General features: G+C 30.0%; 69 protein-coding genes and 1 tRNA gene (2 of these 70 running past the window's edge). 52 read left to right on the top strand and 18 right to left on the bottom strand.

The genetic code is table 11. The features are described from left to right. From rpoC to AC5SL0_RS03485, 31 genes are all read left to right on the top strand, one after another. On the top strand, positions 1-4115 hold the 3' portion of the coding sequence (gene rpoC, locus AC5SL0_RS03635) for a DNA-directed RNA polymerase subunit beta' (protein WP_006996806.1). It extends 55 nt beyond the left edge of the window; only the last 4115 of its 4170 coding nucleotides appear in the window; its start codon lies off the left edge, out of view; its stop codon occupies positions 4113-4115. 171 nt (positions 4116-4286) lie between these two features. Further along, entirely contained in the window at positions 4287-4658 is a 372-nt protein-coding gene (rpsL, locus tag AC5SL0_RS03630; RefSeq protein ID WP_006996807.1) for a 30S ribosomal protein S12, read from the top strand. 2 nt (positions 4659-4660) lie between these two features. Further along, entirely contained in the window at positions 4661-5131 is a 471-nt protein-coding gene (gene rpsG, locus AC5SL0_RS03625) for a 30S ribosomal protein S7 (protein ID WP_006996808.1), read from the top strand. 6 nt (positions 5132-5137) lie between these two features. Next, positions 5138-7216: an elongation factor G gene (gene fusA / locus AC5SL0_RS03620; RefSeq protein WP_006996809.1), complete on the top strand. Its 2079-nt coding sequence runs from the start codon at positions 5138-5140 to the stop codon at positions 7214-7216. 5 nt (positions 7217-7221) lie between these two features. Then, entirely contained in the window at positions 7222-7530 is a 309-nt protein-coding gene (gene rpsJ, locus AC5SL0_RS03615) for a 30S ribosomal protein S10 (protein WP_006996810.1), read from the top strand. 2 nt (positions 7531-7532) lie between these two features. Further along, the gene (gene rplC / locus AC5SL0_RS03610) at positions 7533-8243 is read left to right on the top strand and encodes a 50S ribosomal protein L3 (RefSeq protein ID WP_494587086.1); all 711 of its coding nucleotides are present in this window, start codon (positions 7533-7535) and stop codon (positions 8241-8243) included. Further along, entirely contained in the window at positions 8243-8866 is a 624-nt protein-coding gene (gene rplD / locus AC5SL0_RS03605; protein ID WP_011282156.1) for a 50S ribosomal protein L4, read from the top strand. The genes rplC and rplD overlap by 1 nt, the downstream gene beginning before the upstream one ends. Before the next feature lies 1 nt (position 8867). Next, positions 8868-9161: a 50S ribosomal protein L23 gene (gene rplW / locus AC5SL0_RS03600; protein WP_020169482.1), complete on the top strand. Its 294-nt coding sequence runs from the start codon at positions 8868-8870 to the stop codon at positions 9159-9161. A 2-nt stretch (positions 9162-9163) separates the two neighbouring features. Continuing rightward, positions 9164-10009, top strand: coding sequence for a 50S ribosomal protein L2 (rplB, locus tag AC5SL0_RS03595; RefSeq protein ID WP_006996814.1), 846 nt, complete (start codon positions 9164-9166; stop codon positions 10007-10009). Next, the gene (rpsS, locus tag AC5SL0_RS03590; RefSeq protein ID WP_006996815.1) at positions 10009-10302 is read left to right on the top strand and encodes a 30S ribosomal protein S19; all 294 of its coding nucleotides are present in this window, start codon (positions 10009-10011) and stop codon (positions 10300-10302) included. The genes rplB and rpsS overlap by 1 nt, the downstream gene beginning before the upstream one ends. 2 nt (positions 10303-10304) lie before the next feature. Further along, on the top strand, positions 10305-10703 hold the full coding sequence (gene rplV / locus AC5SL0_RS03585) for a 50S ribosomal protein L22 (protein ID WP_006996816.1): 399 nt from the start codon (positions 10305-10307) through the stop codon (positions 10701-10703). After that, positions 10687-11367 (top strand): 30S ribosomal protein S3, encoded by a 681-nt coding sequence (gene rpsC / locus AC5SL0_RS03580; protein WP_011282155.1) that lies wholly within the window; start codon positions 10687-10689, stop codon positions 11365-11367. The genes rplV and rpsC overlap by 17 nt, the downstream gene beginning before the upstream one ends. A gap of 2 nt (positions 11368-11369) precedes the next feature. Further along, positions 11370-11780, top strand: a complete 411-nt coding sequence (rplP, locus tag AC5SL0_RS03575; protein ID WP_006996818.1) for a 50S ribosomal protein L16 — start codon at positions 11370-11372, stop codon at positions 11778-11780. A 1-nt stretch (position 11781) separates the two neighbouring features. Continuing rightward, on the top strand, positions 11782-11973 hold the full coding sequence (rpmC, locus tag AC5SL0_RS03570) for a 50S ribosomal protein L29 (protein ID WP_006996819.1): 192 nt from the start codon (positions 11782-11784) through the stop codon (positions 11971-11973). Beyond that, a complete protein-coding gene (gene rpsQ / locus AC5SL0_RS03565; RefSeq protein ID WP_006996820.1) occupies positions 11966-12202 on the top strand; it encodes a 30S ribosomal protein S17 in 237 nt (78 codons plus the stop codon). Before rpmC ends, rpsQ begins: the two co-directional genes overlap by 8 nt. Next, positions 12199-12567, top strand: a complete 369-nt coding sequence (gene rplN / locus AC5SL0_RS03560) for a 50S ribosomal protein L14 (RefSeq protein WP_006996821.1) — start codon at positions 12199-12201, stop codon at positions 12565-12567. The genes rpsQ and rplN overlap by 4 nt, the downstream gene beginning before the upstream one ends. Continuing rightward, a complete protein-coding gene (rplX, locus tag AC5SL0_RS03555; RefSeq protein WP_006996822.1) occupies positions 12568-12816 on the top strand; it encodes a 50S ribosomal protein L24 in 249 nt (82 codons plus the stop codon). Further along, a complete protein-coding gene (gene rplE, locus AC5SL0_RS03550; protein WP_011282153.1) occupies positions 12816-13370 on the top strand; it encodes a 50S ribosomal protein L5 in 555 nt (184 codons plus the stop codon). Before rplX ends, rplE begins: the two co-directional genes overlap by 1 nt. A gap of 2 nt (positions 13371-13372) precedes the next feature. Then, positions 13373-13678 (top strand): 30S ribosomal protein S14, encoded by a 306-nt coding sequence (gene rpsN / locus AC5SL0_RS03545; RefSeq protein WP_006996824.1) that lies wholly within the window; start codon positions 13373-13375, stop codon positions 13676-13678. 10 nt (positions 13679-13688) lie between these two features. Continuing rightward, positions 13689-14084, top strand: coding sequence for a 30S ribosomal protein S8 (gene rpsH, locus AC5SL0_RS03540; RefSeq protein ID WP_006996825.1), 396 nt, complete (start codon positions 13689-13691; stop codon positions 14082-14084). Next, on the top strand, positions 14084-14623 hold the full coding sequence (gene rplF / locus AC5SL0_RS03535; protein WP_006996826.1) for a 50S ribosomal protein L6: 540 nt from the start codon (positions 14084-14086) through the stop codon (positions 14621-14623). The genes rpsH and rplF overlap by 1 nt, the downstream gene beginning before the upstream one ends. Continuing rightward, positions 14623-14979 (top strand): 50S ribosomal protein L18, encoded by a 357-nt coding sequence (rplR, locus tag AC5SL0_RS03530; protein WP_006996827.1) that lies wholly within the window; start codon positions 14623-14625, stop codon positions 14977-14979. The genes rplF and rplR overlap by 1 nt, the downstream gene beginning before the upstream one ends. 2 nt (positions 14980-14981) lie before the next feature. Next, complete coding sequence (gene rpsE / locus AC5SL0_RS03525; protein WP_006996828.1) at positions 14982-15494, top strand: 30S ribosomal protein S5; 513 nt, start codon at positions 14982-14984, stop codon at positions 15492-15494. Further along, complete coding sequence (gene rplO / locus AC5SL0_RS03520; protein ID WP_006996829.1) at positions 15494-15955, top strand: 50S ribosomal protein L15; 462 nt, start codon at positions 15494-15496, stop codon at positions 15953-15955. The genes rpsE and rplO overlap by 1 nt, the downstream gene beginning before the upstream one ends. Positions 15956-15965: 10 nt before the next feature. Further along, complete coding sequence (secY, locus tag AC5SL0_RS03515) at positions 15966-17246, top strand: preprotein translocase subunit SecY (protein WP_006996830.1); 1281 nt, start codon at positions 15966-15968, stop codon at positions 17244-17246. 4 nt (positions 17247-17250) lie between these two features. Beyond that, positions 17251-17892: an adenylate kinase gene (locus tag AC5SL0_RS03510; RefSeq protein ID WP_494617838.1), complete on the top strand. Its 642-nt coding sequence runs from the start codon at positions 17251-17253 to the stop codon at positions 17890-17892. A 55-nt stretch (positions 17893-17947) separates the two neighbouring features. Further along, positions 17948-18331 carry a 30S ribosomal protein S13 gene (gene rpsM, locus AC5SL0_RS03505; protein ID WP_006996832.1) on the top strand — a complete coding sequence of 128 codons (384 nt, stop codon included), beginning with the start codon at positions 17948-17950 and terminating at the stop codon, positions 18329-18331. Positions 18332-18338: 7 nt separating this feature from the next. Then, on the top strand, positions 18339-18791 hold the full coding sequence (gene rpsK, locus AC5SL0_RS03500; protein WP_006996833.1) for a 30S ribosomal protein S11: 453 nt from the start codon (positions 18339-18341) through the stop codon (positions 18789-18791). Between the two features lie 3 nt (positions 18792-18794). Then, positions 18795-19823: a DNA-directed RNA polymerase subunit alpha gene (locus AC5SL0_RS03495; RefSeq protein WP_494617836.1), complete on the top strand. Its 1029-nt coding sequence runs from the start codon at positions 18795-18797 to the stop codon at positions 19821-19823. Beyond that, complete coding sequence (rplQ, locus tag AC5SL0_RS03490; RefSeq protein ID WP_006996835.1) at positions 19823-20260, top strand: 50S ribosomal protein L17; 438 nt, start codon at positions 19823-19825, stop codon at positions 20258-20260. Before AC5SL0_RS03495 ends, rplQ begins: the two co-directional genes overlap by 1 nt. 24 nt (positions 20261-20284) lie before the next feature. After that, on the top strand, positions 20285-21199 hold the full coding sequence (locus tag AC5SL0_RS03485; protein WP_006996836.1) for an RluA family pseudouridine synthase: 915 nt from the start codon (positions 20285-20287) through the stop codon (positions 21197-21199). Here AC5SL0_RS03485 and lipB read toward each other — a convergent pair. Further along, positions 21180-21800, bottom strand: a complete 621-nt coding sequence (gene lipB / locus AC5SL0_RS03480; RefSeq protein WP_006996837.1) for a lipoyl(octanoyl) transferase LipB — start codon at positions 21798-21800, stop codon at positions 21180-21182. The two genes, AC5SL0_RS03485 and lipB, sit on opposite strands and share 20 nt — an antisense overlap. A 61-nt stretch (positions 21801-21861) precedes the next feature. Between lipB and mgtE the strand changes: the two genes are divergently transcribed. Further along, on the top strand, positions 21862-23235 hold the full coding sequence (mgtE, locus tag AC5SL0_RS03475) for a magnesium transporter (RefSeq protein ID WP_494575810.1): 1374 nt from the start codon (positions 21862-21864) through the stop codon (positions 23233-23235). Here the strand turns inward: mgtE and panC are convergent. Continuing rightward, the gene (gene panC, locus AC5SL0_RS03470) at positions 23232-24074 is read right to left on the bottom strand and encodes a pantoate--beta-alanine ligase (RefSeq protein WP_494617834.1); all 843 of its coding nucleotides are present in this window, start codon (positions 24072-24074) and stop codon (positions 23232-23234) included. The two genes, mgtE and panC, sit on opposite strands and share 4 nt — an antisense overlap. A 4-nt stretch (positions 24075-24078) precedes the next feature. On the opposite strand from panC, the gene AC5SL0_RS03465 reads away from it, so the two are divergent. After that, a complete protein-coding gene (locus AC5SL0_RS03465) occupies positions 24079-24894 on the top strand; it encodes a sugar phosphate nucleotidyltransferase (RefSeq protein ID WP_494618750.1) in 816 nt (271 codons plus the stop codon). Beyond that, positions 24891-26189: a UDP-glucose dehydrogenase family protein gene (locus AC5SL0_RS03460; protein WP_494618749.1), complete on the top strand. Its 1299-nt coding sequence runs from the start codon at positions 24891-24893 to the stop codon at positions 26187-26189. Before AC5SL0_RS03465 ends, AC5SL0_RS03460 begins: the two co-directional genes overlap by 4 nt. Here the strand turns inward: AC5SL0_RS03460 and AC5SL0_RS03455 are convergent. The 7 genes from AC5SL0_RS03455 to ruvX are packed head-to-tail and all read right to left on the bottom strand — an operon-like array spanning position 26186 to position 32882. Beyond that, entirely contained in the window at positions 26186-26647 is a 462-nt protein-coding gene (locus AC5SL0_RS03455; RefSeq protein ID WP_006996842.1) for a RidA family protein, read from the bottom strand. The genes AC5SL0_RS03460 and AC5SL0_RS03455 overlap by 4 nt on opposite strands. Before the next feature lie 2 nt (positions 26648-26649). Next, positions 26650-26952: a hypothetical protein gene (locus AC5SL0_RS03450; RefSeq protein ID WP_494618747.1), complete on the bottom strand. Its 303-nt coding sequence runs from the start codon at positions 26950-26952 to the stop codon at positions 26650-26652. Continuing rightward, a complete protein-coding gene (topA, locus tag AC5SL0_RS03445) occupies positions 26949-29540 on the bottom strand; it encodes a type I DNA topoisomerase (RefSeq protein WP_494618745.1) in 2592 nt (863 codons plus the stop codon). The genes AC5SL0_RS03450 and topA overlap by 4 nt, the downstream gene beginning before the upstream one ends. A gap of 37 nt (positions 29541-29577) precedes the next feature. After that, positions 29578-30153: a glycerol-3-phosphate 1-O-acyltransferase PlsY gene (plsY, locus tag AC5SL0_RS03440; RefSeq protein WP_494618743.1), complete on the bottom strand. Its 576-nt coding sequence runs from the start codon at positions 30151-30153 to the stop codon at positions 29578-29580. 2 nt (positions 30154-30155) lie between these two features. Continuing rightward, positions 30156-31442, bottom strand: a complete 1287-nt coding sequence (gene pyrC / locus AC5SL0_RS03435) for a dihydroorotase (protein ID WP_494575796.1) — start codon at positions 31440-31442, stop codon at positions 30156-30158. Next, positions 31443-32384: an aspartate carbamoyltransferase catalytic subunit gene (locus tag AC5SL0_RS03430; RefSeq protein WP_271480960.1), complete on the bottom strand. Its 942-nt coding sequence runs from the start codon at positions 32382-32384 to the stop codon at positions 31443-31445. It lies immediately after the preceding gene. 42 nt (positions 32385-32426) lie between these two features. Continuing rightward, positions 32427-32882: a Holliday junction resolvase RuvX gene (gene ruvX / locus AC5SL0_RS03425; RefSeq protein WP_006996848.1), complete on the bottom strand. Its 456-nt coding sequence runs from the start codon at positions 32880-32882 to the stop codon at positions 32427-32429. A 51-nt stretch (positions 32883-32933) separates the two neighbouring features. Between ruvX and gatC the strand changes: the two genes are divergently transcribed. From gatC to AC5SL0_RS03390, 7 genes are read left to right on the top strand one after another with little or no spacing between them, the layout of a single operon-like run. Beyond that, positions 32934-33221, top strand: coding sequence for an Asp-tRNA(Asn)/Glu-tRNA(Gln) amidotransferase subunit GatC (gatC, locus tag AC5SL0_RS03420; protein WP_006996849.1), 288 nt, complete (start codon positions 32934-32936; stop codon positions 33219-33221). Further along, positions 33221-34678: an Asp-tRNA(Asn)/Glu-tRNA(Gln) amidotransferase subunit GatA gene (gene gatA / locus AC5SL0_RS03415; protein WP_494618741.1), complete on the top strand. Its 1458-nt coding sequence runs from the start codon at positions 33221-33223 to the stop codon at positions 34676-34678. Before gatC ends, gatA begins: the two co-directional genes overlap by 1 nt. Continuing rightward, positions 34679-36157 (top strand): Asp-tRNA(Asn)/Glu-tRNA(Gln) amidotransferase subunit GatB, encoded by a 1479-nt coding sequence (gene gatB, locus AC5SL0_RS03410; RefSeq protein WP_011282144.1) that lies wholly within the window; start codon positions 34679-34681, stop codon positions 36155-36157. A 36-nt stretch (positions 36158-36193) separates the two neighbouring features. After that, positions 36194-36844, top strand: a complete 651-nt coding sequence (locus AC5SL0_RS03405) for an O-methyltransferase (protein WP_006996852.1) — start codon at positions 36194-36196, stop codon at positions 36842-36844. Next, positions 36844-37749: an oxygen-dependent tRNA uridine(34) hydroxylase TrhO gene (gene trhO, locus AC5SL0_RS03400; protein ID WP_006996853.1), complete on the top strand. Its 906-nt coding sequence runs from the start codon at positions 36844-36846 to the stop codon at positions 37747-37749. The genes AC5SL0_RS03405 and trhO overlap by 1 nt, the downstream gene beginning before the upstream one ends. Positions 37750-37758: 9 nt before the next feature. Then, positions 37759-39129: an MATE family efflux transporter gene (locus tag AC5SL0_RS03395; RefSeq protein WP_006996854.1), complete on the top strand. Its 1371-nt coding sequence runs from the start codon at positions 37759-37761 to the stop codon at positions 39127-39129. Beyond that, positions 39092-39577: a thermonuclease family protein gene (locus AC5SL0_RS03390; RefSeq protein WP_320410650.1), complete on the top strand. Its 486-nt coding sequence runs from the start codon at positions 39092-39094 to the stop codon at positions 39575-39577. The genes AC5SL0_RS03395 and AC5SL0_RS03390 overlap by 38 nt, the downstream gene beginning before the upstream one ends. Before the next feature lie 39 nt (positions 39578-39616). Here the strand turns inward: AC5SL0_RS03390 and AC5SL0_RS03385 are convergent, their stop codons facing one another. From AC5SL0_RS03385 to AC5SL0_RS03355, 7 genes are read right to left on the bottom strand one after another with little or no spacing between them, the layout of a single operon-like run. Then, positions 39617-39880 (bottom strand): GNAT family N-acetyltransferase, encoded by a 264-nt coding sequence (locus AC5SL0_RS03385; protein WP_006996856.1) that lies wholly within the window; start codon positions 39878-39880, stop codon positions 39617-39619. Beyond that, entirely contained in the window at positions 39880-40620 is a 741-nt protein-coding gene (locus AC5SL0_RS03380; RefSeq protein ID WP_006996857.1) for an amino acid ABC transporter permease, read from the bottom strand. Before AC5SL0_RS03380 ends, AC5SL0_RS03385 begins: the two co-directional genes overlap by 1 nt. Positions 40621-40660: 40 nt before the next feature. Next, positions 40661-41428, bottom strand: coding sequence for a transporter substrate-binding domain-containing protein (locus tag AC5SL0_RS03375; RefSeq protein ID WP_018414158.1), 768 nt, complete (start codon positions 41426-41428; stop codon positions 40661-40663). A 36-nt stretch (positions 41429-41464) separates the two neighbouring features. Beyond that, the gene (locus tag AC5SL0_RS03370) at positions 41465-42028 is read right to left on the bottom strand and encodes a sarcosine oxidase subunit gamma (RefSeq protein WP_006996859.1); all 564 of its coding nucleotides are present in this window, start codon (positions 42026-42028) and stop codon (positions 41465-41467) included. Beyond that, positions 42021-45029, bottom strand: a complete 3009-nt coding sequence (locus tag AC5SL0_RS03365; protein ID WP_494618738.1) for a sarcosine oxidase subunit alpha family protein — start codon at positions 45027-45029, stop codon at positions 42021-42023. Before AC5SL0_RS03365 ends, AC5SL0_RS03370 begins: the two co-directional genes overlap by 8 nt. A 4-nt stretch (positions 45030-45033) precedes the next feature. Then, positions 45034-45309, bottom strand: a complete 276-nt coding sequence (locus AC5SL0_RS03360; protein ID WP_006996861.1) for a sarcosine oxidase subunit delta — start codon at positions 45307-45309, stop codon at positions 45034-45036. Then, positions 45309-46562 (bottom strand): sarcosine oxidase subunit beta family protein, encoded by a 1254-nt coding sequence (locus AC5SL0_RS03355; RefSeq protein WP_006996862.1) that lies wholly within the window; start codon positions 46560-46562, stop codon positions 45309-45311. Before AC5SL0_RS03355 ends, AC5SL0_RS03360 begins: the two co-directional genes overlap by 1 nt. 68 nt (positions 46563-46630) lie before the next feature. Here AC5SL0_RS03355 and AC5SL0_RS03350 point away from each other — a divergent pair. Next, positions 46631-46722 (top strand) — tRNA-Ser (locus AC5SL0_RS03350). Here the strand turns inward: AC5SL0_RS03350 and AC5SL0_RS03345 are convergent. Further along, positions 46723-48936 carry a lytic transglycosylase domain-containing protein gene (locus tag AC5SL0_RS03345; RefSeq protein ID WP_494618737.1) on the bottom strand — a complete coding sequence of 738 codons (2214 nt, stop codon included), beginning with the start codon at positions 48934-48936 and terminating at the stop codon, positions 46723-46725. It lies immediately after the preceding tRNA gene. Positions 48937-48977: 41 nt separating this feature from the next. Here AC5SL0_RS03345 and dapA point away from each other — a divergent pair, with 41 nt between their 5' ends. From dapA to recO, 10 genes are read left to right on the top strand one after another with little or no spacing between them, the layout of a single operon-like run. Next, entirely contained in the window at positions 48978-49859 is an 882-nt protein-coding gene (dapA, locus tag AC5SL0_RS03340) for a 4-hydroxy-tetrahydrodipicolinate synthase (RefSeq protein WP_494618735.1), read from the top strand. Continuing rightward, positions 49859-50329, top strand: coding sequence for an SsrA-binding protein SmpB (smpB, locus tag AC5SL0_RS03335; RefSeq protein ID WP_006996865.1), 471 nt, complete (start codon positions 49859-49861; stop codon positions 50327-50329). Before dapA ends, smpB begins: the two co-directional genes overlap by 1 nt. Beyond that, positions 50295-50816 carry a 2-amino-4-hydroxy-6-hydroxymethyldihydropteridine diphosphokinase gene (gene folK / locus AC5SL0_RS03330; protein WP_494618733.1) on the top strand — a complete coding sequence of 174 codons (522 nt, stop codon included), beginning with the start codon at positions 50295-50297 and terminating at the stop codon, positions 50814-50816. Before smpB ends, folK begins: the two co-directional genes overlap by 35 nt. A gap of 19 nt (positions 50817-50835) precedes the next feature. Continuing rightward, positions 50836-52581, top strand: coding sequence for a bifunctional (p)ppGpp synthetase/guanosine-3',5'-bis(diphosphate) 3'-pyrophosphohydrolase (locus AC5SL0_RS03325; protein WP_494618732.1), 1746 nt, complete (start codon positions 50836-50838; stop codon positions 52579-52581). Beyond that, entirely contained in the window at positions 52538-53125 is a 588-nt protein-coding gene (gene pyrE, locus AC5SL0_RS03320; RefSeq protein ID WP_494618731.1) for an orotate phosphoribosyltransferase, read from the top strand. Before AC5SL0_RS03325 ends, pyrE begins: the two co-directional genes overlap by 44 nt. Further along, positions 53122-53841 carry a pyridoxine 5'-phosphate synthase gene (locus AC5SL0_RS03315; protein ID WP_494618729.1) on the top strand — a complete coding sequence of 240 codons (720 nt, stop codon included), beginning with the start codon at positions 53122-53124 and terminating at the stop codon, positions 53839-53841. Before pyrE ends, AC5SL0_RS03315 begins: the two co-directional genes overlap by 4 nt. 2 nt (positions 53842-53843) lie before the next feature. Beyond that, on the top strand, positions 53844-54230 hold the full coding sequence (gene acpS, locus AC5SL0_RS03310; protein ID WP_494618728.1) for a holo-ACP synthase: 387 nt from the start codon (positions 53844-53846) through the stop codon (positions 54228-54230). Continuing rightward, positions 54227-54961: a signal peptidase I gene (gene lepB / locus AC5SL0_RS03305; protein WP_494618727.1), complete on the top strand. Its 735-nt coding sequence runs from the start codon at positions 54227-54229 to the stop codon at positions 54959-54961. The genes acpS and lepB overlap by 4 nt, the downstream gene beginning before the upstream one ends. Then, on the top strand, positions 54961-55629 hold the full coding sequence (gene rnc, locus AC5SL0_RS03300; RefSeq protein ID WP_494618725.1) for a ribonuclease III: 669 nt from the start codon (positions 54961-54963) through the stop codon (positions 55627-55629). The genes lepB and rnc overlap by 1 nt, the downstream gene beginning before the upstream one ends. Beyond that, positions 55626-56306, top strand: a complete 681-nt coding sequence (gene recO / locus AC5SL0_RS03295) for a DNA repair protein RecO (protein WP_020169454.1) — start codon at positions 55626-55628, stop codon at positions 56304-56306. Before rnc ends, recO begins: the two co-directional genes overlap by 4 nt. On the opposite strand, the gene hemB is transcribed toward recO, so the two are convergent. After that, positions 56307-56330, bottom strand: partial view of a porphobilinogen synthase gene (gene hemB, locus AC5SL0_RS03290; protein WP_020169453.1) — the final stretch only. It continues 966 nt past the right edge of the window; the window shows 24 of its 990 coding nt (coding positions 967-990); the start codon falls outside the window, past its right edge; it ends in the stop codon at positions 56307-56309.

Genomic DNA, 56330 nt, shown 5'->3' with positions numbered 1-56330 from the left:
ATTTTAATAGTATTAAAATAACTTTAGCTAGCCCTGAAAAAATTAAATCTTGGACATATGGTGAAATTAAAAAACCTGAAACTATTAACTATAGAACTTTCAGACCAGAAAAAGATGGTTTGTTTTGTGCTCGAATTTTTGGTCCTATAAAAGATTACGAATGTTTGTGCGGTAAGTACAAGCGTATGAAGTTTAGAGGAATTATTTGTGAGAAATGTGGAGTTGAAGTTACAAAATCCAATGTAAGAAGAGAGAGAATGGGTCACATAAACCTTGCTACTCCCGTTGCACACATTTGGTTTTTAAAATCTTTACCTAGTAGAATTTCATTAGCCGTTGATATGAAGTTAAAAGAAGTTGAAAGAGTTCTCTATTTCGAAAACTTCATAGTTATTGAGCCTGGTTTAACTGGTCTTCAAAAAAATCAATTACTTAACGAAGAAGAATTAGCAAAATACCAAGACGAGTTTGGTGAAGAATCATTTGAAGCTGGTATTGGAGCTGAAGCAATTTTATCTATTCTTAAATCAATGGATCTTGAGCTTGAAAGAAAGCTTTTAATTAATACAATTAAAGAAACAAAATCAAAAGTTAATGAAGAAAGATCAATTAAAAGACTTAAATTGATTGAGTCATTTATTGAAACTGGTCAAAAGCCAGAATGGATGATTTTAACTGTAATACCAGTTATACCACCTGAATTAAGACCTTTAGTTCCATTAGATGGTGGAAGATTTGCTACATCAGATCTTAATGATCTTTATAGAAGAGTTATAAACAGAAATAATCGTCTTAAGAGATTAATGGATTTAAAAGCTCCAGATATCATTGTTAGAAATGAGAAAAGAATGCTTCAAGAATCTGTTGATGCATTATTTGATAATGGTCGTAGAGGAAGAGTAATTACCGGAACTGGTAAACGTCCACTTAAATCTTTAGCGGAGATGCTTAAAGGTAAACAGGGTAGATTTAGACAAAACTTACTAGGAAAAAGAGTAGATTATTCAGGAAGATCTGTAATCGTTGTAGGGCCAGACCTTAAATTACATGAATGTGGTTTACCTAAGAAGATGGCTTTAGAATTATTCAAACCATTCTTGTATGCTAGATTAAATAAACTAGGATTAGCTTCTACAATCAAACAAGCAAAAAAATTGGTAGAAAAAGAAACTAATGCTGTTTGGGATGCATTAGAACTTATTGTAAGAGAACACCCAGTTTTATTAAACCGTGCACCAACACTTCACAGACTTGGAGTTCAAGCTTTTGAACCTAAGTTAATTGAAGGAGATGCAATTGAACTTCATCCTTTATGTTGTGCGGCCTTTAATGCTGACTTTGATGGTGACCAAATGGCAGTTCACGTACCTCTAAGTTTAGAAGCTCAACTAGAAGCAAGAATTTTAATGCTATCAACAAATAACATTTTAAGTCCATCAAACGGTAAACCTATAATAGTACCGAGTCAGGATATGATCTTAGGTCTTTACTATTTATCTCAAGCGCCTTTTCAAACTGAAAAACCAGATGGTTACTTCATAAATAATGATGAAATTGAACATGCACTATCTACAGGTCAAATAAAAGTTCACTCTACTATTGTTTCTAGATTTGAAACATTAGATGAGAAGGGCAACAAAAGAGTTGAAAAACACACTACGACTGCTGGAAGATTCTTATTAGCTAATTTACTTCCAAAACATAAAGATATTACTTTTTCAATGATTGATAGATTGCTTCCTAAAAAAACTGTTTCAGAGATTATTGATAGTGTTTTTAGATTTTGTGGTCAGAAAACTACAGTTATATTTTGTGATCATTTAAAAGATTTAGGTTTCAAACACGCATTTAAAGCTGGTATTTCTTTTGGTAAAGATGATTTGGTTATTCCTGTAAATAAAGGACAACTAATTGAAGATACTAAAAAATTAATTGCAGATTATGAAAATCAATATTCAGAAGGTTTAATTACTAGAGGTGAAAAATATAACAAAGTTGTTGATGCTTGGTCAAAATGTACAGATAAAGTTGCTGGTGAAATGATGAGAGGTATTTCAGCCACTGAAAGTACTCCTGATGGCATGAAAATTAACTCAGTATTTATGATGGCAGATAGTGGAGCCAGAGGTTCAGCTGCACAAATGAAACAGTTGGCTGGTATGAGAGGTCTTATTGCAAAACCATCTGGAGAAATTATCGAAACACCAATTATTTCTAATTTCAAAGAAGGTTTAACAGCCCTAGAATATTTTAACTCAACACACGGAGCCAGAAAAGGTTTAGCTGATACAGCCCTTAAAACTGCAAGCTCGGGTTATTTAACAAGAAGACTTTGTGACGTAGCTCAAGATCTTACTATATCTAAAATTAAGTGTGATAATCCAGGGTTTATTGAATTAGCAGAAATTTTGGAAGGTGGAAATGTTGTTGTTAGTTTATCAGAAAGAGCGCTTGGAAGAGTTACAGCTTTCGATGTAAAAAATCCAATTACTGGTGAAGTAGTTATTAAAAAAGAAACAATGATTGATGAAGCTGGTTGCGATAAAATTGATGCAGCTGGTGTTAAATTTATCAAAGCTTATTCAGTTATGACTTGTAGCTCTAAACTTGGTGTTTGTGCTACTTGTTATGGAAGAGATTTATCTAGAGGAAAAATGGTTCATGTAGGTGAAGCTATAGGTATGATTTCAGCACAATCAATTGGTGAACCAGGTACGCAATTAACAATGAGAACCTTCCACGTTGGTGGTACTGCTTCTGTTAAACAAGAGTCTCAGATCGTAACAAAAACAGCTGGAACTTTAAAAATTATAAATTCTAACTTATTAGAAGATTCTAAGAAAAATTTAATTGTAATGGGAAGAAACACTCAATTATCAATTGAAGATAATAATGGAGTTCAAGTTGCTGTTTATAAGGTTGCTTACGGCTCAAAATTATTTTTCCAGAATGGTGATAAAGTTAAAGCAAATGAAAAAATTTGTGAATGGGATCCTTATACAACTCCAGTTATCGCAGAGAAAAGTGGTATAGCTGGTTATGTAGATTTAATTGATGGTGTTTCAATTCAAGAAACAACCGATGATGCAACAGGAATTTCATCTAAATCTGTTATTGATTGGAGAGCTCAATCTAAAAATACTGATTTAAAACCAAGAATTACTTTAAGAGATGATAAAGGTAATGTTATTAAAAAAGCTGATGATAATGAAGCCAGATATTATTTAGTTCCAGACTCAATTCTTTCAGTGAAAGATGGTCAAAAAATATTTGCTGGTGACATAATAGCTAGACTTCCGAAGGAAACTACTAAAACAAAAGATATTACTGGAGGATTGCCTCGTGTTGCAGAATTATTTGAAGCTAGAAAAGCAAAAGATAGCGCAATAATTGCAGAAAATGATGGCCAAGTTTTATTTGGTAAAGAAGTTAGAGGAAAACAAAGAATTTCCATACAACCAGATAATGGTGAACCTTCAAATTATCTAATTCCAAAAGGTAAACATATTAATTTTAACCAAGGTGAAAAAATAAAAAAAGGTGAGTATCTTTTAGATGGACAACCGTTGCCACATGATATTTTAAGAATACTTGGTATAAAAGATTTAACAGAATACTTTGTTAACCAAGTACAAGAAGTTTATAGGTTACAAGGTGTAATTATTAACGACAAACATATCGAAACGATATTAAGACAAATGCTTAAAAAAGTTGAAATCAAAGAGTCTGGCGACTCGTCTTACTTACCAGGTGAAATGATAGACAGAATTAAGTTTGATAATACAAATGAAAAACTAGTTGCTGAAGGAAAGAATCCAGCATCTGGTGAAAGAGTTTTAATGGGCATTACTAAAGCTTCACTTCAAACTGAGTCATTTATTTCTGCTGCTTCATTCCAAGAAACTACTAGAGTTTTAACTGATGCTGCGATTAAAGGTAAAGTCGATCCATTAAATGGCTTAAAAGAGAACGTTATTGTAGGTAGATTAGTTCCAGCTGGAACAGGTCACATTAAGAACAAATGGAATAAGAATGCCATTGATGCCGATAATAAATTCTTAGCTGAGCAAGAGAAAATTGAGCCTTTAGAGACTACAGAAACTCCAGCAAATTAATAAAAAAAACACGTTTAACTTGTAGTTTTAGTTTGACAATCAGAGATTTAATAGTATTTTGACGCTGTTTTTGGTTGGAATGTAGTACCTACTTTACGGAACTAAACGCTGCCACAAAATAACCTGTCAGTTATTTTCACTCAAAAATATATTAATTAATTTAAAAAATTTATGCCAACTATTAACCAGTTGTTAAGAAAAAAAAGAATTAAACCTGTTGCTAGGAATAAAGTTCCTGCACTTCAGAAACAACCTTTGAAGAGAGGTGTTTGTGTAAAAGTTTATACAACAACTCCTAAAAAACCCAACTCAGCATTAAGAAAAGTTGCTAGAGTTAGACTATCTAATGGTTTTGAAGTTACAGCTTATATTGGTGGTGAAGGTCACAATTTACAAGAACACTCAGTCGTTTTAATTAGGGGCGGTCGTGTAAAAGATTTACCTGGTGTTCGTTATCATATCCTTAGAGGAAACCTAGACACACAAGGTGTTGCAAATAGAAAGAAACGTAGATCTTTGTATGGAACTAAAAAAGGTAAATAATTATGTCTAGAAAAAAAACACAACCCAAAAAAGTTGTTACTCCAGACCCAATATTTAATTCTACAATAATCCCTAAATTAATTAACTCAATAATGTACGACGGCAAAAAAGTAGTTGCTGAAAAAATTGTCTATGAAGCTATAGAAAAAATAAAATCAAAAACAAAAGAAGAGCCCATTAATGTTTTTAATGAAGCAATAAATAACATCAAACCTACTGTAGAAGTTAGATCACGTAGAGTAGGTGGCGCAACTTATCAAGTTCCTGTTGAAGTTAAAACTAAACGAGCACAAGCACTAGCAATTAGATGGTTAGTTGATGCTTCTAGAAAAAGAAAAGACAAACATATGTCAGATAAAATTTTTAACGAACTGTATGATGCTTATGAAAAAAAAGGTTCTGCTGTTAAAAAAAGAGAAGATGTACATAAAATGGCAGAATCAAATAAAGCTTTTGCACATTTTAGGTGGTAATAAATTATGGCTAGAACACATACATTAAATAAATATAGAAATATTGGTATCATGGCTCATATTGATGCTGGTAAAACTACTACCACCGAAAGAATTTTATATTACACAGGAAAAAGTCATAAAATTGGTGAAGTACATGATGGTGCTGCAACAATGGATTGGATGGAACAAGAACAAGAACGAGGTATTACGATTACATCAGCAGCAACAACTTGCTTCTGGAATGATCATAGAATTAATATCATCGACACGCCTGGACACGTTGACTTTACGATTGAAGTAGAAAGATCATTAAAAGTTTTAGATGGTGCTGTTTGTGTTTTTGATGGTGTTGCCGGTGTAGAACCTCAATCTGAAACAGTATGGAGACAGGCTGATAAATATAAAGTTCCAAGAATTTGTTTTGTAAACAAGTTAGATAGAACGGGTGCTGATTTTTATAGATGTGTTGAAATGATTAAGGATAGATTAGGCTGTAAACCTCTACCAATTCAAATCCCTATTGGTATTGAAGCAGATTTATCTGGCGTTGTTGACTTAGTTAAAATGAAAGCTCAAGTTTGGAAAAATGAAGCTTTAGGAGCTGAATGGGAATACAAAGAAATTCCTGATGATTTAAAAGAAATTTCACAAAAATACAGAACTGAATTAGTTGAAATGGCTGTAGAGCAAGATGAAAAACTAATGGAAGCTTACCTAAATGGGGAAGAAATCAAAGAAGAAGATTTGGTAAAATGCATAAGAAAAGGAACATTAAATTTTAGTTTTGTTCCAATAACTACAGGTTCAGCTTTTAAAAACAAAGGTGTTCAACCTTTACTTGACGCTGTAATTAACTACTTACCAAGCCCGATCGATATTGGGTCTATTAATGGAACTAAACCTGGTAGTGAAGATGTTGTTGAAATGAAATTTGATGATGGCACAGGGTTTTCTGCATTAGCATTTAAAGTTGCTAATGACCCATTTGTTGGTTCATTAACTTTTATTAGAATTTACTCGGGAACGATTAGAACTGGAACTGCTGTTTATAATACCTCAAAAGATAAAGAAGAAAGAGTTGGTAGAATGCTTTTAATGCATGCGAACTCAAGAGAGGATATCAAAGAAGCAAATACGGGTGACATTGTTGCTTTAGCTGGTTTAAAATATACGATAACAGGACATACTCTTTGTGATGAAGCTAATCCTGTTTTATTAGAACCAATGGAGTTCCCAGAACCTGTAATCGAAATTGCCGTTGAACCTAAAACAAAAGCTGACCAAGAAAAAATGGGTGAAGCATTAGGAAGATTGGCTAAAGAAGACCCATCATTCAGAGTAACGTCAGATGAAGAATCTGGTCAAACTATTATTAAAGGAATGGGTGAGTTACACCTTGATATTATTGTCGATAGAATGAAAAGAGAATTTAATGTAGAGGCAAATGTAGGTGCTCCTCAAGTTGCTTATAGAGAAACATTACAAAATGCCTCTGAATTTGAATATACTCATAAAAAACAAAGTGGTGGTGCTGGTCAGTTTGCAAAAGTTAAACTTTTGGTTGAGCCACAAGAGCCTGGTTCAGGTAGATCTGTCGAAAGCAAAATTAAAGGTGGTGCAATTCCAAAAGAATTTATTCCTGGTGTTGAAAAAGGAATTGAAACAATTTCAGATGGCGGAATTTTAGCAGGATTTCCAATGATTGATTATAAAGTTACAATTTTAGATGGATTACATCATGATGTTGACTCAAGTGTTCTTGCATTTGAATTAGCAGGTAGAGCTTGCTTTAAAGAAGCGTGTACTAGAGGAACTTTGAAATTATTAGAACCAGTTATGAGAGTTGAAGTTGTTACACCTGAAGATTATATGGGTGATGTTATTGGTGACCTGAATAGTAGAAGAGGCCAAATCAGTACTCAAGAAAATAGAGGAAATGCAACAGTGATTACAGCTATGGTTCCTTTAGCTAATATGTTTGGTTATATAAATAGTTTAAGATCAATGTCTCAAGGTAGAGCTCAGTATTCAATGTTTTTTGATCATTACTCTAAAGTCCCACAAAATGTTCAGGATGAAGTAACTAAAAAGATTGCAGGCTAATTATTATGGAAAAACAAAATATAAGAATTAAATTAAGAGCATACGACAATAAGATTCTAGATGCATCTACAGAAGAAATTGTAAATACTGTAAAAAGAACAGGTGCCACGATAAAAGGACCAATACCTTTACCAACTAGAATTGAAAGATACACTGTTTTAAAAGGTCCTCACATTGATAAAAAAAGTAGAGAGCAATTTGAAACAAGAACACACAAAAGATTAATAGATATTATAGAGCCAACACCTCAAACTGTTGAAGCTTTAATGAAACTTGATTTAGCATCAGGTGTTGATGTGGAGATAAAAATTTAATTATGAGTGAAATTGCATTAATTGGAAAAAAAATTGGTATGACTAGAGAGTTCTATAAAACAGGACGTTTAGTTCCTGTGACTGTTATTAAAATGGAAAAGGCTAGAGTGATCCAAGTTATTGAACAAGAAAAACGTGGATACAAAGCTGTGCAATTAGGGTTTGGTAAAATTAAAGCATCTAAACTTACAAAAGCAATGAAGGGCTTGTATGCAAAGAAAAATACAGAAGCTAAGAAAAAATTAAAAGAATTTAGAGTTAAAGATACAGAATTATATAAAGAAGGTAACGAATTTGGTCTTGAAATATTTAATGAAGTTAAGTTTGTTGATACAACTTCAAAAACTATTGGTAAAGGTTTTGCAGGTGCCATGAAGAGACACAATTTTGGTGGGTTAAGAGCTACTCACGGTGTTTCTGTATCACATAGATCTCACGGATCTACTGGACAAAGACAAGATCCTGGTAAAGTTTTTAAAGGTAAAAAAATGGCTGGTCATATGGGTGATAGAGTTAGAACTATGCAAAATTTAGAGATTATTAAGACAGATATTGAAAATGAATTGTTATATTTAAAAGGATCAATTCCTGGATCAAAAAATACTGAAATCTTAGTTAAAAAATCAGTAAAAGTTATAAACAAAATGACTATTAATGAAAAAATTGCTGCTGCTGAAGAAGCTAAAAAAACACCAGATAAAAAGAAAAAATAATGAAAATTGATAAATTAAACTTAGACGGTAAAAAAGATTCAATTGAAGTTTTAGATAAAATTTTCTCTGCTAAAATTAACAAAAGATTGGTTGATAACGTATTATATAAAACTAATGCTAATTACAAAGGTAGACACGCAAAAACTAAACAACAAAATGAGATTACTGGATCTACATCTAAAATTTATGCTCAAAAAGGTACTGGTGGAGCTAGACACGCAAGTAGAAAAGCACCTATTTTCGTTGGTGGTGGTGTTGCACATGGACCTAAAGGTGAACTGGCATACAAAAAAAGAAAATTAAATAAAAGTGAAAAAAAACTAAGTATTGCTTCACTAATTACTGAGAAGAATAAACTTAATAATTTGATAATTTTTAGTGATTTTGGAAATGAGATTAAAAAAACTAAAGAAATGCATTCAATTATTAAAAAATTTGAAATTACAAATTCATTAATCATTTTAGATAAATCATCTAAAGAGAAAATTGAAAAGTCAGTTAGAAATATTCCAAATGTTAAAGTTACGGATATTAATCATTTCAGTGCATTTGATATTATAAAGTTTAAAAAAGTAGTTTTTACAGAAAGTTCAATTAAAGAACTAGAAAAGAGATATTCCTAAAATGGATAAAATACATTTATACGATAAAATTCTGTCACCAATGGTTACTGAGAAAACTACTAATTTGTCAGAACAAAATAAAATTGTTTTTAAAGTACCCAGAGCTGCCAACAAAACTAATTTGAAGAAAAATATTGAAAAGATTTTTAAAGTTAATGTTACAAAAATAAATATTATCAATAAACAAAATAGAACCAAAGTAACTAGAGGTAAAAAAGTTAATGTTCAAGGTTACAAAAAAGCAATAATAACACTTAAAAAGGGTCAAAGTATTGATCTAACATCTGGAATTTAAAAATGGCATTAAAAACATTCAAACCCTATACAAAATCAACAAGAGGAACAATCTTAGTTGATAGAGCTGGTCTTTGGAAAGGCAAGCCATTTAAGGCCTTAGTTGAGCCAAAAAATTCAATGCGTGGAAGAAATAATAATGGACACATAACTTCTCGTAATATGTCAGGCGGTGGGCACAAGAAAATGTATAGGTTGGTTGATTTCTACAGAAAGAAAATCGACATGCCAGGCACTGTCGAAAGAATTGAATATGATCCAAATAGATCTTGCTACATCATGTTAGTTAAGTTTGATGATGGACAACATTTTTACTATTTAGCTCCTCAAAAAATTAAAGTAGGTGATAAAGTTGAAAATGGATCGGAAAAAGAAATTAAAGTTGGAAACTGTATGCCACTTAGAGATATTCCTGTTGGTATCAATATCCATAATGTAGAGCTCAAACCTGGAGCTGGTGGAAAAATAGCTAGATCTGCAGGTACATCAGTTACTATCAGTGGATTAGATGGAAATTACTCATTAATTAAAATGACCTCTGGAGAAGTTAGAAAAATCGACTCAAGATGCATGGCAACAATTGGCGTGCTTTCAAACCCAGATCAAAAAAACATTAAGATTGGTAAAGCTGGAAGATCAAGATGGCTTGGTAGAAGACCTCATACTAGAGGAGTTGTGATGAATCCTGTTGATCACCCACACGGAGGTGGTGAAGGTAAAACTGCAGGTGGAAGACATCCAGTATCTCCAACAGGTCAATCTGCAAAAGGATTAAAAACTAGAGACAATAAGAGTACAGATAAATTTATAGTTAGAAGAAGAAATAACAGGAAGGATTCTAAAAAATAATGGCTAGATCAGTATGGAAAGGACCTTTTGTTGAAGAGAGCTTGATTAAAAAAGTTGAAAAACAAAAATTAGATCCAAAAAAAATGCCTATTAAAACGTGGTCAAGAAAATCAACAATTATTCCTGAGTTTATAGGGGTTAGTTTTTTGATTTATAATGGAAAAAAATTCATTCCAGTTACTATATCTGAAGATATGGTGGGTCATAAATTAGGTGAATTTTCTCCCACTAGAACATTTTTTGGACATACACCAGCTGAAAAAAAAGGAAAACCAGCTGAGAAGAAAAAATAATTATGAATAAAAAAAAGAAAATTAACAGAACTAAAGTGGATACAGTTAGATCTGTGAATAATAATATTAGATCTAGTGTTAGAAAACTTAACCCAATACTTAAAGCAATTGTTGGAAAAAAAGTTGATGTAGCTATTAGAGAGCTTCAATTTTCTGCAAAAAGAATTACTAGGGAAATAAGAAAAACAGTTTCATCAGCTGTTGCTAACGCTGAAAATAACAATCAATACGACATAGATAAACTAATTGTTAAAGAAGCATACTGTGGGAAAAAAGTTGTTATGAAAAGATTTAGACCAAGAGCAAAAGGTAGAGCTGCACCAATTTTAAAACCTTATTCAACTATTACAATTATATTATCAGAAGCAAAACAAATGGAGAGTCATGGGTCAAAAAGTTAATCCTGTTGGTTTCAGACTAGGTGTAAACAGAGGTTGGGATTCTGTCTGGTATGCAAAAAAGAAAGATTTTGGAAATTATCTTATCGAAGATTTTAAGATCAGAGCTTATATCAAGAAAAATGTTGTTAATTCTGGTGTATCTAAAGTTATGATAGAGAGAACCTCTAATAAATGTTTTGTTACTATTTACACATCAAGACCGGGATTTGTAATTGGAAAGAAAGGTAGCGATATTGATAAAATAAAAAATAATTTATCTAAATTTACCAACAATGAAGTAACGCTTAATATTAAAGAAGTTAAAAAACCGGAAACAAATGCTTATTTAGTTGCTGAAAATATAGCACAACAATTAGTTAAAAGAATATCATATAGAAGAGCCATGAAGAGAGCTATGCAATCATGTTTAAGACTTGGTGCAAAAGGCATTAAAGTTTCTATTAGTGGTAGACTAGGTGGAAATGAAATAGCTAGAACTGAATGGTTAAGAGAAGGAAGTATACCATCACATACTTTAAGAGCAGATATTGACTATGCAGAAGCTGAAGCATTAACAACATTTGGTATTATTGGAATAAAAATTTGGATTTACAAAGGTGAAGTATTCGCTAAAGAATTTAGCCAAGAAACTAACAAGATAGTTCCTAAAGAGGTTAAAGAATAATTATGTTACAGCCAGTTAGAACAAAATACAGAAAAGCACATAAAGGAAGAATTCATGGAACAGCTACACGTGCTAGCAAGATTAACTATGGATCTTTTGCATTAAAAGCTATGGCGCCAGAGAGAATTATAGGAAAACAAATAGAAGCTGCTAGAGTTGCTTTAACAAGACACATGAAAAGACAGGGACGTGTTTGGACAAGAATCTTTCCAAATATACCTGTTTCAAAAAAACCTGTTGAAGTACGTATGGGTAAAGGTAAAGGAGCTCCTGAATATTGGGCTTGTAGAGTGAAGCCAGGTAGAATTTTATTTGAAATTGATGGTGTTTCAGAAACAATAGCAAAAGAAGCACTTTATAAGGCTTCAGCTAAACTACCTATAAAAACAAAATTTATTAAGAGATTTGCATAATATGAAAAAACAAGAAATTAAAAAATTATCTAAGGACGAAGTTATCAAAAATATTGATAAATTAAAAAAAGATTTATTTAACTTTAGATTTCAAAAAATTAATTCACAAGTTACAGATCCATCTAAAATTGGACAAACTAAAAAAACTATAGCTAGATTAAAAACTACACTAAAAGGAAAATTAAATGCCTAAAAAAATATTAACAGGAGTAGTAACAAGCGATAAACCAAACAAAACTATAACTGTATCTGTTGAAAGAAAATATTCACACCCAGTATTAAAAAAAGTAGTTAAAGTTAGAAAAAAATATAACGCTCACGATGAAAATAATAAATTTAAAACTGGAGACACAGTGTCAATAATTGAGTGTAAGCCTTTTTCTAAGAATAAAAAATTTCAAGTAATGGATGGATCTAAATGATACAAGTACAAACTGAATTATTAGTAGCTGATAACACTGGTGCAAAAAGAATAGAATGCATTAAAGTTTTAGGTGGCTCTAAACGTAGATACGCAAGCATTGGTGATACTATCGTTATCGCAGTTAAAGAGGCATTACCTAAAGGAAAAGTTAAAAAAGGTTCTGTTCATAAAGCTGTTGTAGTTAGAGTTAAAAAGGGAATTCATAGGGAAGATGGATCTAAAGTTAGATTTGATAATAATGCAGCTGTTTTAGTTGATGATAAAGGTGAACCAGTGGGGACTAGGATTTTTGGTCCAGTAACAAGAGAATTAAGAAGTAGAGGTCAAATGAAAATAATTTCATTGGCTCCAGAGGTTTTATAAATGATTAAAAAAGGATTAAAAGTTAGAGTTTTAACTGGAAGAGATAAAAAAAAAGAGGGTGAGGTTATTGAAATCGATAGACCTAATAACAGAGCAAAAGTTCAAGGAATTAATATTGTGAAAAAACATGTTAAAACTACAAAAGAAAAAAAAGGTGGAATAGTCTCTAAAGAGAGCTTCATCCACATTTCAAACCTTAAACTTATTGACGAAAAAGCTAAAACAAAAAAAACTGAGGCTAAGAAATAATGATACCTAGATTAAAAGAACTTTATTACAAAGAAATCCAACCACAGCTTAAAGAAACCCTTGGATATAAAAATACCTATATGGGGCCAAAAGTTGAAAAAGTTGTTATTAACATGGGTCTTGGTCTTGATGGTGCTGATGCAAAAATTATGAAATCTACTGAAGAAGATTTAGGGAAAATTACAGGTCAAAAACCAACTGTGACTAAATTTAAAAAATCAGTAGCAAACTTTAAAACGAGAAAAGGTACAAACGCTGGTTTAAAAGTTACTTTAAGAGGCAACAAAATGTATGAATTTTTAGATAGACTTGTAAATATTGCTTTACCAAGAATTAAAGACTTTAGAGGCTTATCTCCCAAAGGATTTGATAAGTTTGGTAATTATACGTTTGGCATTAAAGAACATATAATTTTTCCAGAAGTTAATTTTGATAGAATTGATAAGATTAGAGGTCTTGATATTGTAGTTGTGATCTCTGCTTTAAATAAAGATCATAGTTTTGCTCTTTTAGAAAAACTAAATTTTCCATTTATTAAAAAAGGAGACAATTAAGAATGGCTAAAGTAAGCGCAGTAAATAAAAACAATAAAAGAATTAAACTTTCAGATAGGCTTTTCAAAAAAAGACAAGCATTAAAGAAAATTGTAATGGATAAAAAAATATCATTAGAAGAAAGATTTAAAGCACAGCAAAAGCTTTCAAATTTACCTCGTAATTCTGCAAAAAACAGAGTTATGAATAGATGCCAAATTACTGGAAGACCACACGGTGTATACAGAAAATTAAAAATATCAAGAATAGCCTTAAGAGACTTGGGACTGCATGGATTAATTCCTGGCATGACTAAGTCGAGTTGGTAGAAAGGATAATATGAGTTTAAGTGACCCAATAGGGGATATGATCGCAAGAATAAAAAATGCACAAGTGAGAAATCACAAGAAAGTAGCATTACCTTCTTCTAACTTTAAAGTTAAGATTGCAGATATTCTTAAAAGTGAAGGATTTATAAAAGACTATAAAATTGAAACTGAAAATAATAAACCCACATTGTCAGTTGACTTAAAATATTATTCTGGAAATCCAGTAATTAGTACTTTTGAGAGAGTATCTAAGCCTGGTAGAAGAATATTTTCAAGTGCTGATAGTTTGCCAAAAATTAATGGCGGACTAGGAATAGCTATTGTATCAACACCAAAAGGTGTAATGACTGATATTGAAGCTAGAAAACAAAAAGTTGGTGGCGAAATAATTTGTAAGGTATTTTAATGTCTAAAATTGGTAAAATAAGTATTTCAATCCCTGAAAAAGTTAAAGCAGTACTTTCTGGTAGTGTTCTTAACATTGAGGGACCTTTAGGTAAAAAATCACTTAATATTGATCTTGAAATGTTTAATCTTGACGTTACCGAAGGAAAAGAAATATCTATCAGCCCTAAAGTAAAGGATCAAAACTCAAAAAGATTATGGGGCATGAATAGAAGCTTAATCAATAATGCTGTTATTGGGTCAAGTACTGGCTATGAAAAAATTCTTGAGCTTGTTGGAGTGGGTTACAGAGCTGCATTAAAAGATAAACAGTTAAATTTGCAATTAGGTTATAGCCACGATATTAATTTTGATATTCCTGAAGGAATTAAAATTGTTGTTGAAAAACAGACGGTAGTTAAAGTTAGTGGATCTGATAAACAGCAAGTAGGTATGGTTGTTTCAAAAATCAAAGCTTTTAGAAAACCAGAGCCATATAAAGGCAAAGGTATTAGAGAGCAAGGTCAATACATTCTAAGAAAAGAAGGGAAGAAGAAATAATGAAATTAAATACCATCCAAAGAAAGAAATTTAGAGTAACTGGTAAATTAAAAAAAGTTGCATCATCTGATAGATTAAGACTTAGCATATCAAGATCTGCAAAAAATATTTCAGCTCAAATTATTGATGATGTTAAAAATATTACTTTAGTGTCATGTTCTTCTGTTGAAAAAGACATTCGTTCTATGGACAAAGTAAATAAAACAGAAATTTCTAAAATAGTAGCAGAGAAACTTGCAAAGAAAGCCCAAGAAAAGAAAATATCAAAAATATTTTTTGATAGAGGTATATACAAATACCACGGCAGAGTTAAAGTTTTTGCTGAAACACTACGTAAAAATGGAATGGAATTTTAATTATGGATTTTAAAGACAAAAAAGACGACGGTATTTTAGAAAAATTAGTTCACATCAACAGAATTACAAAAGTAGTAAAAGGTGGTCGTAGATTTGGTTTTTCAGCTTTAGTAGTAGTTGGTAATCAAGCAGGTAAAATTGGAGTAGCGCATGCTAAAGCCAAACAGGTGCCTGATGCAATTAAAAAAGCCAATGAAACAGCAAGAAGAGTTTTAATCCATGTGCCGCTAAGAGAAGGTAGAACTATTCATCATGATGTTTATGGTAAAGATGGTGCTGGTAAAATTATTTTAAGATCTGCTCCTAAGGGAACAGGTATTATTGCAGGCGGTCCTGTAAGAGCAGTTTGTGAAGTTTTAGGAATTAAAGATATAGTTGCTAAATCAATGGGTACATCAAACCCTCACAATATGATAAGAGCGACGATGAAAGCTCTTTCAAAACAAAATTCACCAAAGCATATTGCAACAATTAGAAATAAAAAAATTTCTGATGTAATCGAAAAAAGAGGATAATGACTACATTAAATACTACAGGAAAAGTTTTATACAAAAAAAAGATGAGAGTCGGTAGAGGTATCGGTTCTGGAAAAGGAAAAACATCTGGCAGAGGTGTTAAAGGTCAAAAATCTAGATCTGGTGTTGCTATTAAAGCTTTTGAAGGTGGTCAAATGCCTTTATATAGAAGATTACCTAAAAGAGGGTTTAATGCAATTAAGAGATACCAAGCTGTTATTGCAATAATGAACTTGGAAAAAATTCAAACTTTTATAACTGAAAAAACAATTAATTCTGGTGATGTTATTAATATGGCATTACTTAAAAAACTTAAATTGATCAATAAAAATTCACAAAAATTAAAGATACTAGGTACAGGTGAAATTAAAGATAAAGTTAATATCGAAGCTGACTTAATCTCTAAATCTGCTGTAGAAAAATTAGAGAAAGCTGGCGGAACAATACAATTAAAAAAATAATTAAGATATTATGAGCTCTTCTTCTCAAACTAATGATCTTAAAAATCGTATAATCTTTACAATATTTATCTTAGCAGTTTATAGATTTGGTACTTTTGTGCCAATTCCAGGCATTGACCCTGAGCAATTACAAACAATGATGAGTGGTAATCAAAAAGGATTACTTGGAATGTTCAATGTTTTTTCAGGCGGGGCTGTAAGTAGAATGGCTATATTCGCACTTGGAATTATGCCTTATATTTCATCTTCAATCATAGTTCAGTTATTAACTGGTGTATCTGATTATTTTAAAAATTTAAAGGCACAAGGTGAAACTGGAAGAGCAAAAATAACTCAAATCACAAGATATGGAACTGTAATTCTTGCTACTATTCAGGGTTACGGATTATCTATAGGTTTACAATCTTCTGCTGACTTAGTTATTAATCCAGGTTTATTTTTTACTATAACAGCGGTATCAACCATTGTTGCTGGTACAATGTTTTTAATGTGGCTTGGTGAACAAATAACACAAAGAGGTATCGGTAATGGTATTTCGTTGATTATTTTTGCTGGTATTGTTGCTGAAATTCCACGTGCTTTAGTTACTACATTCGAGTTGGGTAGAACGGGCGCTGTATCTACAATTATGATTATTGGAATTTTTGTATTATTAGTCGCAACAATTATGTTCATTGTTTTCATGGAAAGAGCATTAAGAAAAATTTTAATAAATTACCCTAAAAGACAAATGGGAAATAAAATGTACGGTGGTGAGTCTTCTCATTTACCTTTAAAGATTAACCAAGCCGGTGTTATTCCAGCAATCTTTGCTTCAGCTTTATTATTATTGCCTGTTACCTTTTCTAATTTTAGTTTTTCAGACAATGACACATTCTTAAATTTAAGTTCATACTTTACACAAGGACAACCCCTTTACATGTTGCTTTATGCTTCTGGAATAATATTTTTTACTTTTTTCTACACATCCATAACATTTAATCCAACTGAGACTGCTGATAATTTAAGAAAATATGGTGGTTTTGTACCTGGGATTAGACCAGGTGAAAATACAGCTTTGTATATTGAAAAAATTGTGACAAAACTTACGACAATTGGGGCATTGTATTTAACAATAGTTTGTTTAATGCCAGAATTTCTAATTGCTAATTATCCAATACCCTTTTATTTAGGTGGGACTTCAATCTTGATTGTTGTTGTAGTTGCAATTGATACCGTTACACAAATCCAAACTAGATTAATGAGCTCTCAATATGAGCAATTAATTAAAAAAACAAAATTCGGAAAATAATTAAGTGAATATAATTCTTTTTGGTCCTCCAGGAGCGGGTAAGGGGACTCAAGCTCAATCTATTGTTAAAAAACATAATTACTTCCAATTATCAACAGGAAATCTATTAAGAGATGAAGTTAAATCTAAAACTGATCTTGGAGTGGATATAGAAAAGCTAATATCTAATGGCAAATTTGTTTCAGATGAGATCGTAAATACTTTATTAAGAAAATCTTTAACTAATTTAAAATATAGAGATAGAATTATTTTTGATGGCTATCCAAGAAATGTTGAACAAGCTATTAATTTAGAAGTTTTATTAAATGAGTTTAACCAAACAATAGGGCATACTATATTTTTAAATGTATCAAGAGACATTATTGAAAAACGTATTATGGGCAGAATGACCTGTGAAAAATGTAATATGACGTTAAATGAATATTTTAATAAGGAGCAAATAGAGCTTCATCCTTGTGGTGTTGAACACTTAAAGAAAAGAAAAGATGACAATCTTGAAATTGTTATTTCTAGATATGACACTTATATGTCTTCAACAAAACCAGTGTTAGAATTCTATTCAAAAAATTCAAATTTCACTGAAATTGATGGAGCAGGTGAAATTGATCAAATAACCAATAAAATTAATGAAATTCTTAAGGTTTAAGACGTTGACTTTGGAACATCTTCTTATATAAAAGGCTAAATTTATTCTCAAAAATATGGCTCGTATAGCAGGTGTAAACATTCCGCAAAACAAACTTGTCCACATAGGACTAACGTACATCTATGGTATTGGTAATAAATTTTCTAGCCAAATTTGTACTTCTTTAGAAATTCCTAAAGCAAAAAGAATAAATGAACTTACTGACGAAGATATTTTAAAAATTAGAGAATACATTGATGCAAATTTTAAAGTCGAAGGTGATCTTAGAAGAGATTACTCTTTAACTATTAAAAGATTAATTGACCTTGCTTGTTACAGGGGATCTAGACATAGAAAAAAACTTCCTGTTAGAGGACAAAGAACAAGATGTAATGCAAGAACAAGAAAAGGTAAAGCAATAGCAATTGCTGGTAAAAAATTAACTCCACTTAAAAAATAATTAATTTATGGCTAAAGTAGATAAAGTTGAGAATAAAGATGCTGTTGTAGAAAAAAAAGTAGATAAAAAATCTAAGAAAAGTTCTTATTCCAAAAAAAAGAAAATAAAAAAAAATATTCTTAATGGTATTGCTTATGTACAGTCTACTTTTAACAATACAATAATTTCAATTGCAGATACTAATGGAAATGTAATTTCTTGGGCATCCGCTGGACAAAAAGGTTTTAAAGGTTCAAGAAAATCAACACCTTATGCTGCACAAATTGCTGCAGATTCTGCTGCATCTAAAGCTTTAGAATATGGAATGAAAACTTTATCAGTTGAGGTTAAAGGACCTGGTTCAGGAAGAGAAACCGCATTAAGAGCTTTACAAGCGAGAGGATTTAAGATTCTTTCAATAAAAGATACAACACCAATGCCACATAACGGCGTAAGACCACCAAAAAAAAGGAGAGTTTAATAAATGGAAAGTTTAAATGTAAATGCTAAAAATTGGAAAGCATTAATTAAACCAGCTCAATTAGATGTTAAAATTAGTGATGACAAATCACATGCAAAAATTATCGCAGAACCTTTAGAAAAAGGATATGGTTTAACTTTAGGTAATTCTTTAAGAAGAATTTTACTTTCATCAATCAGAGGTGCTGCTGTAACTTCAATTCAAATTGATGGTGTTTTACATGAATTTACATCTATCAAAGGTGTTAGAGAAGATGTTACTGACATAGTTTTAAACGTTAAATCATTAGCTTTAAAAAGCTCATCAGAAACTACTAAAAAACTTATTTTAGATGCTAAAGGTCCTGGAGAAATTAAAGCTTCTGACATAGCACCAGTTGCCGATATTGAAATTTTAAATCCTGATCAGGTTATTTGTAATTTAGATGAAAATACGCATTTCCATATGGAAATGAATGTTGGAACAGGTAAGGGATACGTTCCTGCAGTAATGAACAAACCAGAAGAACCACCTTTGGGATTAATTGCTATAGATTCTTTATATAGTCCAGTTAAGAAGGTTTCTTACTCTATAAGCACAGCAAGAGAAGGAAAAGCCCTTGATTATGATAAATTAATTATGGAAGTTGAAACTAATGGATCAATTTCTGCTGAAGATGCCGTTGCTTATTCTGCTAGAATTTTCCAAGATCAACTAAATATGTTTGTTAATTTTGACGAACCTGTTGAAGTACCTGTAAAAGAAGTTTCATCTGAGCCTGAATTCAATAAGAATTTATTAAGAAAAGTTGATGAACTTGAATTATCTGTGCGTTCTATGAATTGTCTTAAAAATGATAATATTATTTACATTGGAGATCTAGTTCAAAAGTCAGAAGGTGAAATGCTTAGAACACCTAACTTTGGAAGAAAATCACTTAATGAAATAAAAGAAGTTTTAACTGGTATGTCTTTATACTTAGGTATGGAGATTCCGAACTGGCCACCAGAAAATATAGCTGAAATGTCTAAAAAGTTAGAGGAGCAAATCTAATGAGACATGGTATGGCTAATAAGAAGTTAAATAGAACTTCTGAACATAGAAAAGCTTTATTGAAGAATATGCTTAATTCTTTAATAAAATATGAGCAGATCACTACAACACTTCCAAAAGCTAAATTCTTAAAACCTCAAGCTGATAAAATCATAACTTTAGGAAAAAAAGAGACTCTTCAAACTACAAAAATGTTAATGTCTAAATTACAAGATATAACATCTGCGAATAAAGTAAAAAAAACATTGTCAAAAAGATATGAAGCAAGAAATGGTGGCTACACAAGAATCATCAAAGCTGGCTTTAGATATGGTGACAATGCACCTATGGCTGTAATTGAATTTGTAGATAGAGATGTTGAGGCAAAAAGAGTTGATAGAAAGAAAAAAGATCCAGCTAAAGATAAAACTGAAGAGAAAAAATTAGCTACTGCTTAATTTTTTATATAAAATTATATCATCATGAAAAAGTCTTTTAACGTTGATTCAACGTTTAACGATATGCGTATCGATAGATGGATACGTAATAATCTTGGCAATTACCCTCAAGGTCTAATTGAAAAAAGTTTAAAAAGTGGAAAAGTTAAAATCAATAATAAAAAAATTAAAAGCTCTCATAAAGTAAAGACAGGTGACACTATAGACTTATTCAACTTTGATTTTAAAGAAACAATTGTTCAAAAGACAATTAAATTTGTACCTTCAGAAGAAGTTATTAAAGAAAATGAAGAATTAATAATTGATAATAATGATGATTTCATTGTTCTTAATAAAAGCTCTGGTATTTCAGTTCAAGGTGGAACTAAATCTAAAAAAAATCTTGTAGATATATTTGCTCGTAGTGAAATTTTTCAGGACACTAAACCATTTTCTGTACATAGACTTGATAAAGATACGTCTGGAGTTTTTATTATGGCAAAACATAGACAATCTGCCCAGTTATTAACCTCTTTATTTAGACTTCGAAAAGTTCATAAAACTTATCTGGCCATATGTCATGGAGAGCTGCAAAAGGACTCTGGTGAGTGGAATGATGATTTAACCAGATACGATAATGATAGAGAAGTAGTTGAAAAAGCTAGAACACTTTACAAAGTGTTAGATAAAAATTCTATATGCAGTCTAGTTGAAATGAAACCAATTACAGGAAGAAAACATCAATTAAGAAAACAACTTTATGCTGTAGGATGTCCAATCTATGGGGATCAAAAATATAAATTTAGTAACACAGATAAAGCAATAAATAAAAATTTAATGCTTCATTCATATCAAATTAAATTTATGATAAATGATAAAAAATATACCTACACAGCATTATTACCAGATTATTTTAAAAAACTTTTAAAGACAAAAAGACTTAGATTTCCAAATTCTTAGAAAAGGTTTCAATAATAATTTCATCTAAATTCTTATAGTCTTGATCTTTAATTTCTTTAAGATTGATTACGCCTTTGTCTGAAATACCACACGGAATAATATTTTTATATTTTGAAAGATCGTTATTAATATTTATTGCAAATCCATGATATGCTATCCACTTACTTACTCTTACACCAATTGCTGCAACTTTATTAATTTTACCTTTATGGTCAGTCCAAATACCAATGTTTTTTGGATCACCAAATGTCTTAATATTAAATTTTGATAAACTGTCAATAATCGTCTCTTCAATTAAAGTTATAAATTTTCTTATATCTTTTTTTCTTTTTTTTAAATCTATCACAAAATAACAAATCAATTGACCTGGACCATGATAAGTAATTTTTCCTCCACGGTTTGTTTTTACTAGACTAATATCTTTATTAAGAATTTCTTTTTCTTTGTAACTCGTACCTGCTGAATAAACCTCTTCATGTTCTAAGATCCATATTAAATCCTCTTTTTGACCATTGTTTATCTCTAATAATCTTTCTTCAAGTAGTTTTATTGCATCTTCATATTTTATTGGTTTTATTGACTTTTTAATCTCTATATTCATTTATAAATTGTATTATTTTTATTATGCACTATTAGTGCAAAATTGATTTATAGGTAAATTTATGTCTTTAATAAAAAAAATAAAAGATAAAAAAGTTAATTTTGAGTTTAATAAAGAGTACATAAAAGTTGTTACTTCTAAGATTGCTAATAATGATGCTCAATTTATTACTAATTCTTTTAATGAGATGCACCCAGCTGATGCGGCTGATATAATTGAACATCTTGGTCAAAATGATAGAGAAAGCTTAATTAAACTTAATAATTTCAATATAGATCCAGAAGTTTTTATTGAATTAAACGAGTCGGTGCAGTCTGAAATCATAGCTTATCTTTCACCTGATACTATTGTTAGACTTTTAAAAAATCTTGAATCTGATGATGCGATTACAATTTTAGAAAATGTTGATGAAAAAGATAAGAATACAATATTAAGCTCCTTACCTCCAAAAGATAGATTTGCTTTACTTGAAAGCTTAAGTTATCCGGAAGACACAGCTGCTAGAATAATGCAACGTGAATTCACGGCAGTTCCTAGTAATTGGTCAGTTGGTCAAACAATTGACTATTTAAGAGAAAATAAAGATTTACCGGAAGAATTTTTAGAAATTTTTATTATTGATGAGGGTTTTAAACCTATTGGAACCGTTCCATCATCTAAAGTTTTAACTACTTCGAGAGAAACTAAAATGCTTTCTATTATGTCAGAATCTCAACTACTTATTCCAGTAGACATGGACAAAGAAGAAGTTGGTAACGTGTTTGAAAACTATAGCTTAAATTCAGCGGCTGTTGTTGACAAATCAAACAAGTTGGTTGGTATGATCATGTATGATGATGTCTTAACGGTATTAAAAGAAGAAGCTGAAGAAGATGCTTTGAGATTAGCTGGGGTAGGGGATGAAGAAATTACTGATGGAGTTTTTAAGAAAACTAGAAGAAGATTTAACTGGCTTTTATTAAACCTATTTACAGCATTTCTTGCAACGTGGGTTATTAGTTTATTTGGTGCTACAATTGAACAAATGGTAGTGCTCGCATTTCTTATGCCAATTGTTGCATCTATGGGTGGTAATGCTGGAATGCAAACTTTGGCAGTAACTGTAAGAACATTAGCAACCAATGACTTAACTAAAAACAATTTTACACAAAATATTTTAAAAGAATTTAATATTGGTATTTTAAATGGGATTATATTTGCAATAATAAGTGCTTTAGTAGTTCAAGTTTGGTTTCAAGACTCTCTACTTTCTTTAATAATTTCTATGTCAATGATAGTTACGATGATTGTTGCAGGTTTATTTGGAATTTTAGTACCTATAACTTTAAAAAAAATGGATATAGATCCTGCTATTGCATCAAGTGTGTTTGTAACAACTATTACTGATGTTATAGGTTTTGTTTCATTTCTTGGTGTTAGTGCTTATTTTCTCTAAAAATTGTCAATTAATCGTACGTTATTAATATAGTAAGCCACAAAAAGTTTAAAAGGTTTGTTCGTAATATTTGTGCTTAAATTATGTGTGTTTCTACATTCCAAATATTCAATTTTAATATCAAAATTTTTAGATAGTTCTTCTTTTAAACTAAATATCATTTTTTTGTAATTTTTTTTGTTTTTCAGAATTTCATCTTTTAAAGATAATAATTTTTTTGCAATTATTCCCGAATTAATAAAACTTTTCTTATTTAATAAAGAGTTTCTGGAAGATAAAGCTAGTTTGTTTTTTTCTCTGACTGTTTTACATACTTGAACTTTGGTATTGTATTTATTTTCAATATAGTTTTTAACCAAGAAAAATTGTTGAAAATCTTTTTCTCCCATAAACATTTTTTGTGGAGAAATTAATTCAATAAAACGATCCAAAACATCAAGTACACCTTCAAAATGTCCTTTTCTAAATTTTGCACATAATATTTTTTGTGATTTATTTAGTTTAATTTCATTATTTTTTTTCCAATAAATTTGTTTAATGGTTGGCAAATATACATAGTCAACTTTAAGTTTTTTAAGGTAACTCAAATCTTGCTTTAAATTCTTAGGGTATGTTTTGTAATCTTTTTTATTATTAAATTGAGTTGGATTAATAAAAATACTGACTAATGTTTTTTTGCAGTTTTTTTGTGATGTTTTTATTAATGTTTTGTGACCTTCGTGCAAACTACCCATTGTTGGGACAAAACCTAATCTTTTATCTAACTCAATTGCCTTAATTAAATCAGTTTTTAATTTTATTAATTTCATTTGTAATAAGAATATTAATAAGTAAAACATTTATATGATTAAACAAGCTATAATTCCTTTAGCTGGTCTTGGTACTAGACTACTACCACTAACAAGTGTTTTTGCTAAAGAGCTTCTACCTATTAATGGAAAACCAGGGTTAGAATATATTATCGAAGAATGTATTGAGGCTGGTATTAAGGAAATTGTATTTATTATTTCTAAAAAAAAATTGATGATAAAGAAATATTTTTATAATGATAAATTTTATAAAGATATTATCAAGAAAAAAAATGATCCAAAAATTATCAAAGAATATAAAAAAATTCTCAAATATAAAAAAATGATTAAATTTGTTTTTCAAGACAAACCATTAGGAACTGGTGATGCTGTCTACAAGACTAAAAAATTTATTTCAGATAAATATTTTTTAATGTTATTACCTGATGATTTGATAATTAAAAAAAACTGCTCTAAGTCCATGATTGCTGTGCATAATAAATTTAAAGCATCAGTTATGGCAAGTATGAAGGTTAATAAAAATGATGTATCTAGGTGGGGTATCTACAACATCAGAAAAAAAATTGATAAAAATAATTTTATTATAAATAATGTTGTTGAAAAACCTTCTATAAAAACTTCACCTTCTAATAATGCTGTAATAGGAAGATATATATTACCTAAAACAATTTTTTCTAAATTAAAATCTCTAAAACCAGGTAAAAGTGGTGAATTTCATATCACTGACGCTATCCAAGCTTTAATAGAAGATGATAATCAATTTATTGGTCACAATTTTTCAGGTAAATACTTAGATTGTGGAACAATGAAGGGTTATATTAAATCAACGTTGGAGATTTCTAAACAATGAAACTTTGCATGATAGGAACGGGGTATGTCGGTTTAGTTAGTGGAGTTTGTTTTTCGGATTTAGGAAATGACGTTATTTGTGTTGATAAAGATTTAAATAAAATTGAAAACTTAAAAAATGGTATTATCCCAATATATGAACCTGGTTTAGAAGAATTACTCATTAAAAATTATAAAAATAATCGTTTAAGATTCTCTACAAATTTAAAAGATTCAATTTCAAAATCGGATATTATTTTTATTTGTGTTGGCACTCCCACTAAAAAAAATGGAAATAATGCTGATTTAAGCCAGGTATACAATGTTGCAAAAGAAATTAGCAAATCTATTAAAAGATTTAAAATTATTATAACTAAATCTACTGTACCTGTGACAACTGGAGACGAAATAGAAAAGATTATTTCAAAAAAAGTATCAAAAAAACTTTTTTCAGTGGTTTCAAATCCTGAATTTTTAAGAGAAGGTGATGCTATAAGAGATTTTACCTACCCTGACAGGGTAGTTATTGGGACGCACAATAAAAAATCTAATAAGATTTTAAAAAATCTTTATTCGCCATTAATATCAAAAGGTGCAAAATACGTTAATACGTCTCGAAGAGCAGCCGAATTAATAAAATATGCTTCTAATGCTTTTCTAGCAACAAAGATTACTTTTATTAATGAGCTAGCCAATTTATGTGAAAAAATTAATGTTAATGTGGAGGATATCTCCATTGGGATGGGGCTTGATGATCGTATTGGGAGCCGTTTTTTAAGAGCAGGTCCTGCTTATGGTGGATCTTGTTTTCCTAAAGATACTAAAGCTATTACAGCTACTGCCAATAAATTTAAAACAAATTTAACGGTTATTAAAAGTGTCATTAAATCGAATGAAAATAGATCATCATTAATGTTAAAAAGAGTTTTTGATATTTTAAAAAATAAAGTAAACAATAAAAATATTTGTTTCTTAGGTGTTACATTTAAGGCAAATACTGATGACATGAGAGATTCTTCAAGTCTAACAATGATCCCTGCATTAATTAAAAAAGGTGCAAAGATAAATTATTTTGATCCAACTGGAGAAAAACTAGATTTTAAAAAATTTAATAATGTTACTTTTTCAAACAACATTAAAGACGCAATTAAAAAATCAGATTTAATCATTATTCATACAGAATGGAATGATTTTAAAAATATTAATTTTAAAAAAGATGTGAAAAATAAAAAATTCTCAATTTTTGATATGAGAAATATTTACTCAGCTGATAAAATGAAAGATAATAAAATTAAATATTTTAGTATTGGAAATTAATTTAATTCAAAAATAGCATCAACCTCAACTGACACACCAAGGGGCAAACTGTTTGTACTAACAGCTGCTCTTGTATGCATTCCAGAGTCTCCAAAAACTGAAACTATTAAATCTGAAGCACCATTTATTACTTTAGGTTGTTCTGTAAAATCTTCTGTTGAATTAACAAATCCTGTAAGCTTTATGCAAGATTTTACTTTTGAAAGATCATTACCACAAGCTTTTTTAACTTGAGATATAATGTTTAAACCACAACGTTTAGCTGCTTCATATCCATCTTCAGTTTTTAGATCCTTACCAACCTTACCTTTGATTAATTCTCCATTTGCTGCAGTAGAAATTTGTCCTGAGATGAATAACATCTTACCAATTTGTTTTGATGCAAGATATGATCCAACAGGATCTCTTGCTTCTGGCAGTTCTAACTTTAATTCTTTAATTTTATCTTCATATGACATGATTATCTCTCCATAAATTCAGTTAATGTTTTACTGTTTTTAAATTTAACAAGTTTTTCTTTTAAATTAAGTTTGTCAAATTTCTTTTTTCCACTTTTAGCATTAGTAGTTATTTTATCTTTAAGTTTTTCAGCTCCAACCGTTGCTTTTAAATTAAGTTCTGAAGATTTTTCTTTTAGATTTTTTGCTGAACACTCTATGTATTTAGCACTAACCTTTTCAAACTGATTACAATCAATTTTTTCAGCCATAGCATTAGACATAAGTGCCGATGTAATTAATGTTATAAATATTATTTTTTTCATTTCTTTTTCTTTTTTTTAGCTTTTTTATTTTTATCGTATTCTTTTCTTTTCTCAATTAATATTAAAGCTTCTTCCATATTAAGTTCTAAAGGGTCTTTTTCCTCTGGAATTGTTGCATTAAGAGATTTATATTTAATATAAGGCCCATATTGCCCTTTCATTACTCTAACAGGTTTTTTGTCTTCAGGGTGTTCTCCTAGATCTTTTATAATTGATGCAGACATTCTACCAGGTTTAGCCTCCGCTATTAGAGTTATTGCTCTATTAAGTCCAATTGAGAAGATCTCCTCAACATTTTCAATTCTTGCTGATTTGTTTTCACATTTCAAATATGGGCCAAATCTTCCTGAGTTTAATATTATATCTTTCTGATTTTCAGGGTTAATGCCTAAACTTTTTGGTAATGAACATAAAAATTTAGCTCTATCAAGATCCACGCTATCTAATGTAATTCCTTTAGGTATTGAGACATTTCTTAAATTATTATCTTCTTTTTCTATCTTCTTTTTTTTTGTTTTCTTTTTCTTTTTTGTTTCAATTATAATCTCTTCTTTTATTTCCTCAATTTTTTCATACTGTAAGTAGGGACCAAACCTTCCATTTTTAAGGTACATGTCATTTCCATTTTCATGTTTACCTATAAATTTTGGTTCAGCTAATTGAGATTGAGCAGCTGCTTTTGCTTTAGACAGGGGTCTGGTAAATTTACAATCTGGATAATTTGAGCAACCAATAAAAGCACCACCTCTAAAACTATTTTTTAAACTTAATGATCCACTGTCACATAACTTGCATTGTCTATTAATATTTCCATCTGCATCTCTTTCAAAAATTAAACTTCCTAGACTATCGTTTAATAGATCTAAAACCTCCCTAGTTCTTTTCTCTTTAACGTCAGATACGTTTTGATTAAAGTCTTTCCAAAATAACTCTAGAACTTTTATCCATCCTTCCTTCCCGGTAGTAATATCATCAAGTTGATTTTCTAAACTTGCTGTGAAGTTATAATCAACATACTTAGAGAAAAGCTTTTCAAGAAAAGCAGAAATTAATTTACCACGATCTGTTGGGTGAAATCTTTTATTAATTGTTTCCGCATATCCTCTTGTAGATATAACAGATATTATACTTGCATATGTTGAAGGTCTCCCAATACCTAATTCTTCTAATTTTTTAACCAAACTAGCTTCTGAGTATCTTGGTGGTGGCTGTGTAAAATGCTGTTCATCTAATAAAGATTCTATATTAACTGGGCCCTTGTTCATTTCAGGAAGGATATCTTCATCATCATCTTTTTTGTTATCCTTCAAAACCTTTAAAAAGCCATCAAATTTAATAACAGATCCACTAGCTTTACAAATTGTTCCATTATCATCCGAAGATATCGTTATAGTATTTCTATCAAATTGAGCGGGTTTCATTTGAGAGGATAGGGCTCTACTCCAAATTAAATCATATAATTTATGCTGATCTGGACTTAGGTATTTTTTAACTGTATCTGGTGCTCGCATTATATCTGTGGGTCTAATTGCTTCATGTGCCTCTTGAGCATTTTTAGCTTTTTTTCCAGAGTAACTTGCAGCGTTATCTGGAACATACTCATCACCAAATTCATTTTTTATATATTTTCTAAAAGTATCTATAGCGTCTTTGGACAGGTTAGTGCCATCTGTTCGCATATACGTGATAAGACCAATAGTTTCACCGTCAATTTCTATACCTTGATAAAGTTTTTGAGCTATTTGCATTGTACGTGACGCTCCAAATCCTAACCTACCAGAAGAAACTTGCTGTAATGTGGAGGTAGTAAAAGGACCAGAAGGGTTTCTATTAACAACTTTGCTAGAGATGTCATTTATATTGAAATTCTTAGATTTAACCTCTTCCATTGCTTTATCAATTTCAGCTTTATTTTTAAAAGAAAATTTTTCAATTTTTTTATCGTTCAATTGAGTGATACTTGCTAATATAGAATTTTTATCACTATCGTTGAATTGAATACTTAAAGTCCAAAATTCCTCAGGATCAAAAAGCTCTATTTCATGTTCTCGTTCTGTAATTAATTTTAAGGCAACTGACTGAACACGACCTGCAGATTTAGAACCTGGTAACTTTGTCCACAAAATTGGTGATATATTAAAGCCAACTAAATAGTCTAAGGCTCTTCTAGCCATATAGGCATCAACAAGTAATGGCTCTATTTGTCGAGGGTTTTCAATTCCATGAATAACAGCTTTTTTTGTAATTTCATTAAAAACAACTCTTTCTATATGCTTGTCTTTAATTAATTTTTTTTCATTTAAATATTCTTTAACATGCCAAGCAATTGCTTCTCCCTCTCTGTCTGGGTCAGTTGCTAATATGATTTTTGATGAAATCTTAGCTGCATCTGTAATTTCTTTAAGATATTTTTTAGAAAAACTATCAACTTCCCATTCCATTTTAAAATTATTTTCTGGATCAACAGAACCATTTTTGGAGGGAAGGTCTCTAATATGACCATAACTCGCTAAAACAATATATTCATCACCAAGATATTTGTTGATAGTTTTTGCTTTAGCTGGACTTTCTACGACTACAAGATTCATTACTAAACAAATTACTTAAAAGACTTAGATAGTCAAATCAATAAATTTTAGTCTTAGTTTCTTCTTTGTTTTTCAATCGTTTGACGTTTTCTCTGTGCGTGTAGAATATAAACACAAACATTATTATGAAAAATATTGAATTATAATTTTCAAAAATTATTAAATACATTGGCACCATTAAACTACCAACTAGTGATGAAAGTGATGAGTATTTTGAAATAAGAAATGTAACAGCCCAACTAATAATAAATACCAAACCCAAAAAGATGTTTATAGAAAATAATATACCAACATATGTTGCAACACCTTTGCCTCCTTTAAACTTAAGCCATATTGGAAAAACATGACCTAAAAATGCACTTAATGATGCAATAAAGATATAATCAGGATAATTAAATTTTACATATAAAACAGGCAATACAGCTTTTGTTATATCCAGTAGTAAAGTTGCGTAGCCTAATGTTTTATTACCTGTTCTAAGGGCGTTTGTAGCTCCAATGTTTCCTGAGCCAATATCTCTAATATCTTTTTTTAAAAATATTTTTGTAAGTATAAAACCAAAGGGTATTGATCCTAATAAATATGAGCTTAATGCAACAATTAAATATTCCATTATTATAACTTAAATAATTCTTCACCTTTTACAAATGTATTAGTGACTTTTCCTTGGAGTTTTTTGTCTTCAATAGAGGTATTTTTTGATTTGGAGATAAGCTTATCTTTTTTGACAACCCAAGGTTTATCTATATCTACAATGCAAAAATCTGCTTCATTGCCCACTGAAAGATTACCCTTATCAATTTTTAAAATTTTTGCAGGGTTTGATGTTAAAGCTTTAATGATAGTTTCTAATTTAACAGAGCCATTGTGATATAATTCTAGACTTAATGATAAAAGCGTTTCTATTCCAGAGGCCCCTGTAGACGCTTGTGCAAATGTTAATCTTTTTTGCTCTTCGTCTTCTGGTTTGTGATCAGACACTATAACGTCTATCGTTTCATCTTTTAATCCTTGTACTAAAGCAATTCTATCTTCTTCAGTTCTTAATGGCGGTGATAATTTTAAAAAAGTTCTAAAATCTCCTATATCATTTTCATTTAATGAAAGATTATTTATGGATACACCTGTCGTAAATTTAACTTTATTTTTTCTTTCCTCGATAATTTCTACTGATTTAGCAGCTGAAATTTGTGATATGTGATATCTGCATTTAATGTTTTCAAGTAACGTTAAATCTCTTTCAATAATTATTCTTTCAGCAACAGCAGGTATTCCAGATAATCCAAGTTTAGTTGCAATAATTCCAGAATTAATCATTCCATTTTTGGATAAATCATAATCTTCTGCGTGTTGCATGATCAGTGTGCCTAAGTCTTTAGCTGAATTCATTATGCGTGACATTAATCTAGTATTTTGAATTGTTTTAACTCCATCAGTAAATCCAATTATTCCTCTGCTTTGAAGTAGACCAAATTCAGTCATGCTAGTTCCTTCAATATTTTTGGTAAGAGCAGCACTTGGAAAAACATTTATTTTAGATTTATCTCTTCCACGTCTTTTTAAAAAATCTACTATTGAAACGTTATCTATAATTGGGTCAGTATTAGGCATAGTAACAACTGAAGTAACACCTCCTGCAAGAGCTGCATTACTTAGCGTTCTAAAATTTTCTTTATATTCATAACCAGGTTCACCTGCAAAGACACGCATATCAACTAGACCTGGGAATATATATTTGCCATTTAAATCTATTACTTTTTCTCTTGAAGGAATGTTATTAGTATTTACTTTTTTACCAACAGCTTCAATAAAGCCATCTTCTCCAATAATTAATCCGCCATTCTCATTGATAGAGTTATAAGGGTCAATTATATTTGCATTTATAAAGTATTGTTTTTTCATTTATTCACAAAATATTTTTAAACAAGCCATTCTTACTGCAACACCTAGTTCAACCTGTTCCTTAATTACGCTTCTGTTAATGTCATCTGCTAATTTAGTGTCAATTTCGATCCCTCTATTCATAGGGCCTGGATGCATAATTAAAGCATCATCTTTTGCATGAGCAAGTTTATCTGGAGTTAGTCCATAATATTCATAGTACTCTCTATTAGAAGACAAGAAAGAACTAGTCATCCTTTCATTTTGTAACCTTAACATCATTACAATATCACAATCTTTCAAACCTTTTTTCATATCTGTAAAAGTATTAACCCCAAACTTTTCTATTTCTTTTGGCATTAAATTTGATGGTGCAATAATGTTAACTTCTGCACCTAGCATATTTAAAAGATAAATATTTGATCTTGCAACACGTGAATGAGTTATGTCACCACAAATTGCAACTCTTAAACCTTCAATTTTTTTTTTTCGATTTATAATTGTTAAAGCATCTAGTAAAGCTTGAGTAGGGTGTTCACGGCTTCCATCTCCAGCATTAAGTACTGCGCAATTTACTTTTTGTGATAAAAGATTACACGCTCCTGAATCTTGGTGTCTAATTACAATTATATCAGGATGCATTGCATTTAAAGTCATTGCGGTATCTATTAGTGTTTCACCTTTCTTAATAGCTGAATTTGCCATATTCATTGACATAACATCTGCACCTAATCTTTTTCCAGCTAATTCAAATGAACTCTGTGTTCTAGTAGAAGGCTCAAAAAACAAATTAATTTGAGTTTTACCACTCAAGACATTTAATCTTTTGTTTTTACTTTGATTTAATTTGATGAAACTTTTAGCTTCTTCTAAAATAAGATTAACATCATTAATTGATAGATCTTGAATACCTAGGAGGTGTTTTTGAGAGATTTTAATAGCTTTATTTATTTTGGTTGCCATTAAAATTAACTCTATAACTATTAACCATCACTATGGCAAGTATTAATTATTTAAAAAATCTATTGCCCCTTGTAAAATAAAGGCTGCAGCATTTTGATCAATTGTTTTAACTCTTTTTGAAACGTTAACGTCTAATAAACTCGATAGATTAAATGCTCCAACTGTTGAAAGTCTCTCATCCCATAAAATTACTGGTAGGTCTATAGATTTTGATATATTTGATGCAACATCATTAACTGATTGAGCTGATCTACCTAGACTACCATCCATATTAACTGGGTTCCCGACAATTATTCCACCAATATTATTATCCTTAATTATTATCTTAAGTTCATCAATTAGTTCGTTTGTGTTGGTTTTGTTTATGGTTTTAAAGGGTGTGGCTATGGATTGTCTTTCATCACAAATTGAGACTCCAATTCTTTTAGACCCTAAATCTAAACCAATAAATCTCACTTTATTAGTGTGTTTTATTTTAAAATCTTCAATTGTGATCATATTGTATATTTTATACTTAAGTGATAGTTTGCCGACATATTTAATTACCACATGACAATTGATCTTAAAACAATAAAGCATATATCTAAATTATCAAGAATCTCAGTTGATGATGCAAAAGCTAATAAATTAGCTGGAGATCTTAACTCTATATTTGATTTCATTGAAAAATTAAATGAACTCAATACTGATAATATTGAGCCTTTAACTTCTGTTGCAGAGACCACATTAAAATTAAGAGCCGACGAGGTTAAAAGTGAAAATATTAGAGATCAAATATTAAAAAACTCACCAGAGGAAAATGAAGATTTTTTTGTAGTACCAAGGGTTGTTGAATAATGTCTGATATTACATCACTCACTTTAACTGAATTAGTTAAAAATATTAAAGATAAAAAGATTTCTTCTGAAGAAACTACAAAAGCTTTTATTCATAGAGGAGAAAAATCTAGAGATTTAAATACATACATAACAGAAGATTTTTCTAATGCACTTTTGAAAGCTAAAAGTTTTGATCAAAAACCAAATTTTGATTTAAAACTTCCGGGTGTTCCAATAGCTGTTAAGGATTTGTTTTGTACCAAAGATGTTAAAACTACAGCAGGTAGTAAAATTTTAAATAATTTTATTCCACCATACGAGTCTACTGTTACTCAAAATATTTGGAATGAAGGTGCGATATTACTTGGTAAGTTAAATTGTGATGAATTTGCAATGGGCTCATCTAATGAAACTAGTTTTTTTGGAAATGTACAAAGTCCAATAGACAAAGGTTTAGTACCAGGTGGCTCTTCAGGAGGCTCTGCATCAGCTCTAGCAGCTAATTTAACGCCTATTACAATTGGAACTGATACAGGTGGCTCTATTAGACAACCTGCTTCATTTACAGGTACCGTTGGATTAAAGCCTACTTATGGAAGTTGTTCACGATATGGAATTGTTGCTTTTGCATCTTCATTAGATCAAGCAGGACCAATGTCTAAAGATGTAAAAGATTGCGCATTGCTTCAAGAAATAATTAGTACTTATGATGAAAAAGACTCAACATCAATTGATTTTAAAAGAAATGAATACAGTAAAGAATTAACAAATAATATTAAAGGTAAGAAAATTGGAATTCCTAAAGAATATAGAGTTGATGGAATGCCAAAAGAAATAGAGGATTTATGGACGAATGGCATTGAGTATGCAAAAGATTGTGGTGCTGAAATTGTAGAAATTTCATTACCTCATACAAACTATGCTCTACCTACTTATTATATAGTGGCCCCTGCGGAAGCTTCTTCAAACTTAGCAAGATATGATGGTGTTAAGTATGGTTTTAGATCTAAAGGTGAAAACCTTATTGATATGTATGAAAAGACAAGATCTGAAGGTTTTGGTAGCGAAGTTCAAAGAAGAATAATGATTGGAACTTATGTTTTATCCTCTGGTTATTATGATGCTTATTATCTAAAGGCTCAAAAAGTTAGGAAATTAATAAAAAACGATTTTGATGAAGCTTATAAAAAAGTTGATGCAATTTTAACCCCATCAACACCAAGTGCTGCTTTTAAAATTGGTGAAAAAACTAATGACCCAGTTTCAATGTATTTAAATGATATATTTACAGTTCCAGTGAATTTAGCTGGATTACCAGCAATTTCAATTCCAGCAGGAATAGATGTTAAAGGTTATCCATTGGGACTACAAATTATTGGTAAAGCTTTTGATGAACAAAATATTTTAAACATTGCTTATGCTATGGAAGAGAAAATTCAGTTTAAAAATAAAATTACTGACTGGTGGATTAAATAGATGACTAAAGATAATTCAGAATATTTAATTGAAAGACGAGATAATGTTTATGAAGTAGTAATCGGCCTTGAAGTTCATGCTCAAGTTACATCGAATTCTAAATTATTTTCATCTTCATCAACTACCTTTGGTGCTGAACCTAATACACAAGTAAGTTTAGTGGATGCTGCATTTCCAGGAATGCTTCCAGTTATTAATGAGTACTGTGTAAAACAGGCAATTAAAACGGGCATAGGTTTAAGAGCTCAAATTAATAAAAGATCAGTTTTTGATAGAAAAAATTATTTTTATGCAGATCTTCCACAAGGTTATCAGATCTCACAGTTTAAGTATCCAATAGTAGGAGAGGGAACAGTTATTCTTGATATGGCACATGGCCAAAAAGAAGTAGGGATTGAAAGATTACACCTAGAACAAGATGCTGGAAAAAGTATTCATGATATGGACCCACAAAATACATTGGTTGACTTAAATAGATCTGGTGTAGCTTTGATGGAAATTGTTAGCAAACCAGACATGAGAACTCCAGATGAAGTTAGTGCTTATATTAAAAAATTAAGATCTATTATGAGATACCTTGGTACGTGTGATGGAAATATGCAGGAAGGCTCTTTAAGAGCTGATGTCAATATTTCTGTTAGAATTAAAGGTTCTGATAAACTTGGAACTCGTTGTGAGATTAAAAATGTTAACTCAATTAAATTTATGCAAATGGCTATTGATTATGAAGCTAATAGACAAGTTGATTTAATTGAAGATGGTAAAACAATTGATCAAGAAACAAGATTATTTGATACTAAAAAAAATGAAACAAGATCTATGAGATCTAAAGAAGATGCTCATGATTATCGATATTTTCCAGATCCAGACCTATTACCATTAGAAGTAACAGATGAATTTATTGAAAAACTTAAAGCAGATATCCCAGAATTACCAGACGATAAGAAAAAAAGATTTATTGATGAGTTTAAAGTCTCTGCTTACGAAGCAACAATTTTAGTATCAGATATTGAAACAGCTAAATATTTTGAAGAGGTAGTTGCTAAAATGGGCAAAAACAAAGATATGAAGTTAGCAGTTAACTGGATTACAGGTGAATTATTTGCTGTTTTAAATAATAAAAATTTAGAAATATCTGAAAGCCCAGTAAGTGCCAAAAATTTAGCAAAGTTAATTAATCTAATTAAGAATGGAACAATTTCTGGAAAAATAGCTAAAACAATATTTGAATTGATGATTGATGGAGACATAGATCCTCAAATAATTGTTGAAGAAAAAGGTTTAAAACAGGAAAGTGACCCTAAAGCTTTAGAGGCGTTAATAGATAAAATAATTGATACTAATAGAGAAAAAGCTATTGAATATAAGAATGGTAAAGAAAAGCTATTTGGTTTCTTTGTAGGTCAAGCAATGAAAGTTTCAGGTGGTAAAGCTAATCCACAACTAATAAATGAAATATTAAAGAAAAAACTTCAATAGTCTTAAAATAGGTAGATACAAAGGACTTAAAATACCATGGGTAAAGCAATTAGAATTACTGAAAAGCTTGAAAAATATATAAATAATTTTAGTTTAAAGTTAAATCCCATCCAGCAAGAAATAATCGAATACAATAATACACTTGGAGACGTTAAGAGAATGCAAGTAGCAACATCTCAATGTCATTTTCTTCATTTAATTATAAAAACTTCTAACATTAAAAATGTACTTGAAATTGGTACTTTTACTGGGTTAAGTGCACTTTCAATAGCTTTAGCACTACCAGATGATGGCAAACTTATAGCGCTAGATAAAGACAAAGAAACCAACAAGATTGCAGTAAATTTTTTTAAAAAAGCTAATCTTAATAATAAAATTCAAACAATTGTTAAGCCTGCATTAGATAGTTTAGATGAATTAAAGAATAGTAAATTTGATATGGTTTTTATTGATGCCGATAAAATGAATTATAAAGAATATTATGAAAGATCACTGAAGTTATTAGATAAAGGAGGATTGATTATTGTAGATAATGTTTTATGGCATGGTGAGGTCGCTGATGAAGATAATTTAGATAAATTCACTGTAAATATTAGAGATTTTAATACTTATGTTGCAAACGATAAAAGAGTGGAACAAATCATTGTCCCTTTAGGTGACGGTATGACTGTTTGTAGAGTGATATAATGTTTGATGTTTTTGGTTTTTACAAATTTAAAAAACTCACTTCTTTAAAAAAAAATAAGATTTTACTACAGGATTATTTGATTAAAAAAAATATTCGAGGAACAATAATTATAGCTAATGAAGGAGTAAATGCAACAATCTCAGGAAAAGATAACGATCTAAAGTCAACTATCACCAAGATTAAAAAGATATTGAATTTTAAAAAGTTTGATAGTGAAAATATTTCAAAAAGTAAATTTCAACCATTTCATAAGCCAAAAGTAAAAATTAAAAAAGAAGTAGTTCCCATGGGTCTTTCTTTGTCATCAAAAAATAAGAAAAATAATCATATAGATCCTAAAAAATGGAATAAGTTAATTAATGATAAAGACACATTAGTTTTAGATTCAAGAAAACCATTTGAATATAATGTGGGTACCTTTAAAAGATCAGTTAATCCTGATGTTGCTAATTTTAGAGAATTTCCAAAATACCTGAATAAACTAAAAAAAACAAAACCAATTGCAATGTTTTGTACTGGTGGAATAAGATGTGAGAAAGCTTCAGTATTTTTAGAAAAAAAAGGTTTTAAAAATGTTTATCAGTTAAAAGGTGGAATTTTAAATTATTTAAAAAATATTAAGAAAAAGGAAAGTTTATGGAATGGGGAATGTTTTGTCTTTGATAACAGAATCAGTGTTAAACATGGATTAATAACTGGCACATACTCAATGTGTAGTGGATGTAGAAAACCGGTTTCACCAAAAGATAAGAAGTCTAAAAAATATGAGGAGGGTGTTTCATGCGTAAACTGTCATGATAATTTAACTCAAACTCAAAAAGAGAGATTTCGAATGAGACAAAAGCAAATAAACCTTGCTAAAAAGACTGGATCGAAGCATATATTTCAAAAAGAATTTAAATAGGAAAAATAATTGTCCAAAGCCATTAAATTAACTAAAGATCCAATTTGGGAATTACTTAGAAAAGTAACTATCCCAGCAAGTGTTGGTTCATTATTTCAGACATTTTATAATTTAGTTGATACATGGTTTGCGGGTAGAATTTCTGCAGAAGCTATAGGTGCTATTGCTAAGTCATTTCCCATATATTTTGTTATCATTGCTGTTGGTGTTGGTATTGGAGCTGCAACGAACTCATGTATTGGCAATTTATTAGGTGCTAAAAAAATTAATAAAGCTTCACTATTTATTGCTCAATCAGTAATTTTTTCATTGGTTACTTCTATTGTAGTTACTTTATTTGGATTAAACGCCTCTAATTTTCTCTTGAGTGTTATGGGCTCTGATGCTGCTGGTATCGCTTTAACTAGAGAGTATTTAGATATAATTTTTTATGGAACATTTATAGTTATGATCCAAATCTCTTTAAATGGAGCTTTAAATGCACAGGGAGATACTAAAAGTTATAGAAATGTTCTTATCTTTAGCTTCTTTTTAAATATTTTTTTAAACCCATTATTTATCTGGGGATACGGAATTGTTCCAGCTTATGGTATAGGTGGCCTTGCAATAGCAACTGTTATCGCTCAATCTATTGGTACTATTTATTTAGCCTATAAAATTAACTCATGTAAATTAAGAAAGTATTTATCTATTAAATGCTTTATTCCTAAGTTTATTCTTCTTAAAGAATTGTTCGCACAAGCAATGCCAATTATGATTAGTATGTTGTTTATTGGAGTAGGTATTTTTAACATATTATATTTTATTGGACAATTTGGTGATCTTGCAACAGCAGGCTATGGTGCAGCTTTAAGAGTTGAGCAAGTCTTCTTACTTCCAGTAATTGGTTTAAATACAGCAGTACTTTCTATCGGTGGACAAAACTTTGGTGCTAAAAATTATAACCGTATTAGAGAGCTTTATACTAAGGCATTATTTTTTGGATCATCGTTTATGGCCGTAGCAGGTGTGGTTTTATTCTTCGGTGCAGAGTTTTTTGTATCTCAGTTTACAGATAATGTAGAAGCTATTTATCATGGTGCTATATATTTAAAAGTTGCTGCATTAATAGCTCCTATTTACCCAGTATTCTTTATTACAACAGCAGTCTTTCAGGCACTTAAAAAACCAATTTATAGTCTTTACTTAAGCGTTCTAAGGTTAACTGCATTTCCGTTCTTATCATTATGGTATGTAATTAATATTAGAGGAGGAGATTATGCGGATATTTTTTATACCATCATGGCAACCAATTGGTTTATGGGTATTGCGGTAATCATCTTTATTGGATATTTTTTAAATAATGTTTTTAAACAAAAAAAAAGTCATTTTTCTTATTAGTGTCTCAGTACTAATATTTATTTTAACTATTAACCAAGTCAAATCTCAAACAATCAAAATTGTAGATGGAGACACAATTCATCTTAATGGAGAAAAAATTAGATTTACAGGGATAGATACACCTGAATTAAAACAAACTTGCCTTAACGAAGGAGCTAAGGATCCTTGTGGAATTACAGCAAAACAAATCCTTATTGATAAAATTTCAAACAATAATGTTGAATGTATTAGTGAAGGAAAAGATCAATACAAAAGAACACTGGCCGAATGTTTTGTTAATAATGAAAGCTTATCAAGTTATTTAGTTAGAAGTGGCTATGCATTTGCCTATAGAAGGTATTCAAAAAAATTTGTATCTGATGAAGATTATGCAAGAATTAATAAAATAGGTATGTGGTCTATGGAATTTGATTATCCTTGGGATTATAGAAAATCTAAGAAAAATTAAAGCTAATAGGGTAGTTCTGTTAACAGGTGCTCCAAAATTCTAGTTAATCTCTTGTTTATTAATTTTAAAGAGCTTTTCACCTAAAGGACTGATTGGGTCTTGAGGTGTGGGTTTGATTTTAGTTTTTTCCTCAACGATACTTAATAGTTTTTTAGCAAGTCCTTGACGTCTAAACATGGGGTTAACAAAAATATACTCCACTTCGGCTGTCTCATTATACCGAACAAAACCAAGTGTAGTATTAATGTTTTTAAAAGTAATAACACCATCATTTAGTTCAACATCATAGTCTAAATTACTCATTAATTATTACCATCTTGTTTAAGTTTTTTTTCAAATTTTCTTACTATGAAAGAAACAATTAATATCAAAATTAAATATTCCAAGATTAAAAATGTATAAATTTCTAATGGTCTATAGGTTGACACAACTAATTCATTTGCTTTTCTTGTTAAGTCACCAATACCTATAATTGATACCAATGAAGACATTTTTAATACATATACAAACTGGTTGCCTAATGCAGGAAGGATATTTTTAATTGCTTGTGGAAGAATTACTAATCTTAACCTTTTATAAAAAGTTAAACCCAGTGATGAGCCTGCTTCCCATTGTGATTTTTTAATTGAGTTTATTCCTGCTCTAAAAATTTCTGCTTGAAAAGCACTTTCACTTATTGCCAGCGCAATTATTCCAGACACAAATGGACTGAAACTTAATCCAGTCATTATAGGTAAACCATAATAAATCCATAATATTAAAACAAGTAACGGTATTGCTCTTACAATTTCCACATATCCAATATTTATGTATGTTAAAAATTTATTCTTAGCTAAAGAAGGAATTGCAACGATAAACCCTAAAATTGCAGATATAATTATAGATACTACTGAAATATAAATAGTTGTAGTTAAACCACTTAATAAAAATTTTAGGTTTGTTAAACCTTCAACATTGTTAGGTGATAGAATAAACCAACCCAATTCCTGACCACTACAAGAGGTAAGTGGTAAAATTAAAAGTAAAAAAAGTAAATTTTTCACTCTTAAAGTTATAATGAATTAGAGATTAATATCTAATTTTTTATAAGCTTTTTAAATTATATTTAGCGAGTAGTTTATTAAAGAAACCAGAGGATTTTTTACTTTTGATCCACTCATTTACATAATCATTCCAAACTTGATCATTTTTACTAACCATCATTGCTAAAAAGGCAGGATTTTTTTCTCCATCAGGAACAATTGCTAATTGAGGGTACTTGACAACTAATTTATTAGCCTCTGTTGAACTTGTAATGTTTCCATCAGCTCTACCAGCTAATACTTCTTGAAAGTCTCTTGCAGGTGACTCAACTGATTGTAATTTAGACAAAGGAAAGAACTCTTTAGCTTTTTCCTCTTGAGAAGTCCCAAGTGTTGTAGCAATCGTTACATCTTTATTGTTTAAAGATTTCCATGTTGAATATTTTTTTAAATTCTTTTTAAGTACCAATGGAACAGTTCCATACTTGTAATAAGAATCTGTAAATCCAGCAACTTCTGCTCTTTTTGGAGTTTTAGTGACACTTGTGGAAATATCATATCTTCCTGCGGTAATTCCTGAAACAATTGTTTTCCATTCAGTTGGTACAAAGGTAATTTTCACACCCATATCTTTTGCTAATTCTTGCATGACATCAATATCAAATCCCTTATATTTATTTGTAGCAGGATCTTTCATGGTCATTGGATCCCAGTCGCCTGTTGTTCCAACTTTTAACTCACCAGAGGATAAAATCTGATCAAGTTTTGATTCTGCGTTAAGAGAGAAGGGTAAAAGTGCTAATAGCACCACAAGAAGTATTTTTTTCATAAACTTTTTATAACAATAATTTTAATAAATATAAGCTTATAACCTTGACGCACTATCACTCAACCAAGAGTGTAAATGCTCAGAAAAAGACCTTCTAACAAATAAATTTACCTCATTAATCTCTTTATGATGAATAATTACATCAATATGAGATAATATTGTTTGAACAACTGGTCCTTTTTTTGTTTTAAAATCATTAAAATTGAAAGGGGAACCTGTAGCAAATAAATCAAAAACCTTACCACCTTTGATATTTAACATTACAAATTGGTCGCTAACATCAGTTACAGCGCCCAATTTAACTTTAGATATATTTTTAATTAATTCATCTTCAACTTGATAAGTGTTACTTTCCTCACTCACAGTTTCATTTGATATTAACATCCATTCATCGGGACTTAACCAAAATGCAGTTAATTTCTCTGCTGATGTAGACGTATTAGCCTCAGTGGGTAAAACCATATTAAGATTTTTACCTACTGCAGTAATAAAATCTTTTGTTTTACCTCTTATGATTAATTTCATAATAGGTTTGATTTCTTTAATTTCTAAATCAGAATATGTTATATCCCCTTTAATAGAAGTTTTATAATTAAGCATTTAACCTCAAATTTTCTTTGTCAAAAAAAACAGGATCAACAATCGTCACATTAATATTTTTATTTTCCATTGGGATAAATAATTTTTGACCTAGCATATTTTTTCCACCTCTAACTACTGCTAGGGCAATTGATTTATTTAAATTAGGGCTATAGTAACTTGAAGTTACATGACCTAGCATTTCAACTGGTTTTAAACTAGTGTCAGCAACTATTTGAGCTCCTTCTTCTAAAACTTCACTTGGATTATCTGTCAGTAAACCTACTAATTGTTTTCTATCTTCTTTCATGGTGTCAGATCTATAAAGAGATCTTTTACCAATAAAGTCATATTTCTTTTTACTAACAATCCAATCCATCTGTAAATCTATAGGTGTCATCGTTGCATCCGTATCTTGGCCAACAATAATAAATCCTTTTTCTGCTCTTAATAAGTGCATTGTCTCAGTGCCATAAGGAGTGATGTTAAATTCTTTACCTGCTTCCATGCATTTTTTCCATAAGTCTTCACCATAGTTAGCTTGGATATTAATTTCATAACTATGTTCACCAGTAAAACTAATACGCATAATTCTACATTTAATATTGCCAATTTTTGTATTTTTGAATGACATGTGTGGAAAGCTTTCATCTGAAAGATCAAGATCAGGTATTAATTTATTAAGAATTTTTTTACTATTAGGCCCACAGATGCTAGCTGTTGCATAATGATCCGTTACAGATGACAAATACACATCTAGTTCAGGCCATTCAGTTTGTAGGTAATCTTCTAGTTTTCCTAATACGTTTGCAGCACCACCTGTTGTTGTGGTCATAATATAATGATTTTCATCAAGTCTAGTTGTGACCCCATCATCGTAAACCATACCATCTTCATTAAGCATTAAACCATAACGACATTTTCCAATGGCAAGTTTTGACCAAGCATTTGTATAAACTCTGTTTAAAAATTCTGAAGCATCCGTTCCTTGAATATCAATTTTACCAAGAGTTGAAGCATCTAATATACCAGCGCTATTTCTTGCAGCTTTACTTTCCCTTTGAACGGCCTCATGCATTGTTTCATTATTTTTTGGATAGTACCAAGCTCTTTTCCACTGACCAACATTTTCAAATTCAGCTTTATTTTCTATGTGCCAGTCACTCATTGGCGTTCTTCTAAATGTATCAAAATATTCACCAACATTTCGTCCAACAATTGTTCCAAATGTTAATGGAGTGTAAGGAGGTCTAAACGTTGTAGTTCCAAGCTCACCCATCTTAACACCAGCAGTTTCTGCAATAATACCAAGGGCATGCATATTACCAAGCTTTCCTTGATCGGTACCCATTCCAGTTGTTGTATATCTTTTTACATGTTCAATCGATCTAAAACCTTCTCTTAGAGCAAGTTTAATATCTTTTGCAGTTGCATCATTTTGATAATCTACGAAAGGTTTTGTTTTTCCTAAAACTTTATCGGATGGAAGTAGCCAAATATTTCTAATCTTATTATCTTTAGGACAATTTATTTCTAAATTGTCAAATTCAGTTTCATTTATATTTAAAAATTCTTTTAAAGATTTTGTAGAATTTTTTATAACATCATCTAAATCAAAATCACCATTACAAGAACCAATGCTAATTTGAGCTGATGAATATATATCAGGAATAAATACTTGATCTTTTTCTCTAAATTTTAATTTACCTCCTGATTGAGTAAACAAATGAACGGCTGGCGTCCATCCACCTGCAATTGCTAGGCAATCACAATCAAGTTCTATTTTTTCTGGATTTGCAAAAGATTGACCATCTTCTGACAATTCCATTATTGTAATTTTATTAATTCTTTTATAACCTTCAGTATTTACAACTGTGTGTGATCTATAAACTTTAATCCCTAAATCGTCAGCTTCTTTAGTAAATGCAGTTTTAGATTGCTTTCTAATATCTATGATTGCTTCAACTTTAATACCTTTTTTTTGTAATGAAATTGCACTTTCATAAGCTGTGTCATTATTAGTAAGAAATATATTTTTTTGACCAGTTGCAACACCATAATAATCTGCATACTTTTTAACTGCAGATGAAAGCATAATACCAGGTCTATCGTTATTATTAAATACCAGAGGTCTTTCTAAAGAACCAGTAGCAACAATAACCTTTTTAGCTCTAATTTTTAATAATCTTTGTCTTACTTTTTTATTTTTTTCATTTTTAGGAAGGTGATCAGTTAAATTTTCTCTAGCTAATAAATAGTTATATCCATGATAAGCAGCAACACTAGTTCTTGTTTTAATTTCTAGGTTTTCAATATTTCTTAATTCATTAATTTCATTTTCTAACCAAACAGAAGAATTTTGATCGTTTATTTTTATATGATCTGAATTTTGGAAAATTGTAGATCCTCCGATTTCATTTTTTTCATCAAGTAATAATGTTTTAAGATTATTTTTTGCTGCAGTTTTTGCAGCTATAATTCCACTAATGCCAGCTCCGATAACCAAAACATCACAGTGAATGTATTTATGATCATATATGTCAGGATCAGGCACTGTTGGAGATTTTCCTAGTCCTGCTGAATGTCTTATAACATATTCATACTTTTCCCAAAAATTAGCAGGCCACATAAATGTTTTATAATAAAAACCAGCAGGCAGAAGTGGGGATAAGAAATTATTTATACCTCCAATATCAAAGTTAACACTAGGCCAACAATTTTGACTGTTTGCCTCAAGCCCATGATAGATTTCTAGTTCGGTTGCTCTAACATTGGGTTCTGTTAGTGCTGTGTTGTTATTAACCTGTACAATTGCATTAGGCTCTTCAGATCCTGAAGTCATTATTCCTCGTGGCCTATGATATTTAAAACTTCTTCCTACTAAATGAATACCATTAGCTAGCAAAGCTGAGGCAAGGGTATCACCTTTGTATCCAAAATAAGATTTTCCATTGAATTTAAAAGAAACTCTGGAAGTTTCATCAATATATTTACTAGTTGTAACTCTTAAATTTTTTAGCATTAAATTATTTTATAGGAGGTTTTTCACCCATTTTATAAACAGCTTTAATTTGGTCATTTGAAGTATCCCTCACCATGTTAAACCACTTTCTGCATCCGTGAGCATGGTTCCATCTTTCAAATTGAATTCCTTTAATGTTTTTTCTCATAAATAAGTATTCTGCCCATTCATCATCACTTAATTCTGTGGGTTGTTTAGGTCTTTCAATGTGAGCTTCACCACCAGCTTTAAATTCACTTTGTTCTCGTTCACCACAAAAAGGACAAGTAATTAAAAACATTAATGAGCTACCGCCGCTGCACCATGTTCATCAACAAGGTCTCCACTGATAAACCTATTTAAATTAAATGCAGCATTTAGTTTGTGTGGTTCATCATTTGCGATTGTGTGAGCAAATAAATCACCTGATCCAGGTGTTGCTTTAAATCCACCAGTTCCCCAGCCACAATTAAAGTACAAACCTTTTATCGTCGTTTTACTAATAATAGGACTAGCATCTGGGCAGATATCTACAATTCCACCCCATTGTCGAAGCATTCTCATTCTACTAAAAATTGGATAAAGTTCTAAGATTGCATTTAATGTTCCCTCAACAATATCGTGACTACCTTTTTGTGAATAAGAAACATAATCATCAGTGCCTGCACCTATTACTAGCTCACCTTTGTCAGACTGACTAACATATGCATGTACAGCGTTAGACATCACTACTGTATCAATAATAGGTTTAACTGGTTCTGAAACTAGAGCTTGAAGAGGTTTACTTTCTAAAGGTAATCTTAAACCTGCCATGTTTGCTAGCACACTTGAATGACCAGCAGCAACTACTCCAACTTTTTTAGTTTTTATAAAACCTTTGGTTGTTTCAATACCTTCTACTTCATCACCATTTCTTTTAATTCCTTTAACTTCACAATTTTGAATTATATCTACACCCATTTCATCTGCACCTCTAGCATACCCCCAAGCAACAGCATCATGCCTTGCGGTACCAGCTCTTCTTTGTAAAGTTCCACCCAGTACAGGATATCGAATATCTTGTGAGGTATTAATAATAGGGCAAAATTTTTTGACTTCTTCTGTGCTTAAGTAAACTGCGTCTATGCCATTTAATCTATTAGCATGTGTTCGTCTTTTTAAATCTCTAACATCCTGTAAGTTATGTGCAAGATTCATCACACCTCTTTGACTAAACATTACATTGTAATTTATTTCTTGAGATAAACCTTCCCACAATTTTAAAGCATGATCATAAAGACCAGCACTAGCATCCCATAAATAATTAGATCTTATAATCGTAGTATTTCTTCCTGTATTACCACCACCAATCCAGCCTTTTTCTACTACCGCAATATTTGTCATATTATGTTTTTTTGCTAAATAGTAAGCAGTTGCCAAACCATGACCACCACCACCAATAATAACTGCATCATATTCTTTTTTTACAGTGGGATCTTTCCAGGCTTTTTGCCAATTTTCATGATAGGAAAAAGCATTTTTGACTAATGAGAATATTGAATACTTATTTTTCATAATATTATTCAAGAATTACTTTATAAATATTGAATATTCAATACAATCGGTTATATCAATGTCGCAGTGGAAGAGTGGGTGAGAGGCTGAAACCAGTCGTTTGCTAAATGACCGTGCGGGGAAACTTGTACCGAGGGTTCGAATCCCTCCTCTTCCGCCATTAAAATAAAGGCTGATCTTTAAAAAAGTCTTTAATTTTAATAGGCTTTTTTTCCAAGATATATCTGTAAACATTGTAGTTTTCCATAACACGTTGAACATAGTTACGAGTTTCTTTAAATGGAATTAATTCAACCCAGTCTACAAAATCAATTTGTTTTTTTTGAGGATCTTTGTTTATTTTTTTCCAGTGTTTAACTCTTTTAGGACCGGCATTATATGCTGCGGTAGCAAAAGGGTAGGCACCATCATATTGTAAAATTAAACCAGCTATATAATGAGAGCCTAGATTAATATTATATTCAGGATCAGAAGTTAATCTTGATTTTGAATATGGAAGTTTTGCTTGTTTAGCAACTAGCTTAGCCGTATAGGGCATTATTTGCATTAATCCTTGTGCTCCAACATGACTATTCGCTCTCATGTCAAATTCACTTTCTTGTCTTATAAGAGAAAGTATAAAAGCTGTTTCAGGTATTTTTCTGCCATTAACATACTGGGGGACACTTATAATTGGATAATTAAAAGTATTATGAAATCTTTTTTCATATGAGGCTAACTTTGATATTTGGATCGCAAAATCGTATCTTGATATATTTGTAGCAAGCTCAGCTGCTAAAATCTCACTTCCACTTGCAATATTGTCATTAGCCAAATGTCTCAGTATATTTTTGGTATATTTATCTTTATTTAATTCATTTAAAAGATGTGTAATTTTTACAAGCTCTTTATTGTAAAAATATTTTCGATAGTCATCTTCAACATCAGCTTGTTCTTCAAGTTCAAAATTTTGACTAGGGTTGATTTTTAAAAAGGCTAATTGACCATAGTAAGTTGTTAGATATTTTGTTGCTTCACGATACCAATCTTCTGATTGTCGTTTATCACCAATTTTTTCATAAGATCTACCAAGCCAATAAGCGCCTCTTGCCAAACTTATAGGGTAGCTAACGTTTTGATAAAAGTTATTGAAATGGTCAACTGCTAAAATAGGGTCATTTAAAAAACTTAATGCAATCCAACCACTCAACCATTCAGCCTCAGCAAACTCTGATCCTTTATCTAGTGAGTGTTGGCTAGCAACTTTATAAGCTGTCTCATATTTATTTTTATAAATAAGAGCTCTAGTCATAATCGCTCTCTCAACCCACCATTTATCTGGTCTCACTAGATAATCTTTATTATTTTTAATTGAAAACAATATTTCAAGTGAACTATCAATTCTGCCTCTTTTTCTTCTCCATTTAAGTCGATCATGATTGAGACCAGCATCATTTTTGAATTTTTGTGGAACATTTTTTATTGCCTGGTCAACACCATAAGATTTACTCATCAAAATTTGTCTAGCTGTATAAAGTAGTTGATAATCTTTAGGTAAATAAGGAAGCATTCTTTTTAAATCCCAATATTTATTTTCCCATGCTAAATAATCAGCTCTATTTATATAATCTTTTGAGTCTAAATATTTTCTATATTTTTTACTTAAAGATTTCATGCTAGCTCTAGAAAGTTCTGCTGTAATCCAGCCTCTCTTAATTAAAGCAATTCCTTTTTCATTATCTCCAGTTTGTATAAAGCTTTCACCTAATACCAGCATACCATAGCCACTTAAGGGCTCATCAACTCCAAACCAATTAATAATTTTTTTAGGAGAAATTTTATCCGTTGAAAGTTTTTGTTCTGCTAAATATTTTATTCTACTTATTCTTGGGTAGTGTTTATTGTTTTGTATAAAAGTCATGTAGTCATAAAACGTAGCTTGGTTTCCTGTTGTTAATAAATGTCTCCATTGTATAAAATTATATATGGATTTATCTTTAGCATTTTTTGAATTTTTCAATGCAGTTGTCCATTGACTTTTTTCCATTGCCTGGATAGATTTTTTTGCAATATCATAGTCTTTTTGGCTGTAGTATTTTGATCTTTTTTGAACTACAGATTTTTCACTTTTAATTATTAATGGCTTACTTTTAGGAATGAGAAAATTAATTTTTTTTTTATTTTTTTTGACTGTTACGATTTTGACTTCTTCTTTTTTTTGTGATGGTTTAGGTTTAGGTTTAAGGATCCCTTGAGATATCTTTTGCTTCTTAACTTCTTCATCTAAAATAGGTTTTTTTAAAGGAATTATTGATATTTCAGCAGCAAATATATTCCCTATAATTACCAAACTTAATAATAGTGATTTTATAAAAAAAATTATCTTTCTGGGCATAAATTTACTAAATGAATCTTTAAACTATGTTATAAGTATTTATGTTCAAAGGATCAAATGTTGCTTTAATAACCCCGTTTAAGAATAATGAGCTAGATGTTGAGGCTTATATTAAGCTAATTCATTTTCAAATATCAAACGGTACAAACGGCTTGGTTCCTGCTGGGACAACAGGTGAGTCGCCAACATTAAGCCATGATGAACATCAAAAAGTAATAGATTTATGTGTTAAAGAAAGCAATGGAAAAAATATAGTTATTGCTGGCACTGGCTCTAATTCGACTAAAGAAGCAATTTCTTTAACAACTCATGCAGAAAAAGCGGGAGCAGATGCGGCTCTAATAGTAACTCCATATTACAACAAACCAACTCAAGAGGGTTTATATCAACATTATAAAGCAATAAACGATAAATGTGGGATACCAATTATAATTTATAATATTCCTGGAAGATCTGTAATTGATATGTCTGTTGATACAATGGCTAGATTATTTGAATTGAAAAATATTGTTGGTGTTAAAGATGCAACTGGTGATCTAGATAGAGTTAATCAACAAAAAGATAAAATGGGAACTGATTTTGTTCAACTAACAGGTAATGATGATAACGCTTTAGAATTTAATAACAGAGGTGGGGTAGGCTCTATAAGTGTAACTGCTAACATTGCTCCTAAGTTATGTTCTAATTTTCAAAAAGCCTCAAAAATAGAAAATAATGAAAGCAAGCTTGAAGCAATCAGATTAGATAAAATTTTACAACCCATTCACAGCTCAATGTTTATAGAAAGCAATCCAAGCCCTGTTAAATATGCCGCAAAACTTCTGGGTCTTTGTGATGATGAGGTTAGATTACCTTTAGTTAAAGTTACAGACCCAACTAAGGATATTGTTAAAGAAGCTTTAGTATCAGCAAATCTACTCTAATGAACAAGAAAGCCAATCCTGGTTTAAAAATTATTTGCTTAAATAGAAAAGCAAGTTTTAATTTTTTTTTTGAAGACTTAATTGAAGCTGGGATAGTTCTTAAAGGGTCTGAGATTAAATCAATTAGAGATGGAAAAGTTAATATTGCAGACTCTTATGCTGTAGAGAAAGACGGTGAAATAGTTTTAATTAACTCTCATATCGCTGCATTTAAGCAAGCCAGTTATTCAAATCACAATCCAACAGATGAACGAAAATTATTATTAAACAAAAAGGAAATTAACAAATTAATTGGTAAAATGCAGAGGGATGGCTTTACACTTGTTCCAACAAAGATGTATTTTAAAAAAGGAAAAGCTAAAATAGAAATAGCAGTAGCAAAAGGTAAAAAACAATTTGATAAAAGAGCTACTAAAAAAAATAGAGACTGGAATCGTGAAAAAGCAAGACATATTAGAAAATCAAGTTAAACAATCATATTTAGCAATAGGATCAAATTTAGGTAATAAAATTACCAACATTCATATAGCCTTGTCTGAACTTAAGAAAAATAAAATTAAGATAAAAAAAGTTTCATCTCACTATTTATCAAAATCTTGGCCAAATCCCTTAATGCCAGATTTTGTAAATATTGTTATACAAATTGAGTCCACCTTAGCACCATTAGAATTGTTAAAAATTTGTAACTTTATTGAATTAAAATTAGGCAGGGTTAGATTAAAAAAAAATGATCCACGTACATGTGATATTGATATAATTGATTATGATAATAAAATTTTGAATATAAGTGGTAATAAACTAATAATCCCGCATCCACATACAACTAAGAGAAATTTTGTTTTGTTGCCATTATTTGAAATAGATAGACGTTGGAAACATCCAGAATCTAAGATTAGTATAGTTAATTTAATTAACTCTTTACCAATTAAAGATTTAAGATCTATTAAACAAATATAAATTAATGATATAGTTAAAAATGCTTAATTCAGAAGAGTTAATAAATAAAGTCAAAGTTTATAATAAGTTTTTGAATCCAGAAAAATTAAGTAAGGCCTATGATTATGCTGTTAAAGCTCATGAGAACCAAAAACGTCATTCTGGTGACCCATATTCAAATCATCCGATAGCTGTTGCAGCCATACTTAGTGAATTAGAATTGGACAGTGCTACAATTGTTACAGGGCTTTTACATGACACCATTGAGGATACACATGCAACTTATGAAAATATTAAAGATGAGTTTGGTGAAGAGATTGCCAATTTAGTTGATGGTGTAACTAAAATTTCTGTTTTTGAAAACCAAGCAACATCATCATCTAAAGCAGAAAACTTTAGAAAATTAATCTTAGCCACATCGAAAGATATTAGGGTATTACTTGTAAAACTTGCAGATCGCTTACACAACATGAGAACTATTGATGCAATTTCAAAAATTGAAAAAAAAGAACGTATAGCGAGAGAAACGATGGAAATTTATGCTCCATTAGCAGATAGAATGGGTATGCATAGAATTAGAGATGAGCTTGAAGACTTATCGTTTAAAGTTTTAAACAATAAGGCACGAGAACTTATTAAAAAAAGACTAGATGAAATTAAAGAAGATAAAGTAAATAGTTTTAATTCCATTTCATTGCAATTAAGTGAACTTTTAAACGAACATAAAATTAATGCTGAAATTTTTGGAAGAGAGAAAACTGCATTTTCTATATGGAGAAAAGTGCAAAAAAAAAGAACTTCACTTGAGCAAATTACAGACATAGTAGGATTTAGAATTATCCTTGATAGTGGAGAGGATTGTTACAAGGCATTAGGAATTTTCCATCAGCACTGGAATTGTGTACCAGGAAAATTTAAAGACTATATATCTTCACCAAAAATTAATAATTATCAGTCTTTACACACAGCTGTAATTGGTCCAAATAGAAGACCCATTGAAATTCAAATAAGAACTATGCCAATGCACGAATTTGCAGAAAGAGGTATTGCCTCTCATTGGAAATATAAATCATCAGAAAAATTTGATTCATTAACTTGGAAAGAATATGATTGGCTAGCTGACCTTGTGGAAATTATTGGTAAAAATGAAAACCCCGAACATTTTTTTGAATATACAAAATTACAAATGTTTCAAGAAAATGTCTTTTGTTTTACACCTAAAGGCATGGTTATAAAATTACCAAAAGGTGCAACACCTATAGATTTTGCATATGCGGTTCATACAAAAGTAGGCGATCATGCAATATCTTGTAAGATAAATGGTAATGACAATGAATTACAAAGCGCACTTCATAATGGAGATGTAGTTGACATTATAACATCCAAAAACAAATCACCATCATTACACTGGATACCAATTACTAAAACTGGCAAAGCAAGAGCTGCTATACGAAGATATTGGCATTCTAAAGGTGAACAAAAAGAAGAAAGAGTTAAAAAATATAATACAACGCTTTGGATTTCTCTACCAGATCAACCAGGTAAACTGGGTGAAATAACCACTTCATTAGGCTCTCATAAACTCAATATATCAAGTGTAGAGATGAAAGAAAAAACAAAAGAATACATTAATTTTAGATTTAACCTTATTATTAGAGACTTGAAAAACTTTACAAATTTTATCAGTGAGCTAAAACAAAAAGACATTAAATTTAAAATCATTAGACACGAGGAAAAAAGAAATGCTTTCACACAAAAAATCTTTAAATATTTTAAAAAAAACTAACGCACTTTTAGAGGGTCATTTTGTTCTTTCATCAGGTTTGCATTCAGCTAAATATATCCAGTGTGCTAAACTTTTAAGCTTTCCACATTTAGCAAAAGATATTTGTAATTCATTAGCAAAAAAAATTAAAAAAAAATTTAAATCTATAGATTTGATTTTAGCTCCTGCAATGGGTGGTGTTATTATCGGGTATGAAATTGGTAAAATTTTAAAAAAAGAGACAATATTCTGTGAAAGAGTTAATGGTAAATTTACTTTAAGACGAGGTTTTCATATAAAAAAAGGATCAAAAGTTTTAATAATCGAAGACGTTATAACAACTGGGAAATCGAGCTTAGAGTGTGTTAAGTTGATTACAAAACCAGGTGCAAAACTTATTGGTTTTGCCTCAATTATTGATAGATCAACCAAGAATTCACTGAAGATAAAAAAAAATATTATCTCACATATGAAGATAGATGTTCCAACATTTAAGAAAAATAATCTTCCAGAAAGTCTTAAAAATACTCTAATTACAGTTCCCGGAAGTAGATTTATTAAATGAAAAGACTAGGCGTTAATATTGATCATGTTGCTACAATAAGAAATGCAAGAGGATCATTTCACCCTGACCCATTAACTATTGCTAAACATGTAATTAAATGTGGAGCACATTCAGTAACTATACATTTAAGAGAGGATAGAAGGCACATCAAAGATACAGATGTTGTTAAAATTTGTAAAAATAAAAAGATAATCACTAATTTAGAAATTTCATTAAACAAAAAAATAATAAATATAGCATTAAAAAATAAACCTAATTTTATTTGTATAGTTCCTGAAAAAAGAAAGGAAGTCACAACAGAAGGTGGATTAAACTTAATTAAAAATAAAAAAAAAATTAAAGCAATAATATCCTTATTTAATCTAAAAAATATTAGAACAAGTTTATTTGTTGATCCAACATTAAAAGATATAAAAATTGCAAAAGAATTAAATGCAACTTGTGTTGAGTTGCATACTGGAAAAATTTCTAATTTAGTAAAAGAAAATAAAAATTATAAAAATGAATATTTAAAAATTAAGAAATGTTCAGAACTTGGTGTTAAACTTGGAATTGAGGTTCATGCAGGCCATGGTCTTGACTATAAAACCACCTCTATACTAAGTAAAATTAAAGAAATTACTGAATTTAATATTGGTCATTTTATAATTGGTGAGTCACTTACTCATGGTTTAAAAAAAACTATTAAGACATTTAAAAAAATAACCAATAAATAGATATGAAAATTCTTGGTATAGGTGTTGATATAGTAGAAAATATTAGAATACATAAATCTTTAAAAAACGTTAGTTTTATTAAAAGAGTTTTTTCTAGTTCAGAAATATCGTTAGCCAAAAACACAACAAATAAAAAATCTTATTATTCTAAAAGATTTGCTGCTAAAGAAGCATTTTCTAAAGCAATCGGAACAGGTTTTAGAGAAAATTTGAACTTAAAAGATATAACTATAATTAATGATAAGTTAGGCAAACCCTCATTTGTAGTCACAGATAAAATTAAAAAAATTGTTAAAAAGCAATTTAAAATATCATCCTTTGATTTCTTTCTGTCAATTTCAGATGAAAAAAAATATTCTATAGCCTACGTGATTTTACAAAAAAAATGATTACCAAAAATATTATAATTGATAACGTTAAGACGATTTTTTATGCTTTAGTAATAGCGATTATTATTAGATCTCTTTTTATTCAACCATTCTATATTCCTTCGTCATCAATGGAACCAACACTTTTAATTGGTGATAGATTATTTGTTACGAAGTATTCTTATGGTTACAGCAAGCATTCTTTTCCTTTTAGCCCACCGATAATAAGCGGTAGACTATTTTCTAAGAAACCTAAGGTTGGTGACGTTATTGTTTTTAAAACACCAGCTGATAATAGAACGGATTATATTAAAAGATTAATTGGTCTACCGGGTGATAATATTCAATTCATTAATGGTGACTTATTTGTAAACAATAATCAGATATTAAAATCTAGAATTTCCCAAAATGATAAAATTTATTGTGGAAATCAAACAATAGATGTTAATACATTTGAGGAAAAACTTCCAAATGGCAAAACACATAATAGTGTATATTTAAAAAGTTATAGCTTTCAAAATTCTGATAATTTTATAGTTCCCTCTCAACACTATTTTTTTTTAGGAGACAACAGAGATTGTTCAAAAGATAGTAGATATTTGACTAGTGTTGGATACGTACATGAAGATAATTTAGTTGGTAAAGCTCAATTTATTTTTTTTTCATCTGATTTTAGAATTGGAAATATTTTTTCTTTTTGGAAATGGCATAAGACAATTAGATTTGACAGATTTTTTAAGAAAATTATTTAATGAAAATTAATCTCACAACATTAGAAAAAAAATTAAAATTAAAGTTTTCAGATCAAAAAATTTTTATTAAAAGCTTAACGCACAAAAGCTTTGATTCAATCAACAATAATGAAAAAATTGAATTTTTAGGAGATAGAGTTTTAGGTCTTATTATTGCAAAAAAATTACTAGAACTTTATCCAGAAGAAAGAGAAGGCGTATTAGATAAAAAATTTGCATCATTAGTAAATAAAAAAAAATGTCTAGAAATTGCTAAAACAATTGAACTAGAGAAATATATTCTAGTTTTAAACCCTAAAAATAAAAAAATTGAAATTGAAGACAAAATAGTAGCAGACTGTTTAGAGGCTTTAATTGGAGCAATCTATCTTGACAAAGGTTTAAATTTTACTGAAAGATTTATTCTTAATTTATGGAGCGAACATATTACAGCTAGTGTTATAACTCAAATTGATGCTAAGACAAAACTACAAGAATACTCACTTAAAATTTTCAAAGTTTTGCCTATTTATAAACTAATCTCAAATACAGGGCCCCGACATAAACCTCTTTTTAAAGTTGCCGTTAAATTAAAAAATACTAAATTTTTTACAGCAGAAGGAACTTCTAAAAAAGATGCAGAACAGAATGCTGCTTCTTTATGTTTAGAGGATATTTTTAAAAAATGAATTGGGACGATAGCGCTTATTTAGTTTCAAAAAATAAATATAGTGAAAATTCAATAATCGCTGAAGTTTTTACAGAAAACCATGGAAAAATCTCAGGGATAATTTTTGGTGGAACTTCAAAAAAAATCAAAAACTACTTGCAAATTGGTAATAAGATTTATGTAAACTATAATTCTAAAAGTGTTACTAGAATTGGTTATTTCAAAATAGAGATTTTAAAAGCTTTAACACCGCTCTATTTTGATGAAAATCAGAAACTATCATGCATTACATCGGCAATGCACCTTATAAAACTTCTTACTGCTGAAGCACAATCTAATAAAGAAATTTTTAAATTAATTAATAAATTTTTTGAAATATTAAACTCTGAAAATTGGATTCAAAAATATATTTTCTGGGAGTTAGAACTTTTAAAATTATTGGGATATGATTTGGAATTAAAAACTATGGCTGAAAAAGAAATTGTTGATAGTGAAGTCAATTATTACGTTAAATCCTCAACTGAAAAAAAAAGTATTCCAAATTTTTTAATAGATGAAAATGATATGGATGTTAATTTAAATAATTTACTTAAAGGTCTCAAGCTTGTTAGTGATTACCTTGAAAAAAGTATTCTAAAACCAAATAATTTAAATCTTCCTACTTCTAGAACTCATTTTATTAATCTTTTAAAATAGTTATTTTATTAAATCTTCAATTCT

This window comes from Candidatus Pelagibacter sp. PS_16 (genome assembly GCF_059417965.1).
Note: the sequence above shows the minus strand (reverse complement) of the source record. Positions and strands in the feature narration are given on the sequence as shown.

Bases quoted from the DNA above. Each gene is read 5' to 3' on its own strand.
- rpsL (WP_006996807.1), top strand. From the start codon at position 4,287: ATGCCAACTATTAACCAGTTGTTAAGAAAAAAAAGAATTAAACCTGTT.
- rpsG (WP_006996808.1), top strand. From the start codon at position 4,661: ATGTCTAGAAAAAAAACACAACCCAAAAAAGTTGTTACTCCAGACCCA.
- fusA (WP_006996809.1), top strand. From the start codon at position 5,138: ATGGCTAGAACACATACATTAAATAAATATAGAAATATTGGTATCATG.
- rpsJ (WP_006996810.1), top strand. From the start codon at position 7,222: ATGGAAAAACAAAATATAAGAATTAAATTAAGAGCATACGACAATAAG.
- rplC (WP_494587086.1), top strand. From the start codon at position 7,533: ATGAGTGAAATTGCATTAATTGGAAAAAAAATTGGTATGACTAGAGAG.
- rplD (WP_011282156.1), top strand. From the start codon at position 8,243: ATGAAAATTGATAAATTAAACTTAGACGGTAAAAAAGATTCAATTGAA.
- rplW (WP_020169482.1), top strand. From the start codon at position 8,868: ATGGATAAAATACATTTATACGATAAAATTCTGTCACCAATGGTTACT.
- rplB (WP_006996814.1), top strand. From the start codon at position 9,164: ATGGCATTAAAAACATTCAAACCCTATACAAAATCAACAAGAGGAACA.
- rpsS (WP_006996815.1), top strand. From the start codon at position 10,009: ATGGCTAGATCAGTATGGAAAGGACCTTTTGTTGAAGAGAGCTTGATT.
- rplV (WP_006996816.1), top strand. From the start codon at position 10,305: ATGAATAAAAAAAAGAAAATTAACAGAACTAAAGTGGATACAGTTAGA.
- rpsC (WP_011282155.1), top strand. From the start codon at position 10,687: ATGGGTCAAAAAGTTAATCCTGTTGGTTTCAGACTAGGTGTAAACAGA.
- rplP (WP_006996818.1), top strand. From the start codon at position 11,370: ATGTTACAGCCAGTTAGAACAAAATACAGAAAAGCACATAAAGGAAGA.
- rpmC (WP_006996819.1), top strand. From the start codon at position 11,782: ATGAAAAAACAAGAAATTAAAAAATTATCTAAGGACGAAGTTATCAAA.
- rpsQ (WP_006996820.1), top strand. From the start codon at position 11,966: ATGCCTAAAAAAATATTAACAGGAGTAGTAACAAGCGATAAACCAAAC.
- rplN (WP_006996821.1), top strand. From the start codon at position 12,199: ATGATACAAGTACAAACTGAATTATTAGTAGCTGATAACACTGGTGCA.
- rplX (WP_006996822.1), top strand. From the start codon at position 12,568: ATGATTAAAAAAGGATTAAAAGTTAGAGTTTTAACTGGAAGAGATAAA.
- rplE (WP_011282153.1), top strand. From the start codon at position 12,816: ATGATACCTAGATTAAAAGAACTTTATTACAAAGAAATCCAACCACAG.
- rpsN (WP_006996824.1), top strand. From the start codon at position 13,373: ATGGCTAAAGTAAGCGCAGTAAATAAAAACAATAAAAGAATTAAACTT.
- rpsH (WP_006996825.1), top strand. From the start codon at position 13,689: ATGAGTTTAAGTGACCCAATAGGGGATATGATCGCAAGAATAAAAAAT.
- rplF (WP_006996826.1), top strand. From the start codon at position 14,084: ATGTCTAAAATTGGTAAAATAAGTATTTCAATCCCTGAAAAAGTTAAA.
- rplR (WP_006996827.1), top strand. From the start codon at position 14,623: ATGAAATTAAATACCATCCAAAGAAAGAAATTTAGAGTAACTGGTAAA.
- rpsE (WP_006996828.1), top strand. From the start codon at position 14,982: ATGGATTTTAAAGACAAAAAAGACGACGGTATTTTAGAAAAATTAGTT.
- rplO (WP_006996829.1), top strand. From the start codon at position 15,494: ATGACTACATTAAATACTACAGGAAAAGTTTTATACAAAAAAAAGATG.
- secY (WP_006996830.1), top strand. From the start codon at position 15,966: ATGAGCTCTTCTTCTCAAACTAATGATCTTAAAAATCGTATAATCTTT.
- rpsM (WP_006996832.1), top strand. From the start codon at position 17,948: ATGGCTCGTATAGCAGGTGTAAACATTCCGCAAAACAAACTTGTCCAC.
- rpsK (WP_006996833.1), top strand. From the start codon at position 18,339: ATGGCTAAAGTAGATAAAGTTGAGAATAAAGATGCTGTTGTAGAAAAA.
- AC5SL0_RS03495 (WP_494617836.1), top strand. From the start codon at position 18,795: ATGGAAAGTTTAAATGTAAATGCTAAAAATTGGAAAGCATTAATTAAA.
- rplQ (WP_006996835.1), top strand. From the start codon at position 19,823: ATGAGACATGGTATGGCTAATAAGAAGTTAAATAGAACTTCTGAACAT.
- AC5SL0_RS03485 (WP_006996836.1), top strand. From the start codon at position 20,285: ATGAAAAAGTCTTTTAACGTTGATTCAACGTTTAACGATATGCGTATC.
- lipB (WP_006996837.1), bottom strand. From the start codon at position 21,800: ATGAATATAGAGATTAAAAAGTCAATAAAACCAATAAAATATGAAGAT.
- mgtE (WP_494575810.1), top strand. From the start codon at position 21,862: ATGTCTTTAATAAAAAAAATAAAAGATAAAAAAGTTAATTTTGAGTTT.
- panC (WP_494617834.1), bottom strand. From the start codon at position 24,074: ATGTTTTACTTATTAATATTCTTATTACAAATGAAATTAATAAAATTA.
- AC5SL0_RS03465 (WP_494618750.1), top strand. From the start codon at position 24,079: ATGATTAAACAAGCTATAATTCCTTTAGCTGGTCTTGGTACTAGACTA.
- AC5SL0_RS03460 (WP_494618749.1), top strand. From the start codon at position 24,891: ATGAAACTTTGCATGATAGGAACGGGGTATGTCGGTTTAGTTAGTGGA.
- AC5SL0_RS03455 (WP_006996842.1), bottom strand. From the start codon at position 26,647: ATGTCATATGAAGATAAAATTAAAGAATTAAAGTTAGAACTGCCAGAA.
- AC5SL0_RS03450 (WP_494618747.1), bottom strand. From the start codon at position 26,952: ATGAAAAAAATAATATTTATAACATTAATTACATCGGCACTTATGTCT.
- topA (WP_494618745.1), bottom strand. From the start codon at position 29,540: ATGAATCTTGTAGTCGTAGAAAGTCCAGCTAAAGCAAAAACTATCAAC.
- plsY (WP_494618743.1), bottom strand. From the start codon at position 30,153: ATGGAATATTTAATTGTTGCATTAAGCTCATATTTATTAGGATCAATA.
- pyrC (WP_494575796.1), bottom strand. From the start codon at position 31,442: ATGAAAAAACAATACTTTATAAATGCAAATATAATTGACCCTTATAAC.
- AC5SL0_RS03430 (WP_271480960.1), bottom strand. From the start codon at position 32,384: ATGGCAACCAAAATAAATAAAGCTATTAAAATCTCTCAAAAACACCTC.
- ruvX (WP_006996848.1), bottom strand. From the start codon at position 32,882: ATGATCACAATTGAAGATTTTAAAATAAAACACACTAATAAAGTGAGA.
- gatC (WP_006996849.1), top strand. From the start codon at position 32,934: ATGACAATTGATCTTAAAACAATAAAGCATATATCTAAATTATCAAGA.
- gatA (WP_494618741.1), top strand. From the start codon at position 33,221: ATGTCTGATATTACATCACTCACTTTAACTGAATTAGTTAAAAATATT.
- gatB (WP_011282144.1), top strand. From the start codon at position 34,679: ATGACTAAAGATAATTCAGAATATTTAATTGAAAGACGAGATAATGTT.
- AC5SL0_RS03405 (WP_006996852.1), top strand. From the start codon at position 36,194: ATGGGTAAAGCAATTAGAATTACTGAAAAGCTTGAAAAATATATAAAT.
- trhO (WP_006996853.1), top strand. From the start codon at position 36,844: ATGTTTGATGTTTTTGGTTTTTACAAATTTAAAAAACTCACTTCTTTA.
- AC5SL0_RS03390 (WP_320410650.1), top strand. From the start codon at position 39,092: ATGTTTTTAAACAAAAAAAAAGTCATTTTTCTTATTAGTGTCTCAGTA.
- AC5SL0_RS03385 (WP_006996856.1), bottom strand. From the start codon at position 39,880: ATGAGTAATTTAGACTATGATGTTGAACTAAATGATGGTGTTATTACT.
- AC5SL0_RS03375 (WP_018414158.1), bottom strand. From the start codon at position 41,428: ATGAAAAAAATACTTCTTGTGGTGCTATTAGCACTTTTACCCTTCTCT.
- AC5SL0_RS03370 (WP_006996859.1), bottom strand. From the start codon at position 42,028: ATGCTTAATTATAAAACTTCTATTAAAGGGGATATAACATATTCTGAT.
- AC5SL0_RS03365 (WP_494618738.1), bottom strand. From the start codon at position 45,029: ATGCTAAAAAATTTAAGAGTTACAACTAGTAAATATATTGATGAAACT.
- AC5SL0_RS03360 (WP_006996861.1), bottom strand. From the start codon at position 45,309: ATGTTTTTAATTACTTGTCCTTTTTGTGGTGAACGAGAACAAAGTGAA.
- AC5SL0_RS03355 (WP_006996862.1), bottom strand. From the start codon at position 46,562: ATGAAAAATAAGTATTCAATATTCTCATTAGTCAAAAATGCTTTTTCC.
- AC5SL0_RS03345 (WP_494618737.1), bottom strand. From the start codon at position 48,936: ATGCCCAGAAAGATAATTTTTTTTATAAAATCACTATTATTAAGTTTG.
- dapA (WP_494618735.1), top strand. From the start codon at position 48,978: ATGTTCAAAGGATCAAATGTTGCTTTAATAACCCCGTTTAAGAATAAT.
- smpB (WP_006996865.1), top strand. From the start codon at position 49,859: ATGAACAAGAAAGCCAATCCTGGTTTAAAAATTATTTGCTTAAATAGA.
- AC5SL0_RS03325 (WP_494618732.1), top strand. From the start codon at position 50,836: ATGCTTAATTCAGAAGAGTTAATAAATAAAGTCAAAGTTTATAATAAG.
- pyrE (WP_494618731.1), top strand. From the start codon at position 52,538: ATGCTTTCACACAAAAAATCTTTAAATATTTTAAAAAAAACTAACGCA.
- AC5SL0_RS03315 (WP_494618729.1), top strand. From the start codon at position 53,122: ATGAAAAGACTAGGCGTTAATATTGATCATGTTGCTACAATAAGAAAT.
- acpS (WP_494618728.1), top strand. From the start codon at position 53,844: ATGAAAATTCTTGGTATAGGTGTTGATATAGTAGAAAATATTAGAATA.
- lepB (WP_494618727.1), top strand. From the start codon at position 54,227: ATGATTACCAAAAATATTATAATTGATAACGTTAAGACGATTTTTTAT.
- rnc (WP_494618725.1), top strand. From the start codon at position 54,961: ATGAAAATTAATCTCACAACATTAGAAAAAAAATTAAAATTAAAGTTT.
- recO (WP_020169454.1), top strand. From the start codon at position 55,626: ATGAATTGGGACGATAGCGCTTATTTAGTTTCAAAAAATAAATATAGT.